Below are 55444 nucleotides of genomic sequence, written 5' to 3' on the forward strand. Positions count from 1 at the left end.
ACGGCCACCGCCAGCCCGTCCGCCTTGGCGGAGATCGCGGCGTTGCACGCGTTGACCATCTCGGCCACGATCGAGTCCTTCGAGCCCGTCCACTGGAACTCGGTGCCCAGCAGCGCGCAGGCGTCCTGGGCGCCGTACTGGGTGGGGGTGAAGAACGGGTTCGTGGTGACGTGGCAGACCAGCACGAACTTCCACTTCGGCGTGGCCGGGAAATCCCCGGCCGCACCCGCGCCACCGGTCGCGGCCGGACGCGGCTGATCGGACGTGCACGCCGACAACAGCGCGGTCGCCGCCGCCGAGGCACTGGCCAGCCCGGCGCCGGTGAACAGCCGCCGTCTGGCGATCGGGGTCAGGTGCAGGGTGTCGAGCGCTTCTTCGACCTTGGGGTGAATGTTGGTCATGTGAGTTCCCTGATGCGGGTGACGGATCCCCCGAGAGCCCTTCCCGCCAGTGTTCTCCTAGACGTAGGTCATGTCAGCACCGCGAAGCCACCCCGCTCAGGAGGCGGCCATGGCGGGCAGCGGGTGCCACACCGCTGGGACCTCCCGCATGACCAGGGCGCAGTCCAGCGCCGCGCTCCCGCCGGGGAACCGGTCGGGGTCGTCGAAGAAGGAGGAGCGCGCCGAGCGGATCCGGCAGGCGTCCACGTGCCACTCCCCGGTACGCAGCTCCATGCCGTCCAGACGCTTCCCGGCGCCGGTCGCGGAGAACCCCTTGGCGCCCGTGCGGAAGAAGTCGGAAGCCTGTCCGAGGTCGCCGAAGAGCTCGCTGCCGCGCAGTTCGCCGGTCACCTCCACGGCGACGCTCACCCGGGTGCCGCCCGTGCGGGTGGCGTAGGCGACCTCCAGCTCGGACGGCGTCTCGTGGACCAGGAAGTCGGCCCGGCCGTGCTCGCCGGGGAACACCCGGCCGCCGGCCCAGGTGTTGATCCGGGAGGCGGTGTCGCGGCGCGGGATGTACACCCCGGTCTCGACCCCGCCGGGCCCGTCCCACTCGACGGCGATCCGGTGCGCCGCGTTCTCGCTGCGCAGCCCCGCCACCTTGGGCGCCCACGCGGGTCGTACGCCGCCCAGCCGCACCAGGCAGATGCCCGCCACCGCGTACCCGTTGACCAGTTGCGGGCGCAGCGGGCCCGGCAGCAGGCGGGCGGCGGCCCCGGGGGCCAGGCGGTAGTTCACCAGCAGGCGGCGTTCGACGACGGTGGACAGGCGTGGGTGCCTCATGCGCGTCTCCCTCTGTAGATATTTAGCACAATAGCTAAATATCTACTCTAGGGTGAGGACGGCCCAGGACTGGTTCTGAGCCAGGCCGGCCAGTTCTCGGCCGCACTCCTTGAGTGCCTGTGGGCCCGAGAGGATGTGGGTGGTTCCGGCGTGCACGTCTCTGAACAGCCGTTGGACCAGGCCGTCGCGCAGTGCCGAGGTGCCGCCCGACGCGTACACGAAGGTGGCCACCTCGGCGACGGTCGAGGTCATGTGGTTGAGTGCGAGCCGCAGCAGCGTCTCCTGACGCACGCCGAGCCGGCCGCCCGCGTCCAGGGTGCGCTCGGCGTCGTCCCACGTCTCGTGCACCAGCGCCTTCGCCGCCCGGAACTTGGCCTCGGTACGCGCGAAGTCGGCGTGGAAGGCGTCGCTGCCGGCGATCTGCCCCGGCCGCCCAGCCCGCGCCCCGGCGTGCCCGGCCAGCTCGTCGAGCAGGCGGCGGCCGATGCCGAGCGCCCAGCCGGAGTGGCAGATCAGCGCCTGGTCGAGCAGGCCGAGACGGTAGATCGCGCCGCCGCGCAGCGGTTCGTCCTGGGTGAAGACGTGCGTGTGCGACTCCGGTACGAAGGCCCCGTCGATGGAGTAGTCGATGCTGCCCGTGGCGCGCAGGCCCAGGACGTCCCAGTTGCCGAGCATCTTGACGTCGTCGAGCGGGGTGATGAAGATCCGGACCTCGCCGGTGCCCTCGACGGCGGCCGCGCTGTGGGAGAACTGGGAGTGCAGCATGCCCGAGGCGAAGCCCCACTGGCCGCTGAGGCGGAACCCTCCGTCCTCGCGCACGGCGACGCCCGGCCGGGTGCCCTGGCCCGCGATCAGCGGCATCCGCGCGCCACCGAAGAGCCGTTCGACGCCCTCGTCGCCCAGGTAGGCGCCGGCCGTGCCGTTCTCCAGCGTGGTGGCCATGACGACCCAGCCCGTGGAAGGGTCGGCGTAGGAGAGCTCCGTGAACAGGTCGAGCAGTTCCCTGGGGGACAGCTCCGCGCCGTCGAGCGGCTTGGGCACCCAGATGCTGAAAAGTCCGGCGTCGTGCAGGGCGTCCACGACCGGGGTGGTCAGCCTGCCCTGTGCCTCGGCCGGGCCCGCCTCGCGTTCGATCAGCGTGCGCAGGTCGCGGGCGCGGTCCAGCAGGGTCGTTCCCGCGCGGTGCAGCCGCGGTGTTTCGCTCATGCCAGGTGCTCCTGTCCGTGATTGATCGGCGGCGCTCACCTCCGTCAGATCACGTATGACGCGGGTTGTCCAGGGCCCTGGCCCGGCAGCGATTAGAGGGCGCGCCAGGGTGCGTACTCGGCGGACACCGGGGGTGGGTCAGGGGCGTTCTCAGGGATCTCACCGACGCCCGCGCCGCCCGAATGGCTCAGAATCAGGCGTCATGAGCATGAAGCGCGCGGCCGTGATCGCAGGTCTGCTGGGGCTGGCTGTGGTACTCACCGGGTGCGGTGTGGGTGCCGACACAGAGACGGACACCGTCTCATACGAGGTAAACGACCAGGTGGCGGCGCTGCGAGTGGCGGGCGACACCGGCAATGTCGAGGTGGTGGAGTCGCAGCGCCAGGGCATCAAGGTGACCGAGGTGCTGACCTGGCGCAAGAGCAAGCCGAAGACCAGCCACGACGTACAGGGCGACACGCTGGACCTGAAGTTCGAGTGCCCGAGCAGCTTCGGCCTCGGCGCCATCGCGACGACCTGCGACGTGAGTTACCAGGTCGAGGTGCCCAAGGGGCTGCGCGTCAAGGCCAGCACCGACTCGGGGAACCTGACGGTTCGGGGCCTGTCCGGCGAGCTGGACGCCCGGACGGACTCGGGGGAGATCGAGGCCGAGGGTCTGGCGGTCAAGCAGGCCGTCGCGAAGACCGACTCGGGCACCGTCGATCTCGCCTTCACCGGCTCGCCCGACAAGGTCAAGGCGGGCACGGACTCGGGTGACATCTCGATCGGCGTGCCGGAGGGGGCGTACAAGGTGAACGCCAAGACCTCCTCGGGCGACAAGAACATCGGCATCGACGCCGACCCCTCGGCCCCGCGCTCGATCGAGTTGTCGAGCGACACGGGATCCCTGGAGGTTCACGCACCCTGACCGCGTACTCCCGCCCGCGCCCCCCGGACACCAGACCCGGGGGGCGCTCTTTTCGCTTTGGCAACAGACGCGACATTCAGGTATGCAAGTGCTGAAAAACGTCATTTGCCACGGAAGGCGCGAGTAGCAGAAATGATCAACTGGGTCGCCTTCGTTCCCGCCGCCCTGGTGGTGTCGATGATTCCCGGCGCCAACCAGCTCCTCGGCTTGAGCAACGCGGTACGGCACGGCGCCATGTACGCGCTGGCCGGCGTGCTCGGCCGGCTGAGCGCGTTCGTGATCCTCATCGGGCTGGTGGTCGCCGGGTTCGGCACGATGCTGGCCACCTCCACCACCGCGCTGACGGTGCTGAAGTGGTTCGGCGTGGCCTACCTCGCGTGGATCGGGATCGCGAGCCTGCGCCGCGCGGCCAGGCAACCGGTCGTCCAGGCGGATGACCGGCGGCCCGCCAAGAAGGGCGTGTGGCCGGTGGTCGCCGGCGAGTTCGGCGTGGCGCTCAGCAACCCGAAGGCGCTGTTGCTGTTCGCCGCCTTCCTGCCCCAGTTCACCGGCGGTCCCGCGGACCAGGTCAACGTGCAGCTCGCGCTGCTCGGCGCCGCCTACCTGCTCGTCGAACTCCTCGTCGGCCTGGGTTACATCGGGCTGGGCAGCCGCATCGGCGCGACGGGCCTGCCCGCCAGGACCCGGCGCGGGGTGGACCTCGGCTCGGGGTTGTGCTTCCTCGGCCTGGCCGGCCTCCTGGCGGCGGACGACCTCGGCTGAACGCCAAAAACCTCCCGAACTGCTTCTTTCGGGAGGTTTCCAGCAACGGTCAGCGGGTGACGGAGCAGGTGTCCCTGTTGAGGGTGAACCTGCTGGGCAGGGCCGGGTCGCCCGTGTGACTGGCGAGGTAGCCCATGGTGACGCTCTGGCCCGGGGCGATGGAGCCGTTGTGGGTGGCGTTGACGGCGGAGACCATGTCGCCGCTCTGTGTCAGGTCGGTGTTCCAGTCCGAGGTGATGCTCTGGCCCCTGGCGAGGGGGTAGCGCAGCGTCCAGCCGTTGATCGGGGCGCTGCCGGTGTTGGTGATGGTGAGGTCTACGGTCAGGCCGGTGCCCCACGTCTTCGTGACGGCCTTGATCCGGCAGGTCGGCGCGGCCCGTTCAAAAGAGATGCGGTGCAGGCCGCCGGGCAGGTCGTTGACCACGTACAGCTCACCCTCGGGGGTGGAGCCGAACGCGGTGACCTGCGTGGGCATCTGGCCGAGCTCGGCGGCCGTGTAGGTGCCCGTGCCGTTGTCGCGCAGCGCCCACACGGTCATGTAGCAGTAGTCGGCCGCGATGTAGGTGCCGCCGACCAGGTCGGCGAACTGCTTGCCGCGGTAGACCTGCCCGCCGATGACCGCGCAGCCGCCGGTGTGCGGGGAGTAGGTGAAGACGGGCTTGGTGTACGTGGCGCCGGTGCGGCACTGGGCCTGGTCGAACACCTCCAGCCCCTCGTAGCAGGACCAGCCGAGGTTCGCGCCTGCCTGCCGTCCGGTCTTGACGTGGTTGACCTCCTCCCACCGGCCCTGGCCGACGTCGGCGATCCACATCGAGCCGTCGGCGTGGTCCACGGAGAAGCGCCAGGGATTACGGCCGCCCCACATCCAGATCTCGTCCTCGCCGTCCACGCCGACGTACGGGTTGTCCTTGGGAATGCAGTAGGCCAGGTCGCCGCAGCTCCGGCTCACGTCGATGCGTACGATCTTGCCCAGCAGGGTGTCCAGGCGCTGCCCGGTCTTGAAGGGGTCGCCGGAGCCGCCGCCGTCGCCGATGCTCATGTACAGGTTGCCGTCGGCGCCGAAGGCGATCTGCCCGCCGTTGTGGTTGGAGTTCTCGGCGTGCTCCTGGGAGAGCAGGGGTTCGAGGCTCGCGTCGTCCAGCCGGTAGCGGGCCAGGGTCACCGCGCCGTCCGGCAGCGCGGTGTAGGCCAGGTACAGGTCCTGGCTCGTGGCGAAGTCGGGCGAGAGCGCGATGCCGAGCAGTCCCCGCTCGTTGCCGGATTCGTCGATCGAGGCCGTGATGTCGATGAGCGGGCTCTGCGCGAGCCCGGTGTCCGGGTGGTAGACGCGTACGGTGCCGCGCTTCTCGGTGATGAACAACCTGCCGGTGCCGTCGTCGGGTGCGGCGATGGCGGTGGGGCGGCGTAAGCCGAAGGCGACCTGGGTGGCGGTCGCGTTGATCTCTTCCAGCGGGACCGATGCGGCGGTCGCCGCGGCGACCGGTGGTGTCAGTACGCTCGCGGGGGCGAGCAGCGGCAGGGACAGGGCGAGCAGCGCGGCGGCCGCCCAGCGGTTTCCTGGCATGTCGAACTCCAGATCCGGCTTTGTCGGGTCCGACCGGACGGTATCCGCTCGCCGGCCGCCACAACCAGGCCGGCGGCCACGGCCTCCATCCCCAGGCCCCTGACCGGGGATATCCGGCCGGCGCTCATGAAACGTACATCGCTCACAAGTAGAGGAGCACCACCAGCCAGGAGGGGACGCCGATCACCACCATCGCCCAGCCGGCGGTGATGGCGATCCCGAAGCCCCGCCGGCAGGGCTTCGCCGAGTCCATCAGGGTGGCGGAGGCGATGATGGCCGCGATCAGGGCTACCAGCGCGCCGCCGAACAGCAGCCCCGGATGCATCAGTTCGGACGCCCAGGCCCACACGTAGAAGAGCAGCACGACACCCAGGCCGCTGAAGAGGGATACAGAGACGGTGCCCACGGCCAGCAGGCCGAAAATCGCACCGAGCCAGAACCGGGCGTCCGATCGTGGTGTGGTCATGCCGGGGATCATATTAGCAATTTTGCTAATTAGCCACTTAGCTACTGTGCTAGTCTTCAATCATGATGGACAACTTGGACGAGGCAGGCGCCTTCCGGGCCCTGGCGGACCCCACCAGGCGTCAGATCCTCGAAGACCTGCGTGCAGGTGAGCTCTCGGCGGGGCAGATCGCCGGCCGGTTCTCCATCAGCGGGCCGTCCATCTCCCGCCATCTCGGCATCCTCAAGGGCGCCGGCCTGGTCACCGAGCGCCGCGACGGCAACCGCATCCTGTACACCCTCGCCGAGGAACGCCTGGCCACGTGCGTCGGCCGCTTCCTCAGCGCGGTCTGCCCCGAGCAGATCATCATGCGTCACACCAAGTGGAGCGGCAGCGCGGAGGGGGAGCGAGCGTAGGGCCTGTCACGTCCGGGAGCGCCGGCCCGTCCACGTGGTGACGGGTCCATCGCTCCCACGTGCAAGGAGTCCCTCGTGTCCGCCTCCCACCTCGTCGTCACCGTCCTCGCCGCGACCGCCATCGGCTTGTCCGCGGTCGCCAACCTCATCGGCCACGACTTCCCCAAAAGGCAGGCGGACAAGGTGCGCGTGCCCCATTCCTGGCTGCTCCCCCTGGGCACGCTGCAGGCCGCGGCCGCACTGGGCCTGCTGGCCGGCTTCGCCGTGCCGGTGCTGGGCACGCTGGCCGCGGCCGGGCTCGTGTTGTACTTCGTCGGCGCGCTCGTCGTCCACCTGCGGGCGGGCGACCACCACTTGGGGTACTGGTCCGTGTTCTTCGTCCTGTCGGTGGCCGCCCTGATCGTGAACCTATGACCGCTCCGCGGCGATGCTCATCAGCTCCTCGTAGGACCAGGTCAGCCGCCCGGTGCGGATGTCGTCCAGGATCGAGCGCACCCAGCGCGCCTCGGCCTCGGTCACCGCGCGCAGATACTCGGTCTCCAGCCTGGTGACGCGGGGCAGGCCGCTCTCCTCCTCCAACTCGCCTTCCAGCCGGGCCAGCGCGGCGGCCAGCGCCTGCTCGCGTCGCTCAAGTGCGGCGCCCAGCTCTCCGGGCGGGAGCAGCAGCGCGGTGGACAGCGCCGCGGGGAACTGCGGGTATTCCCGCTTGGGCGTGCTGAGCATCTCATCCAGCCACCTGCGCAGCGTCGCACGCCCTTCGTCGGTGATCTCGTAGATGGTCCGCTCGGGGTACTGGTGGTCGCGCTCCGTCTCGCGCACCCGGGTCAGCCCGGCCTCGCTCAGCCGGTCGATGGTGCGGTAGAGGCCGGCCCGCTGGCCCACGTTGACCACCTGGTCCTTGCCCCACTGCTTGATCAGGCGCTGGATGCCGTACGGATGCAGCGGCTGGGAGACCAGCAGGCCGAGGACGGTCAGGGCGAGCGGCGAGCCGCGATCGAGGGTCATGCACTGATACTAGGCGCAAAGCCACTAGTTGACACGCAACTAGTTTCAGTGTGACTATCAAATCATCAGAGACCGCACGGTAGGAGCCCACCATGGAGAACGTCCCCGTCCTGATCGTCGGCGGCGGTTACGCCGGCCTCGCCTCCGCTCTCTTCCTCGCCCACCAGGGCGTGCGCTGCGTGCTCGTTGACCGCCACCCCGGCACGTCGGTCCTGGGCAGGGCCCGCGGCATCAACCCCAGGACCACCGAGATCTACCGCCCCCTGGGCCTGGACCAGCAGGTCAAGGAGGCCGGCCGGCCCTTCGACGGCGAGGCGGGCGTGGCCCGCTGCGCCACGCTCAGCGACGAGTGGCAGTGGGTGCTCGGCGAGGACTTCCCCCGGGCACTGCCCGAGCTGAGCGCGGGCGAGTTCGGCCTGGCCGACCAGAGCACGATGGAGCCGATCCTGGCCCAGGCCGCCCGCGACAGGGGCGCCGAGCTCTGGTTCGACACCCAGTGCGTCGAGGTCGAACCCGACGCCGGCGGCGTCACGGTGGTGACCGAGCATCGCCGCACCGGCGAGCGGCGCGCGGTCAGGGCCGCCTACGTGATCGCCGCAGACGGCTACCGCGGCACCATCGCCAAGCGGCTGGGCATCGAGCGAATGGGCCACCGCGTGTTGCGCAACTACCTGACCTTCCTCTTCAAGGCCGACCTGTCCGGCATCATCACCAAACGGGCACTGTTCTGGATCATCGGCAATCCGGGCGCCGCAGCCTCGGGCGCGTTCGCCTCCCACGCCCTGCCCGGCCACTGGGGCATCTCACTGAACTACGACCCCGCCACCGAGTCACCCGCCGACTTCACCGACGAGCGCTGCGTTGCGACGGCCAAGCGGCTCATCGGCCGGGACGTGCCGGTCGAGCTGGTCAGCAAGGCGGCCTGGGAAGAGGCCGTGGGCGTGGCCGCCCGCTACCGCGACGGCAGGATCTTTCTCGTCGGCGACTCCGCCCACGTGTGGCCCGCCGCCGGCGCGCTGGGCGCCAACTCCGCGGTGCAGGACGCGCACAATCTGGCCTGGAAGCTGGCCGCCGTGCTCGCCGGGCGGGCCTCCGACGCGCTGCTCGGCACCTACGAGGCCGAACGCCGACCGGTCGCGCTCGAACTGGCCGACCTGACCGTACGCAGCCAGGACGCCCGCTTCGGCGCCGACCCCGGCGACGACCCGATGGATCCCATCCTGTGCATCCTGGGCCAGCGCTACCGGTCCACCGCGATGGTCGGCGCCACGCACGAGACGGTGTTCGGCGACTCGGTGCACCAGCACGCCCGGCCCGGCACCCGGGCCCCGCACCTCTGGCTTGCGCGGGACGGGCGGCGGATCGGTGTGCACGACCTGTTCCACGACTCCTTCGTGCTCCTGACCGACCTCACCGCCGAAGCACTCGCCGAGGCCGCGCGGAACATCGACGGCCTGCGGGTCCACCGGATCGGCACCGAACTGCTCGACGTCGAGGACGTCTGGCAGGTCCGTTACGGCGGCGGCGCCGTCCTGGTGCGGCCGGACGGATACGTCGCCTGGCGCGGCGACTCCGCGGCCGCCCTCATGGATGCCCTGCACCGCATCCAGCACTGACGCTCCTCCCGAAGATCGGACATCCTCCATGGACACGCCCACCTCCCAACACAACGAGCGACCGGTCGAACACGTAGCGGTCGCGATCGATCTGACGAAGTCCTACGGACGCGGCGACGGCACCGTACACGCGCTGCGCGGCGTTTCGGCCACCTTCAGCCGTGGCCAGTTCACCGCGATCATGGGCCCTTCCGGATCGGGGAAGTCGACCTTCCTGCACTGCCTGGCCGGCCTTGACACGGTGACCTCCGGCTCGGTGGTGATCGGTGACGTGGACCTCACGAAGCTGTCGCGGACCGAGCTCACCAAGTTGCGCCGTGACCGGCTCGGATTCGTCTTCCAGTCCTTCAACCTGCTGCCGATGCTGACGGCGGAGGAGAACATCCGGCTGACCGACCGGTTGGGCGGACGCAGGGCCGAGGCGGGCTGGTTCGACACGATCGTGAACGCGCTGGGGCTGCGGGCCCGCCTGCGGCACCGTCCCGCCGAGTTGTCCGGCGGCCAGCAGCAGCGGGTGGCGGTGGCGCGGGCGCTGCTGACCCGTCCCGAGGTGCTGTTCGCCGACGAGCCGACCGGCAACCTGGACTCCAGCACCGGTACCGAGGTGCTCGGCTTCCTGCGCACCGCCGTCGACACCCACCGGCAGACCGTGATCATGGTGACCCACGACCCGGTCGCCGCCGCGTACGCCGACCGGGTGCTCTTCCTCGCCGACGGCCGGATCGTGGACGAACTCGCCGCACCCACCAACGACCTCGTGCACGCCCGCATGCGTCAGATGGAGGGCTGAGGACATGTGGCTGATCGCCAGAAGATCGTTCACCGAGGGCTGGGGCCGCCTGGTCACCACGCTGCTGGCCGCGCTGTTCTCCGTCGGCCTGATCGCCGGGACGCTGCAGTTCGCCCTGCGCGCCCAGGACGCCGTGTCGGGCAGCGACGCCAGCGAGTACGCCCTGGCCGACCTGCTCGTCCAGGGCGGCTCGCCCGATCCCGACGACGCGCACGCGATCCCGGACGGGCGGGTGCGCCTGGACGCGGTGGCCGGGCGGCCGGGCGTCGCCGCGGCCGTGGGGGACGCGATGGTGCCGGTCAGCGTGGCCGGGGCCGACGGCCGGTCGATCATGCCGCCGGCCGGCGCCCGTACGCTGCTGCGGCCGTGGGTGGCCGATCGGCGGCTCAACGCGTACCGGCTGGAGGAGGGTCGTGCGCCGGCCGTGGACGGCGAGGTCGCGATCATGCGGCATGTGGCCGACGCGGGCGGGCTTCGCATCGGCGTCACCACGGCGGTGGCGCTGCCGAGCCACACCCGGCAGATGAAGATCGTCGGCATCGTGTCGGTGCGGGACCGCTCGGCCGTCGCCGCCGGCGACCTGCTGCTGGCGGCCCCCGAGACGGTACGCCAGGCGGCCGGCCTGCCCGAGGGCACCTGGCAGTCGATCTGGGTCAAGGCCGCGGAGGGGACCGAGACCGGCCGGCTCCGCGCCGACCTGCAGAGCGGGCTCGGCGGCGCCACCGTGCGCGCGGCGGCGGAAGTACGCGACGCGCAGTCCAGCAGCCTGCTGGCCGAGGGCGTGTCCATCAGCGGCGGCATCGGCATGCTGACCACGGTCGCGGTCTTCGTCGGCCTGTTCACCGTCGCCAACACCTTCGGCGGCCTGATCCGGCAGCGCACCCGCAAACTCGCCCTGCTCAGCGCGATCGGCGCCACTCCTGAGCAGGTCAAGACGCTGATCAGGATGGAAGCCCTGGTGCTGGGCGCGGTGGCTGCCATCGGCGGCGCGCTGCTCGGCTACCCCGTGTCGGACGCCCTGACCCGGCTGTTCGCCATCGACGGCTTCGACATCTCGGTGGCAGGACCGCCGTCCGCCTTCGTGGTGATCGTCCCCCTCGCCACCGGCATCCTGGTCACCCAGCTCGCCGCCTGGCGGGCCGGCCGGCGGGCCGCCGACATCGCCCCGATGCAGGCGCTGCAGGAGACCACGCGGGAGCGCCCGGCACTCCGCCGCCGGACCAGGCTGTTCGTGGCCCTCGCCATCTTCTTGACCGCCTTCCTCTTCTACGGTCCCGTGCTCGCGGTGCTCAACGACAGCCCGCCGGGACCCGAGCGCACCAACGCGATCTCGGCTCTCATCGTCTGCGGATCGATGATCAGCGTGTGCGCGCTCGCGGTGCTCGGCCCGCTGTTCGTCGGGCCGCTCGGCGGGCTCGTCGGTCGCATCGGCATGCTGCTGTACGGCGAGGCCGGCCGGCTCGCGCACGCCACTATCACGCGCAGCCCGCAGCGGGTCTCCACCGCCGCCTCCTCGCTGATGCTGGGCGTCGCCCTGGTCACCTCGACCGCGCTGATCGTCATCTCGGCCAACGACCGCTTCGACGAGGCCGGCGCGCAGGTCATGCGGGCCGAGCACGCCGTCTCCACCACCGAGAAGACCCCAGAAGGGCTGCGTCCCCTGCCCCGCGACATTACCGTGGCGATCGAGCGCACGCCCGGCGTGCGGCACGCCGCCGCCCTCACCACGACCGAGGCCAAGCTCATCTCGCCCAAGCCACGGGCCTACAACCCGGAGGAGGAGGCGCTGCCCTTCTACCTGCCCATCACCGGCGCGGACCAGAAGATCCTGCCGGAGGTGCTGGACCTCGGCGGCAACCTCAAGGCGCTGGCACCGGGAGAGATCGGGCTGACCTCCAACCTGATGAAGGCGCAGCGGCTCAAGCGCGGCCAGAAGATCGTCGTACGGGCCCCGAACGGCGAGATCCCGCTCACCATCGCCGGGGCCTACCACGACCCCTCCCACCTGTTCGCCGACGGGGCAGTGGTGTCGGCCGAGACGATGGACCGGCTCGACTCCACCGCCGCGGCGCAGGTCGTGCTGGTGAACGGCGGGGACCGTGCGGCGCTGGCCGGCGCCGTCGCGGGAGTGCCGGGCGCCGAAGTCCTCGATCGCGCCGGCTTCGTCGAGCGCGCCTCGGCGGCGATCACCGAGGGCATGATGGTGATCTACGGGTTCATCGCCATGACGCTGCTGCTGGCGCTGTTCGGGATGGCCACCACCGTGTCGATGGGCGTCAGCGAGCGCAGGCGGGAGTTCGGCCTGCTCGGGGCGGTCGGGGCGACCGGCGGGCAGGTGCGTGCGATCGTCCGCCTGGAGGCGGCGACCGTGGTCGTGCTCGGCACCGTGCTCGGCCTCGGCACCGCCGTCGGCACCGTGGCCCTCATCCACCTCGCGACCGGCAGCTCCTTCATCCGCGCGGACGCGCCCTGGTGGGTGTACGCGCTGGTCACGGCCGGTGCGCTGGCGATGACCCTGGCCACCTCCGCCCTGCCCGCCCGCCGGGCCGCCACGACGCCGATCCTGCGGGCGACCAGAGCAGGCTGATGGTCGGGTTGGTCCTGGCGGGCTAGGGTTTCACCGTGGACATCACGATCGCAGAGGAACTGCTCCTTCTCGCGCACGATGAGGAAACCGGCAGACCGCACATCCGTGAGGCCGCGTTGGACCTGGCCGTGACCGGCGCGATCCTCGCCGAGCTGACCCTCGCCGGCCGGCTGCGCCTGGCCGGGGACCGGTTGGAGGCCGGCGACCGCACGCCCACCGGGGACGAGGAACTCGACGGTGCGCTCGGCACGATCGCCGAGTCCCAGCCGCGTGAGGCCAGGTGGTGGCTCGATCGGCTGACCTATCCCAAGCGGCGCTGGAGCCTGCTGAAGCGGCTGGCCGAGCGGGGCGTGCTCAGCGAGCAGCACGGGAAGGTGCTCGGGCTGTTCCGCACCTCCCAGTATCCGGAGCGCGATCCCCGGGTGGAGCGGGAGATCCGCCGCCGGCTGCACGAGGTTCTGGACGGGGCCGAGCCCGACGGGCGGGTGAGTGTGCTGGTCGCGCTGGTGGGGGCGTGCGGTCTCGGGCCGACGTTGTTCCCAGGGGCCCGCCGCGACCGGGTCAGGGAGATCGCCGAAGGGCAGTGGACCGGCCCGGCCGTGGCCGACGCCATCGCCGCCATCAACAACGCGGTACGGATCACCACCCACGTCGCCATGGGCAACATCATCGCGGCAAGCGACTGAACCAGGCCGCGCAGTTCGGGACAGGACGTCCGGCTCAGGACAGGACGTCCGGCTCAGGACAGGACGTCCGGCTCAGGACAGGACGTCCGGCTCAGGACAGGGCGCCCGGCTCAGGACAGGACGTCGGCGTACATCGCGAGCTGGTGTCGCATGATTCGGCGGTTCAGGGTGCCGATGCGGTCCGCGTGTTCCCGGGTGACGCAGGAGATCAGGTGGACCAGCGCGACATGATCCGCGCGGGGCACGATCGCCAGGTCGGGCCAGAGCTCGTGGCCGCCGATCGGCGCGGCGGCCACCGTCTCGCGCAGCGCCCGGTCCACCTCGTCCGCGTCCGCCCGCCAGCCCAGGGGGATGACCAGCCCGCTCGCCACCAGCTCGGCGTACCAGGCCCGCAGGTCCTTCTCCAGCGCCGACCGCGCGGCGTCCACCCGCCGGGTGTCCTTGAGCGCCCGGTACGCGGCCCGCGCCGCCCGCCCGTCGGGGAACCTGGCCACCTCCCACCCGTGCGCGGCGGTCACCGCGCTCTGCCGGGTGGACGGATCGACCAGCTCGATCACCGTGGCCTCGGCCGCCGTACGGCAGCGTACGCCGGCGTCGGACAGGCGCAGCCACAGGTCCCAGTCCTCCAGCCCGGTCCCGGACGTGCGCCAGCCGCCCACCGACTCGGCCAGGCCGGCGACGTGCGCGACCTGCGAGGGCTGGAAGATCGCGTTCATGAGCTGCAGCTCCGGATGCCAGCAGAGCGTCAGCGGGGGAGTCACGTGCAGCACCTCGCCCGCGGCGTTCACCCGCGTCGCCCCGGTGGCGGCGAACCGCTCGCCCTCCAACGCCCGCGCCAGAACCGCCAGATGTCCTGGCGCCCACCGGTCGTCGTGGTCGAGGTAGGCGATGTTCTCCCCGCGCGCCTCGGCGAGCCCGATGTTCCTCGGCCCGGAGGGGTGCCCGTGCCGGTGGGTCCTGATGAGCCGGATCCGGCCGTCCGCGCGGGCGTACCCGGCGACGACGTCGTCGGTGCCGTCGTCGCTCGCGTCCGAGACGACCAGCAGCTCCCAGTCCCGCAACGACTGCGCGGCGACCGACTCGATGGTGGCCGCGATCGCCGGCCCGCGGTTGTACGTGGGGCAGATGACCGAGAATTTCATGATTCCGCCCGCGCGGGCTGGGACTGGGCCTGCGGCTGGGGCGTGAACAGCAGCGACCTGAGGTCCACCAGGACGTGCACCACGATCGGCGCGATCAGGCTGCCGGTACGCAGGTAGAGCCCGGTGAAGGCGACTCCGGCCAGCAGCGACAGCAGGGCGCCCGACCAGCCCTGGTAGAGGTGCCCGAGCATGAACACGGCCACCGCCACGGCCGCCGCCGCCGGCGGGCTGAGCCCGAGGGAGGTCCCCAGCGCGATGAACAGCCCCCGGTAGACCAGTTCCTCGCAGATGCCCGCCGAGACCGCGGCCCCGCCGGCCAGCCACCGCTCCCCGGCCGTGCGCGGCAGCAGGGAGGAGTAGGCGTCGGAGCCGGGCACCTTCCCGCCGTTCCTGACCAGCCAGCGCATGAACAACACGAGCGGCACCATCGCGATGGGCAGCGCGAACGCGATGCCGTAGGTGAGTGCTGGGTCGTCGGGCTGCCTGATGCCCACGCCCGCCAGGTCCAGGGACGGCGACAGCCCCACCACCAGGAGGGCCACGGCGGCCATCGACCACTGCTCGGCGATGCTCAGGGGGAGCACGCGCGAGGGCGATGGCCTCTCGCTCTCCTGCCGCGCGGCGGCACGGCGGCCGATCAGCGGCGCGACGATGGCGAGGTATCCGACCAGGATGCCCGCGAGTACCCATGACCAGAGGAGTGTGGATGGCATCGGCGTGCTGACCTCCTATGGAGCCACGGGCTCCGGGAAGTACGGCTGGCGCCGGACGATGCAGGAGCCGAGCACCAGCCGTACATCAACAATGTTAGACGTCTGCTGCTTCCAGCCTCATCCACCCGATCGCCGGACCATAGTCGCCGCCGTCACCGGTCCCGTGTGACATCTGTCATGTTCCTGGGGCATTTGCGGCTTCAACTGGGCAGATCGCCCGGCCGCAGCGGCCGGGGAAGCCTCGGGGAAGAGGCCGCGGGTTATCACAGAGATCGGTCACGAAAGCACTATGACGGGGAGCGAGAAGTGGCCAAGTACTCGGTAATGATCCCATTTGTACCGCGACGGCCGGAACAGATTCTTCCCTACGCGGCACTGGTGGAGTGGACCGCGGCGCACGCGCTGTGGCAGGGGCAGGCCACTCTCATCGAGCCGCACCAGGGGTTCGTGTACGCGGCCGGAGCGGGTTTCCGGGTGCCGGCGGGGCTCGGGGTGACGCTCATGCCGCTGCGCCATCCGTACGAGGCGGCGCTCCAGGCCCGTTCGCTCGCGATGACCACCGGCGAGCCCGTGGTCGCCGGCTACGGCCCCGGGCCCATCGCCTTCCAGGAGAGCCTGCTCGGCGAGCGCTACCCGAGCCAGCTCGGTGCGATCCGCGAGTACGTCACCGCCGTCCGCGGGCTGCTGGCCGGCGAGGTGGTGGACGTGCACGGCGAGTACGTCCAGTGCAAGGCCATGTTGCCGCCGGCCGTGTCGCCGCCCGTCGAGATCGGTCTCGGTGTGCTCAGGAAGGGCATGGCCAGGCTCGCCGGCCAGGTCGCCGACGTCGCGATCACGTGGCTCACGCCGGTCGACTACCTCGCCGAGACCGTCATGCCGGCCCTGCGCGAGGGTGCGGAGGAGGCGGGACGGCCGGCTCCCCGGCTGGCGGCCATGGTGCCGCTGGCGGTGACCAGGCCCGACCGCGAGCCGGCCGAGCAGGCGATGGCCAGCAACGCGCTGCACCTGCAGGCCCCGCACTACGTCGACATGTTGCGCAAGGCCGGGCTGGACGTCACTGGCCGGGATTCCGCCGCCGACGCCAAGGCGGCCGTGGCGGGCGGCGCGTTCCTCAGCGGCGACCTCGGCGAGCTCGTCACCAGGCTCAAGGAGTACGAGCGGGCCGGGGCCGACGAGATCATCCTCAACCTGACCGGAGTGTTCAACCTCCAGGGCCAGAAGGAAACCATGAACGAGCTGAAAGCCCTGCTCGGGGCGCTGGTAGGCGGCACGTTCAGCTGAGCTGGGCGTTCGAGGGAAAGGGACGGGGGAAACGTTGGCCGGGACGAAGCGCCAGCTGATGCAGTGGGCGACGGGACAGGCGGGAGCGGCAGCGCTGCCCGCGGAGGTCTCCGCGATTGTTCTTGAGAACGCCGACCACCTGACGACCGTCATCGAGTCCGGCCTGGCTGGTCAGGAGACGGTGATCTTCGTGCCCGACGGGCCCGGGGACGCCTCCGGTCCGGTCGTCGTGCCGTACGAGGGGTCGCTGAGTGAGCCGGGCGCGGAGATCTCGCTCTCGGAGTCGTTCTTCCTGCAGACGCAGGACTACGCGACCAGCGAGTACATGTCGGTGATCGGCCCCACCACGGTACGGATCTTCGGCGAGGACGACTTCGAGCTCTACCTGTCCGACGCCGACCGGGCCGCCGCCGAGGGCCACTTCGCCGAGTTCCTCATCCACCCGACGGTCCGCCTCGCCGACGCCCCCGCCCTCGGCGCCGGCCCCGATGGCCCCTCCGGCCCCGATGGCCCCTCCGGCTCCGATGGTCCGCGGTTGCGGCTGCACGCCGGTCCCGACGGCGAGTTGTCCACCTCCCCGACCGGCCTTCCCCTCGGCAAGGTCGGCGACGACCTGACGGCACTGACCGCCGCGTGGACCCGGATCAACGCTGGCAGCGAACACCCCTGCGCCGTCTGCCTCGGCCGCGCGGTCCCTGAAGAGACGCGAGCGGACGAACTGGACGCCCGCCCCTGGCTCGGGCGCTACCTCGCCGCCCTGTCCGGCATCCGGGACCTGGCCCTCCGGGGCGCCACCGGCGTGCGGGTCTCCGGTTTCGGCGGCCGGCTCGCCACCGCCCTGGAGTCCGTCGCCACCCCGGCGGACCTCACCGGTCCGGCCCTGCCGCTGCTGATGTGGACCGACGACGCCGCCTACGTGCACCAGCAGTGGCCCGCCAGGACGTTCGAGGTGGAGCACCGGGCGGGCGAGCTGGCCGAGGCGCTGCTGGTGTGCGGCTCGTTCGAGGCCGCCGCCGAGCACGCCGACCCGGCCGGTCTTGAGACCGTGGCCGGTTTCTTCGCCAAGGCGGGAGTGCGGCTGACGTGATGCTCCAGACCGACCTGCCGGACCAGGCCAGGCAACTGGTGACGAAGCTGGGCGACCGCGCGGTCCTGTGCGACATGTACGACCGGTCAGGCTCGTCCGTCTACCACGACGTCGCCGGCACCGACACCCACGAGGTACGCGAGCTCATCGCCCTGGTACGCCGCGTGCCGGGCCCGGTGCTCGACCTCGCGGCCGGCTCGGGCCGGCTGACGCTGCCGCTGCTCGCGCTGGGCCGCGAGGTGACCGCGGTGGACCTGTCGGAGGGCATGCTGGGCCTGCTGGCCGAGCGCCTGGCGCAGTCCCCGGCCCGCCTGCGCGAGCGGTGCACCCTGGTCAGGGCCGACATGCGGGCCTTCGCCGCGCCGCACCGCTTCGCCGTGATCGTGCTCGGCACCTCCTCGATCTCCCTGCTCGACGCCGAGGGCCGCGCCGCCCTGTACGCCATGGTCCGCGAGCACCTCGCGCCCGGCGGCCGGTTCATCCTGTCGACCGTCGAACTCGACGCCGCGGACGGCCACGAGGTCGAGGTCCCCTTCGTCGGCGTCAGCGGCACCTCCTACCGGTTCTTCGAACGCTGGAACCCCGACGCCGGCCACCGCGTGGTGGCCATCGTTCCGGCCGAGCCATCGGACGGCCCGGTCACCGTGTGCACGAGCACCATCGCCGTGGTCCCCGCCGACCTGCTGGCGGCCGAGCTGGCGCGGGCGGGCCTGCCGGTACGCACCCGCCACGCCCTGACCGGCGCCGGCGCGAGACACCGCGACATCCTGCTGGAAGCGGAGGTGACCGAGTGACCGCGCCGCTGTGGCCCGCGCTGCTGCCGACCGATCAGCAGGGACTCGACGAGCTCTGCGCCGTCTCGGCCCAAGGGGTACGGATCCGCTTCGCCGACGGCCGCGAACTGCTCTGCGGCACCAGCGGCCTGTGGAACACCAACCTCGGCTACGGCAATCCCGCCATCGCGGCCGCCGTCTCCGAGGCCCTGGTCGAGGCTTCGTACCTCAATGTCTTCCGCTACGAGAACGAGCACGCGCGCCGGACCGCCGCCGCCCTGGTCGAGTTGTGCGGCGCCGACCACTACGGCCGGGTCGTGTTCTCGACCTCCGGCGGCGCGGCCAACGACCTGGCGATGAAGATCGCCCGGCACTACCAGGCGCTGCGCGGCGCCGATCGGCGCAAGCTCGTGGTCGGGCTCAAGGGCGGCTACCACGGCATGACCTTCGGCGCCTTCGCGCTGACCGGCGACGACTTCGGGCAGCGGCTCTACGGTGTGGACCAGCGGCTGGTCCGGCACGTCACGCCGAACGACACCGGCGAGCTGACCCGGCTGCTTGAGCGCCAGGGCGGGCAGGTGGCGGCGGTCGTCGTCGAGCCGGTGCTGGGCAGCGGAGCCGTTCCGCTGACCGGCGAGTACCTGGCCGAGTTGTCGCGGCTGCGTCGTGAGCACGGGTTCCTGCTGGTGGCCGACGAGGTCGCCACGGGGTTCGGCCGTACCGGCAGCTTCTTCGCCTCCCAGAGCTGGCCCGAGCCGCCCGACCTGCTGCTCGCCTCCAAGGGACTCACCAACGGGGTCGGCGCCGCCGCCGTGGTGGTGGCCTCCCGGCGGGTGGCGGACGTGTTCACCGACGCCGGCGCGGTGCTCTCGCACGCCGAGACCCAGGCGGGCACGGCCGTGACCTGCGCCGCGATCCTGGCCACCATCGACGAGATGCGCCGCCTGGACGCGGTGGCGCTGGGCCGGCGGGTGTCCGACCGGCTCGACGGGGAACTGGCCGACCTGCGGCATCCGATGGTCGCGGGGACGACGGGAGTGGGCTGCTTCCGCGGGATCAGGCTGCGCACGCCGGACGGCGCCGAACTGCCGCAGGCCGAGGTGCCCGCCGTGGTCGCGGCGGTCCGCCGGGCCGGGGCCATCGTGCACCCCGGGATCAACGGCGTCCAGCTCGTGCCCGCGCTCACCTACTCGGCCGCCGACCTCAGCGAACTGTTCGCCTGCCTCCGCGCCGGCCTGTCGGCCTACAGCTCCGCCGGTGACCCGGCCAGGGAGGTCAGGGCATGACACAGCAGGGTACGCAGTGCCTGACCAGGACCCTCTTCGGATGCGACGGCCTGGCTCCGTGGCTGGCCGCGAGCTCTCGGCGGCGGGTCACCGTGCTCGTCGATCCGGGCGTGCTGGGAACCGAGATCGTCTCCCGGGTCCGCCGCCAGGTGGCCAAGGCAGGACGGGAGGAGGAACTGACCGTACTGCCGGGCCCCGGCACCCTGGCCGGCGTCCTGGACCTGGCCGACCGCATGACGGACATCGAACTGGTCGTCGGCGTGGGCGGCGGTTCCCTGCTCGACCAGGCCAAACTACTGACCCTGCTGCACGGCCGCCCCGCCGCGCGGGCCCGCCTGTCGGTCCCGCAGCGCAGCGGCATCACGGTGCTTCCGCAGGACGTCGAGCGCGGCGTGCCGCTCGTCGCCGTCCCCACCACGCTGGGCACCGGCGCCGAGCTCAGCACGGTCGCCTGCCTGGAATATCCCCAGGGCAAGCGGCTGATCTCCGGCGAGTGCCTGCGACCCGACTTCGCCGTGCTCGACCCGGTGGCCACCGACACACTCCCGGCCGAGCTGATCTCGGAAGCGGTGCTGGAGGCACTCTTCCGCCTGGTCAGCATGTACGCCGGCGACCACGACGACCTGCCCACCGAGGACGCCCTGGTCGAGGCGCTGGCCGTACGGCTGGTCACGGTCGGGCACCAGGTGCGGTCGGCGCGGAGCGGCGGGCAGGCGGTGGACCGCGCGCTGCGGCTGGAGATCGCCAAGCTGAGTGGCCTGACCCACCAGGAGTGGATTCACCTGGGCAGGGCCGCGTTCGCCAACAAGGGCTGGCTGATCGCCAACGAGGTCTCCGGAGCGCTCGGCGTACGCAAGATGCGCGCCGTCGCCGCCCTGCTGCCGCCGCTGTGGCGAGCCATCGCCGACGGCGAGCGGCGGCTCGGCTCCGCGCGGAGGCTGACCAGGCTCTGGTCGGTGCTCAGTACCGCCGATCCGATCGCCCTGCCCGCCGACCCCGCCGACGGGATGGCCGCGCTCATCGACTCGTGGCCGGTGGAGCGGCGGCTGAGCGCCGGCGAGGGCGCGCTCGACGCCATCGCCGCGCGCATCGTGCGCGCGTGGGGCGCGGGGCTGCCCATGCTCGGCGGCCTGACCAAGGACGAGCTACGGCACTTGCTGGCCGGGGTGATTCGCATCCCCGAGTCCGCGAGCGCCGTGGGCACCAAGGATTCCCGCGGACAGACCGCGGGCTGAGGAAGAGGAGAGGAGGTGTGGCGATGAACATGGCGGCGACCTCCAGCCTGGCTCCCGCCTTGGAGCTCGGCATGCAGGAACTCGAGGCCATGGACGCCCCCGGATTCTGGTCCGGCTTCAAGCAGGGCGTCGTGATCACTCTTGGCACGCTGGTCTTCGCCAGCGCGGTCGCCAGCGCGGCGACCTGACATCAGGAGGAGAGGCAGATGAACCACCTGGCGAACGCCCCGCTGGAGCTGGGCATGCAGGAGCTTGAGGCCATGGACGCCCCCGGATTCTGGTCCGGCTTCAAGCAGGGCGTGTTGTTCACTCTCGGCACGCTCGCCTTCGCCAGCGCGGTCGCCAGCGCGGCGACCTGACATCGGTTACCCGGAGAGGAGGAAACGCACATGAACGAACTGGCCAACGCTCCCCTGGAGCTGGGCATGCAGGAGCTCGAAGCCATGGAGGCGCCCGGTTGGGGGACCTTCTGGGGAGTCGCCACCGGCGTCTCCGTGACGAGCGTCGTCGGCACGGCGATCTCGTACGGCGTCACCGCCGTCATGAGCAGCATCAGCGTGATCACCTGATCGCCTGATCCCGATGCGGCGGCTCGGTCTCGAGCTTGAGATGCAGGAGCCCGAGGCGGAGTGAGGCGGCATCACACAGCGCGGTGGCGGCGGTCGCCCGCCGCCACCGCCCTTCATCGATTCCCGCTCGGAAGGTGCGGAATGAGCAGCGGAATGAGCAACGTGTCCACGGTTTGGTTGATCATCGCGGCTGGAATCCTCGTCATCGCGTTCGCCCTGGTCGCGAACAGCAGTCTGGCGGGAGTCACACAGATTGTCGTGCTGGCCGTGCTCGGCGTCGCCGCGCTGGCCTGCTTCGCCCTCCTGGTCATGAACGCGCTGGGGCGGTGAACGTGAAGCTCGGCAGGAAGGAACGGGAGGAGCTGGACACGGCCGTCCCCGCCCGTCCACGGCTGGCCGACGACGTACAGGTGCATGAGCCCACGGACGAGGGCGCTCCGTGGATCATCCAGCGCGGTCCCGGCCGCTACCTGCGGGTGGGCGCGGACATGGCCCGGCTGGGCCGCGCGCTCGACGGCGACCGCGACCATGCCGAGCTGATGGCCGACCTCGGGCCGAAGTGGACCCCGCAGGCGCTCGGCTTCGCGCTGGGCGAGCTGCAGCGGATGCAACTGCTGGACGACGGCAGCCGCGGCCGTAGCGCCCGCGCGCCCTGGGTGAAGTACGTGCCGCCGCTGACCCTGCAGATCACCCTGCTGCGCCCGGCCAGGTTGCTGGCCTGGCTAGCGCCGTTGTTGTCCGCGCTGGCCAACCGCGCCTGGGCGGTCGTGGCGGCGGTGACCGCGCTGGCGGGGCTGGTGAGCCTGGCGCTGAACGGCGACGCGCTGGCGCTGGCTCTCGGCTCGCCGCTGCCGCTGAGCGTGTACGCGTGGGTGGCGGCCGGCTCGTATCTGACCATGGTGGTGCACGAGCTCAGCCACGGCGCGGTGCTCAGCCACTACGGCGGGCGGCCGAGCCGGATGGGCGTCATGCTGCTCTACCTGCTGCCCGCGTTCTTCTGCGACGTCTCCGACGGCTGGCGGCTGGGGCACAAGGAGCGGCGCGTGCGGGTGGCGCTGGCCGGGGTCGCGACCCAGTTCGTGGTGGCGGGCGCGGCGGGTGTCGCGGCGCTGCCGACGGGGGCGCAGGGATTGCTGATCTTCTCCGTCGTCACGTACACGAGCGGGCTGCTGAACCTGCTGCCCTTCGTCAAGCTCGACGGCTACCTGGCGCTGATGAGCCATCTCGACATCTCCGACCTGCGCAAGCGGGCGATGATCGACGCCCGCCGGTTCTTCACGAGGCTGCTTTTCGGCGGCACGTACCCGGTGGAGCTGCCCGGGTTGCGGTGGGCGGTGCCGTACGGGCTGGCCTGCCTGGTCTTCCCCGTCTACCTGGTCGGGGTGCTGGCGTTGTCCCTCTGGGGCGAGTTGCTGCGCGGGCTGGGCGTCATCGGCACGCTGGCCATCTCGGTCATCGTGCTGCTGCTGCTCGGCCGGGTGAGCGTCGGGTTCCTGCTGCGCGTGCAGGAGGCCAGGACGGCGGGCGCCTCCCCGTGGCGGATCGGGGCGGTGATCGCGGTGCTGGCCGGTGGGCTGACGGCGCTGCTGATGACGGTTCAGGTGCCGTACGTGGTCTCGGGCGGCTACCACTACCGGCAGGGGCAGCTCGAACTCGTGGTGCCGGGCGGGGACGCCGCGATCAGGCCGGGCGCGCAGGTCCGGCTGCTGCGCAACGGCGTGGTCCTGCGCGAGCAGGTGGGGTCGGCCGTGGTCGCCTCCGGCACGCCTTCGGACACGACCGCCCCGGTGTCGGTGCTCCTTCCGATCCGCACGGAAGGCGACCTGCCGATGACCGTGTCCGCCTATCCGCTGACCGTGCGGGAGACGCCGGTGGAACGCGGCGGCGCGGCGCGGGTCGAGGCCGGCGCCAGGCCACTAGGTGAGTGGCTGGTCGCGACGTACCTGCCCGGCACCTGGTGACAGGGGGAAAGAAGAGCGATGGAGTTCATCGAATATCTGCGGCACTGCCCGCCGGGCGAGCCCTACTACGACGTCGTCGAGCCGCCCGCGGCGGCCGAGTTCGCGCCCGCGGCGACACCCATGCCGGCGGACTGGAGACGTGACGACAACGCCGACTGGATCATCTTCAACGCGCCCGTCGAACGTTTCCAGCGGCAGGGCTGGAAGATCCACGTCACGGCGACCGCGGAGAACGCGGCCCGGATCCTCGCCACGATCTGGGACTACTGCGTCGCGCACCGCGTCAGCTTCAAGTTCCTGCGCTCGGAGACCGTGCTGCGGCGGCGCAACGGCAAGTACGCCGACCGCGGCAGCGCGGGCAAGTTCGCCACCATCTACCCGGGCGACGACCAGCAGCTGGAGAAGATCCTCAACGAGCTGGGCGACCTGCTGGACGGCGAGCGCGGCCCGCACATCCTCAGCGACCTGCGCTGGCGTTCCGGGCCGCTGTACGTCCGCTACGGCGCGTTCGTCGAGCGCACGATCCAGAACGAGTACGGCGAGACCGTCCACTGCGTCGAGGACCCGGACGGGAACCTCGTGCCCGACGTCCGGGGCCCGTCCTTCCGCCCGCCCCCGTGGGCCGAGTTGCCCGACTTCCTGACCGAGGCGCTGGAGGCACGCAACCGGGGCACGCTGCGGGACTTCCCCTTCCGCGCCACCAAGGCCTTCCACTTCTCCAACGGCGGCGGCGTCTACTACGCCACCGACACCAGGTCGGGCGAGGTGGTGGTGCTGAAGGAGGCCAGGCCGCTGGCCGGGCTCGACCAGGAGGGCCGCGACGCCGTCGCCCGGCTGGAACGCGAGCACTGGGCCCTGGACCAGCTCTCCGGCCTGCCCTGGATCCCACGGGTGATCGACTACCGGATCGGCCACGAACACTACTTCCTGGCCCGCGAACACGTGGACGGCGAGCCGCTGGGCCGCGAGATCGCCCGCCGCAACCCGCTCCTGCGGCCCGACCGCTCCGCCGCCGACTTCGCCGCCTACACCGAGTGGGCGCTGAAGATCCTGGCGCAGGCGGAGGAGGCCGTCGCCGCGATGCACGAGCGGGGCGTGGTCTTCGGTGACCTGCACCCGGCCAACATCCTGGTCCGCGCCGACGACACCATCGCCTTCATCGACCTGGAAGGCGCCACGGAGGCCGACAGGAACCTGGTCCAGGTGATGGCCGCGCCCGGTTTCGTCGCGCCGCCCCGCTACACCGGCGTCGAGGTGGACCGCTTCGGGCTCGGCTGCATCCGGCTGGCCCTCTTCGTGCCCATGACGGCGCTGCTGCCGTGGGGCGCCGACAAGGGCGCGCAACTGCTGGACCTGATCACCACGTACTTCCCCGTGCCCGCCGACTTCGCCGAGCGGGTCCGCCGCGACCTGGGACCGTCGCCGCACTGGAACGACCTGGTCGCCCAGCCCGCCGACCGGCCGCCGCTGGCCTGGCCGGAGCCCGGCGCGGCGGCCTGGCCTGAGCTGCGTGCCGCGATCGCGGGCGGTATCGCGGCGACCGCGACGCCCGGCCGTACGGACCGGCTCTTTCCCGGTGACATCGCGCAGTTCCACATCCCGGGCGGCGGGATCGCCTTCGCCCACGGCGCGGCCGGCGTGCTCTGGGCGCTGGCCCAGGCCGGGGCGGACGTGCCGCGAGAGCAGGTGGACTGGCTGGTACGCGGTTCCCGCGACGGGAGCGTGACGCGGCCCGGGTTCTACGACGGGCTGAGCGGCGTCGCCTACGCCCTGGACCGGCTGGGCCGTACCGACGAGGCGCTGGAGACGCTCGACCGGGCGGCCGCGATCCCGCTGGACCGGGTGCCGGGGATCGGGTTGTTCTCCGGGCTGGCGGGCACCGGCCTGACGCTGCACCACTTCGGACGCGACTGCGGCGAGGTCACCGAGCGGCTCATCGAACGCCTGCCGCTCAAGACAGAAGGACCGCCGCCCGGGCTGATGCACGGTGGCACCGGGGCCGCGCTGCTGCTCCTGCGGCTCTACGCCCAGAGCAGGGACCCGGCGCTGCTGCGGCACGCCGAGGCCGCGCTCCGCCGCGACCTGGCGGTGATGGGCGCGGGCACGGGGGTTCCCGCCCCGATCGGCGCGCCCTGGCGCGAGCCGGTCCTGGAGTTGGGCGGCGCGGGCGTGGCCATGGTGCTGCGACTGCTGATCGAGCACTACCCCGACCCCGAACTGCTGGAGGTGCTCGACGACCTGCGCCGCGCGGTCGCCGACCACGTCGTCACCGGCGCCGGGCTGTTCGCCGGCCGGGCCGGGGTCATGCTGGCGCTGGCCCGGCTCGGGGAGCGGCCGGACTCGCCCAGGCTGGCGCGTCACCTGACACACCTGGCCTGGCACGGCGTACCGCAGGACGGTCACATCGCCTTCATCGGGGAGCAGGCGCTGCGGCTCTCCGCCGACCTGGCCACCGGCTCGGCCGGCGTGCTCCTCGCCCTGCACACCGCCCTGGGCGGCGGCACCGGTCTCCCGTTCCTGGAACCCGCGGCCATCCGCCACGACATCACCACATCGACACAACAGGAGATCAGATGAAACCGATGCTGAGGGCAGAGGGCCTCACCAAGCGGTACGGACCCGCGCTCGCGGTCAGCAACGCGAGCTTCGCCGTGCGCTCCGGCGCGATCACCGGGTTCCTCGGGCCCAACGGGGCGGGCAAGTCGACGACGATGCGCCTCTTCCTGGGCCTGGACCGGCCGAGCAGCGGCGCGGCGCACATTGACGGCAAGCCGATCCACGAGTGGCCGGTGCCCGCCCGCAAGATCGGCGCGGTGCTGGACACCCAGTGCGCCCACCCCAGCCGCCGGGCCATCGACAGCGTGCGCTGGGCCGCCCGGCTGGCCGGGGTGAAGGAGAACCAGGCCGAGGTGCTGCTGGACCGGGTGGGCCTGTCGGCGGTGGCCGGCAAGCGGGCCGGGCGTTTCTCGCTGGGCATGCGGCAGCGGCTGGCGCTGGCCATCGCCCTGGTGGGCAACCCTGAGGTGGTCATGCTGGACGAGCCGATGAACGGGCTCGACCCCGAGGGCATCACCTGGATGAAGGGACTGCTGCGGCAGTTCAAGGACCAGGGCAGGACGGTGTTCGTCTCCAGCCACCTGCTGGCCGAGATGGAGGACCTGGTCGACGACCTGGTCGTCATCGCGCAGAGCAAGATCGTCGGGGCCGGCGCGGCGCAGGCGTTCATCCAGCGCTTCCAGACGCAGACCGTCAGCATCCAGTGCGACAACCCGCAGGCGCTCGGCGCCGCCATCACCGGCGCGGGCGGCCGGCTCGTCAGCCTGGCCGACGCGCAGCGACTCCAGGTCACCGGCCTGGAACCGGACGCGGTGGGACAGCTCGCGAAGAGCAGCGGCATCGCGATCTACGAGCTCCGCGAGGAGCGGAGCCTGCTCAAGGCGTTCAACCAGGCGACGGCCGAGAAGGCCGAGATCAAGGGGGAGGTGGGCTGATCATGAGTTTCACCGATCTGCTGGCCGCTGAGATCATCAAGTTCCGTACGCTGCGCAGCTACCTGATCACCGCGATCGCGGCCATCGTGGTGGCCGGGGTCGGCGGCGCCATCATGGGCGGCGCGGTGGACGACCAGGGCAACGTGCCGGGGCTCGGCACCTCGGTGCAGGTCATCACGCTGCCCATGGAGGTGGTCATCTACGCGATGCTGGTGCTCGGCGTGCTGATCGCGACCGGCGACATGCGCAGTGGCACCTTCCGCATCACCTCGGTCATGGCCCCGTGGCGCAACCGGGTGGTGGCCGCCAAGTTCGCCGCCGCTGCGGCCGTCGCGCTGGTCATCACGATCGTCGCGCTGGCCGCGGCCTGGGTGGGCGGGCTGATCACCGGCGGCAGCCGGTTCTCCCCGCTGGACGGCGACGGCACCATGCTCATCCTCACCCACCTGGTGGCTGTGCCGCTGGCGACCGTGCTGGGCGCGGCGGTCGGCATGTTGCTCAGGAACACCGCCGGAGCCATCTCCGCGCTGCTGATCTGGGCGCTGGCCGCCGAGGCGGTGCTGGTCTACACGGTCCCGGCGGAGGTGGTGGCGTTCCTGCCGTTCAAGACGGTCGGCGCCGCCGCGGCCAACCTCAGCCTCGGGGCCCTGCCTGGGCTGGGGATGTTCACGCTGTACGTGGGGATCGCGGCGGGCCTGGCGCTGTACTTGCACCAGCGCCGTGACCTCGGCTGATCGTCACGGGGCCGCGGGACCTCAGCCGGGGTTCCGCGGCCCGGGAGCCGCTCCTGACTGTTGACACCATGTTGACCTTGGTGTTTATATGTGCCCAAAGCACTGCTTTTGGGTAATCGCACTGTCACGGGAATTGCGGCGGTTGACAACGGTTCTTGGCGCTCCAGCTTCCCGGTCGCAGAGGAAGTGGGGTTCCGTCCCGCATGAAGGCCATTCTGCAGGCGGAGAACCTCACCAAACGATTCGGCTCACTGGAAGCCGTGAAAAATGTGAGCTTCGAGGTCCGTGCCGGTGCAATCACCGGTTTTCTCGGGCCCGACGGCGCGGGCAAAACAACGACGCTGCGCCTTTTTCTCGAACTCGTCCGCCCCACTTCGGGGGCCGCGCTCATCGACGGCAAACCGCTGCACGAATGGCCGGTTCCCGCCCGCAAGATCGGCGCGGTGCTGGACGGCCACTGCGCGCACCCCTCCCGCCGCGCCGTGGACAGCGTCCGCTGGGCCGCCCGGCTGGCCGGCGCGGCCGCCGACGCGGAGGAACTCCTGGCCAGGGTGGGTCTGTCCGAGGTGGCCGGCCGGCGCACCGGCTCCTTCTCGCGCGGCATGCTGATGCGCCTCGCGCTGGCCATCGCGCTGGCGGGCGACCCGGAGATCGTGCTCCTGGACGAGCCGATGAACGGGCTCGACCCCGAGGGCATCACCTGGATCAAGGACGTGCTGCGCGAGCTGCGCGGCCAGGGGCGCACGGTCCTCATCGCCAGCCATCTGCTGGCCGAGCTGGAGGATCTGGTGGACGACCTGGTGGTGATCGCGCAGGGTGAGATCGTGGGCAGCGGCTCGGCCGCGGCCTTCGTGGACCGGTTCCAGCCGAACACCCTCAGCGTCCTGTCCGACCAGCCCCAGGAGCTCGCCACCGCGGTGAACGGCGCGGGCGGCCAGGTTCTCGACATCAACGGCCAGCGCGTGCTGATCAGCGGCCTGGGCTCGGCCCAGCTCGGCAGGGTCGCCCGCGACGCCGGCGTCGCGCTGTTCGCCCTCACCGAGGAACGCGGCCCGCACATGGCCTTCACCACCGCCACCCACCCCGAAACCGACTCGCCCCCGGACAACGGGCACGAGTGAGCCGGGCCCCGGTGGCTAGGCGGGGTGAATGCCCAGGCCGCCGCCGTTGATGAAGGCGCGGGCCAGTTTCGCGCGGCGGGCCGTACGTTCCATCCCGGCGACCCTGGCGATCTCCTCGGCGGTCGCCAGGTCGTCGAAGGCCGCCTTGGGGTCGCCCAGCAGGATCCGGGTCGTGCCGAGGTCGAGCAGGATGTCGGACTGCACCACCCGGTCGCCGATGTGGATGGCGATCTCCAGCGCCTCGATCAGCTCGGGGCAGGCCTTCTCCGGCGTCCCCGCCTTGGTCGCGTGCATGGCCACGGCCCGCCGGATGCGGGCCTCGCTGCGCAGGCTGCCCGCCTCCCTGCACAGGCCGAGCGCCCGGTCCAGGCAGCTCTGCGAACCGGCCTCGTCGCCGGTGCTCTGCAACACCGTGGCCAGCCCGACCAGGGCCTCGGCCTCGGCGATCCCGTCACCGCTGCGGTGCAGCGCCGTGGCCGCCTCCTGGTAGGTCTCCCGCGCCATGGCCGGCGTGCGGTGCATCCGGTCGAGGTCGCCGATCAGGTTGAGGGTCAGCCCCCGCCCCTGCTCGTCGCCCAGGCCCTGGAAGAGCGCGAGCGCCTCCCGCAACTGCCGCGCCGCGCCGATGTGGTCGCCCACCAGCAACGAGCGATAACCCAGCGAGTACGTCAGCACGGCGTGCCCACGTACGTTGGCCCCCCGCCTGACACTCGCCAGCGCGACCTGGTGCGACTCCAGCCACTCGTGGAAGTGGGCGCCGCCCTCGAAGATCGCCAGCGGCGCCACGGCCAGCTCCCAGCAGGTCTCGGGCTTGGACACGGCCCGCCGTACCAGGGACAGGTGGGTGCCGATGTTCGCCTCGAACCAGGCCGAGCCCTGTCCCATCCAGGCCCGCGCGCCGGCGGCGCTGAAGCGGGGCGCGGTGCCGCGCGGGATGGAGCCGTCCTTGCCGCGCATCGACTCGTGCGCGGCGTCGGTCAGGGCCAGCCAGCTTCCGAAGGCCCGTTCCACGGCCTCGGTCAGGTCGCGCTCGTCGTCCTCGACCCGGGCGCGGGCGGCGCCGAACGCCAGCATCAGCTCGTGGCAGCGGTAGCGGGCGCCGTCGGAGAGGGGTTTGACGAAATGGGTTTCGGACAGCTCTTCCAGCAGGTCCTCGGCCGTGTCAAGGGGAACGTCGGCGAGTGCGGCGGCGGTCGTGGGGGTGAGGTCGGGGACGCCGTGGAAGCCGATCCTGCGGATCAGCGAGCGCGGCGCCGCAGGCAGCGCGTGGTAGCCGTTCAGCAGTGTGGACATGATGCCCTTGCCGCCGTGCCGCAACTCGCCGATCATCCTCGACGGCTCGGCCAGGCGGTCGGCCAGGCGCGGCAGGCCGAGTTGCGGCCGGGCGGCCAGCTTGGCGGCCACGATGTTCAGAGCGGCGGGCAGCCCGGCGCACAGCGCCACGATGCGGTCGGCGGCCGCGGGCTCGGCCCGCATCCTGCTCCATCCCGCGCCCGTCGCCAGCAGGGTCCTGGCCGCGGCGGCGTCCAGCGCGGAGACGGTCACCGTGACCGCGTCGCGGGGCAGCGCCAGCGGAGAACCGCTGGTCACAAGTACGGCCGAGCCGGAGCGGCCGGGCAGGAACGGCAGCACCTGCTCCGCGTCGGTCACGCCGTCCAGCATGATGAGCACCCGGCGCACGGCCAGGAGGCTGCGCAGGAGCGCGGCGCGCGCCCCGGCGCCCTCGGGGATCTCCTCGGCCGCCACCCCGAGCGTGGTCAGGAAGTCCGCCAGCACCTCGGCCGGGTCGGCGAGGTCGTCGGCGAATAACTGCCCATCGGGGAAGCCGCCGGACACCCGGTGCGCGGCCTCCAGCCCGAGCGCGGTCTTGCCGACGCCGGCCGAGCCGGTGATCACCACGAGCGGGGGCGTCAGCCGTTCCGACAGCGCGTCGATGGTCCGCCGCAGGTCCGCGTCGCGCCCCGGCAGCACGCCTGGGCGGGCGGGAAGTTGCCTGGGCACCTGCGCGTCCAGGTCCTCCGAGTCCAGCACCACGTCCTGGCGCAGGATCCGCAGCCGCAGGTCGCTCAGCGCGGGGCTGGGGTCGGTGCCGAGTTCGCCGCGCAGTCGCTCGGTCATGTCGGTGAAGACCTGCAGCGCCTCGCTGGCCCGGTGCGAGCGGTAGAGGGCGATCATGAGCTGCGCGTGGAAACGTTCCTTGAGTGGGTGCTGGTCGGTCAGGTGCTGCAGCTCCGCGATCAGCTCGCGGTGCCGTCCGAGCACCAGGGCGGCGTCGATGCGGGCCTCGACGGCGGCCAGCCGCCGCTCGTTCCAGGCCGCCGCCTCGGTCAGGAACGCCTCGCTCTCCAGGCCGGACAGCGCCGGGCCGCGCCACAGTTCGAGCGCGGCGCCCAGGGTCTCGGCGGCCTTGGCGTGGTCTCCGTCGGCGGTCTGCCGACCGGCCTGGTCGTACAGGCGCATGAACTGGAAGGCGTCGATGTGGTCCTCGTCGGCGTCGAGGCGGTAGACGTTGTCCTGCACGTCGATCGTGACGCCGCTGCGCCGAAGCTCGCCGATCCCGCGATGCACCTGGTTCCTGGCGCTCTTGGCCGGTGTGTCCCCGTAGATCGCGTCGATGAGGCCCTCTGCCGATGCCGAGTGCCCCGGGCTCAGTAGCAGGTGTGCCAGCACCGCTCGTGACCTGCGGGTGCTGAGCCTGATCTCGTCGCCTTGCCGCCAGATTGCCGGTTGCCCCAGGATTCCGAAGTGCATCAACAGCACCTGCCCCCTTTTGCCGCTTTCCGATCATCGTTCGGACAGCTCAATCGTGGCCATCGCAAGTGTGACGGCACTGACTTGCAACACACTTTCGGCTTGCCTTAAATTAAGGGATCTTGACAAGTGTTGCTGGGTTATTTATCCCCTAGTGCACGAAATATTCCTCTTTGTCGTCTTAAGCGCATGATAGATGTCACATCGCTTCGATGACATAGGCTCCTACCGGGGCAAATAGCCCAGAGTCAGACTCGTGGTATGCCAATCGCGTCGCCGATCAGCGTTTTACTCGCCGCCGACGAACAGACCCGGCGCGTGCTGGCCACCCTGCTCGCCATGGAGGAGGGCATCGACGTGGTCGCGGAGGCCGGCCACGGCGATGAGATCGCGGAGGCGGTCGGCCGGCATTCGCCCGACGTGGCCGTGCTCGATGCCGAACTCACCGGCGTGGACGGTCTGACCGCCGCTCCGAAGCTCGGCGACCACTGCGCGATCGTGGTCCTGACCAGCATCGGCCGGCCGGACTACCTGCGCAGGGCGATGGCCGTGGGGGTGCGCGGCTTCCTCGGCAAGGAGGCGCCGGCCGAAGAACTGGCCGCCGCCATCCGCAAGGTCGCCGCCGGCGGCCGGTACCTGGACACCGAACTTTCCGTCGCCTCCATGACCACCGAGGACGACCCGCGCACCGCGGACCGGCGGGCCGCCTCAGGTGAGGGGTCCGGCGCGCTGGTCACGATCAGTGCGTACGGCCATCAAGAAGCCGCCCGCACCGGCCGGCGGCCGGGCCGGCCCTGACGCAACGACACCGAACGTACCGATCGCGAACGGGTGGATCATGCACGGCGAGGACGACGAGGTCACGGTGGAAGTCAACGGGGAACGACTCAGTGTGGATCCGGACGCCACGCGCACCATCCGCTTCCAGCCGCCGAAACTGTCCAAGGAGCGTCCGCCTCCCGAACCTCCCCAGTGGTGGGAACCGGGCACGGACGATGATCGGCAGGTCGGGCATTTCGCCGCGGGCGACCCTCCGGAACGGCCCGGCGGGAAGGGCCGGCCCACCGTGGGCCCGCCGCCGGGCCCGATCCAGCCGCCACCGGGGCTGAACGCCTTCCAGACGCCCCCGAACCTGCTCGGCCGACCGTCCTGGGAGCCCGCCATGCCCGACGTGCCCGTGTTCCCACCGCCACCCACCGGCCCGCCGACCCAGAACGCCGACCCCGTGTTCCCACCGCCACCCACCGGCCCCGGGACTCCGGTCTTCCCGCCGCCCCAGAGTGGTGGCCCCGATGTGCCGGTCTTCCCGCCGCCTCAGAGCGGTGAGCCCGAGGCGGCGGCCTCCGAGACGGTGTCCTTCCCGCAGGCTCACCAGGCGAAGCCGACGGCCGCCCCGCAGGCTGGCCCGTCAGAGCCGCCCGCCTTTCCGCCGCCCGGCCACGCCGGAGCCCAGACGCCGGGCCACGCCGGAGCCCAGTCATCCGGCCGCACTGGGGCCCAGTCGTCCGGCGGCACCGGGGCCCAGTCGTCCGGCCGCGCCGGAGCCCGGCCGCAGGGCCGTACCGGAGCCCAGACGCCGGGCGACACCGGACCTCAGCCGCCGTCCGCCACGCCCCGGACGGCCGGGGCCGACCATGGGGTGCCGGTGGCGGGGACGACCGCCGAGAGCCTGCGTCCGGACCGGTTGTTGCGCACTCGCCGCCGTCCGCCCGCCGGAGGGTGGCGCAAGGCCGTCTTCACGCTGAGCGGCGGCCTCATCCGGCTCGGCGACTCGAAGGCGGAGCGTCGGCGACAGGAGCTGATCGAGCGCATCAGGCAGCCGGTCACCGCGGGCCACTTCAGGGTCGCGGTGATGAGCCTCAAGGGCGGCGTCGGCAAGACCACGACCACCATCGGCCTGGGCTCGACCCTCGCGCACAACCGGGGCGACCGGGTCATCGCCGTAGACGCCAACCCCGACCGCGGCACGTTGTCGGAGAAGCTCAGGATGGAGTCGCCGGCCACCGTACGGCACCTGCTCAACGACCGGGGCGGACTGTGGCGCTACGCCGACGTGCGCTCCTACACCTCCCAGGCCCCTTCGCGGCTGGAGGTGCTGGCCTCCGACCGGGACCCGGCCATCTCGGAGGCGTTCAACGCCGACGACTACCGGGCGGTCGCGCAGATCCTGGAGCAGTTCTACTCGATCGCGATCACCGACTGCGGCACCGGCATGTTGCACTCGGCGATGAGCGCGATCCTGGACATGGCCGACCAGATCGTCCTGGTCAGCCCCGTCACGGTGGACGGCGCGCGATCGGCCTCCGCCACCCTCGACTGGCTGCAGGCCCACGGGCACCAGGACCTGGCCGTCAGCGCCGTCGTGGTGCTCTCGGCGGTGAAGAACCCGCGCAGGAACGCCGTCAACGTCACCGAACTGCAGGAGCACTTCACCAAGCGCTGCCGGGCGGTGATCGGCATCCCGTTCGACCCGCACCTGGAGCAGGGCTCAGAAGTGGACCTGGACCTGCTGCGCACCTCCACCAGGGACGCCTACCTGGAGGTCGGCGCCACGATCGCCGACCACTTCAACTCGGGGGTGGCGTCATGACGGCCCTGCTCGCGGTCACCGACCTGTCCCTGTCGCCGGCGCTGGAGGAGGTCTCCTTCACCGTCGAGAGAGGCGAGGTCGTCTGCGTGGTCGGCCCGCCGGGCGGCGGCGCGGGCGCGTTGATGGAGTGCCTGGCAGGCGAGACGGAGCCGGACGCGGGCCAGATCGAGATGCTGGGCGCGACGGTCGGCCCGGGTGACCGGCGGCCGGCGGGGATGGGCGCCGCCCTGCGCGGCGAGCGGCTGCCCGACCGGATGCGGATCGGCGACGCCATCAGGCTGTTCTCCCGCCTGTACGGCACGCGCGGCCTGTCCGGCCGACTGATCGACCTGCTGGAGTTGGAGCCGCTGCTGGCCAAGCGCTTCGGGGCGCTCAGCGACGGCCAGCGCAGGCTGGTCATGATCGGCCTGGCCCTGGTCGGCAATCCCGAGCTGGTGCTGCTCGACGACCCGACCGCCGGGCTCAGGGAGGGCGGCAGGAGCCGCGTCGAGCACGCGATCGGCGAGCTGCGCTCCGGCTACGGCGGGGTGTGCGTGCTGCTCGACGACCTCGCCCAGGCCGAGCGGCTGGCCGACCGGGTGGTGCTGCTGCGCGAGGGCCGCGTGCTGGCCGAGGGCAGCCCCTCCAGGCTGATCGGGCTGCTCGGCTCCGTGCACGTGCTGAGCGTGCCGCCGCACCTGCGGGTTGACCGGCTCTCCGAGGTACGCGTGCTGCCCTGCGCCGCCGCGACCTACCTGTACGGCAACCGCCCGGCGCTGGAGGCGGCGATCCAGGAGCTGGCGCCGATGGGCGGCGACCGGGTCTGGTCGATCCGCCGGCCCACGCTGAGGGACGCCTACCTCACGCTGTCGGCCGTGCCCGAACCCGCAGCCCTGGAGGCATGAGCATGGCCGCGACAGTCTGGACCCTCGTACGGGCGCAACTGGCCCTGCTGGTGCGCACGCCGCTGGCGCTGCTGGCCGTGCTCGCCCTGCCGTTCGTGATGTTGTTCGCGCTGATGTTGTTCATCGGCTTCTCCTTCCCCACCCTGGAGTTCGGCGCGATGCCGGGCGTCAGGGTCATCGACCGGCTGCTGCCCGAGATGGCCGGCACGGTCGCCGCCTCGGCCGGGATCCTGGTGCTGACCCTGCACCTGTCGGAGATGCGGGACACGGGGCTGCTCGGGCGGTTGCGGCGCAGCCCGATGCGGGACGGGGCGTACATCACGGCTCAGGCGATCGTGGCCGTCGTGCTGGTGGCGGCGTCCACGGCGCTGTTCATGGCCGTCACCTTCGTCATCTACGGCCCGCCCCGCTCCTGGCATCCGCTGGGCCTGCTGGCGGCGCTGCTGGCGGTGACGTACTGCTCGGTCAGCGCCGGGCTGCTGCTCGGCGGCCTGCGGATGCCGCGGGCCGGCACCAGGATCGCCGCGCCGCTCTGCTTCGTGCTGCTGTTCCTCGGCAGCGGGCTGGGCGTGCCGCGCGAGGGCTGGGAGGGCGTGGCGCCGTGGTTCTACCAGGTCACCACGGTCAACCCGCTGGCCCAGCTCAACGACTTCGTGTTCGGCGCGTACGTGGGACGGCTGTCGGAGACCTGGCCGGCGGTGGCCGGGCTGGTCGCGACCGCCGTCGTGGTCAACCTCGTGACCAGGCGCGTCTTCAACTGGGAGGGTACGAAATGAGAGCGGTCACCCTGGCCGTGGTCGCGCTCGCCCTGCTGGCGGGCGGGTGCGCCGCACGTGACGAGCGGCACCCCATCTCGATCGCCATCGCCGGGACTCCATCCGCGCAGGCAGCGGCGGCGGCCAAGAAGCAGAGCCAGCCCGCCGGCCAGCCGCAGGCGGGCGCCACGGTCGATCCGGACGACGCGCTGCTGAAGGTCGCCCAGTGCCTGCGCGAGCAGGGCATCGACGTGCCCGACCCCGGTTCGCCCGAGGACAAGACGTACAAGTACACGGGGGACCAGGCGACCCTGCAGAAGGCGATGAAGGCCTGCGAGAAGTACACCTCGCAGATCCCGAACCCCTTCGACGACCCGAAGGCCAGGGACGCGGTCATCCAGTACGCCCGCTGCATGCGCGAGCAGGGCATCGACATGCCCGACCCGCCGGCGGTCAACCAGAAACTCGACCCGAACGACCCCAAGCTGCAGAAGGCGGCGGAGGGCTGCGTCAAGCTGCTGCCCGGCCAGGGAGGCACCGGATGAACGGCCGGCTCAAGGGCGTCGTCGTCGCGCTGGGGACCACGGTCGTCGGCAGCGCGGTCACCGCGGGCGGCGTGTTCGCCTCGGCGGCGCTGTTCGACACCGGCCCGCACGCGAAGCCGGAGCCCACGCGTACGGCGCGCCCCGTGTCCGCCGCCACCAAGGAGATCACCCGCGGCGACCTGGCGGACAAGGAGAGCGTGGACGGCAAGCTCACCTACGCCGACAGCCGCACGATCAAGTCCGCCGCGACCGGGACGATCACCAGCCTGCCCGCCGAGGGCAAGGAGATCAAGCGCGGCAAACAGCTCTACAGCGTGGACCGCCGCTCCCGGATCCTCCTGTACGGCAAGCTGCCCGCGTACCGGACCCTGAAGGACGGCGTGAAGCGCGGCCCGGATGTCAAGCAGCTCGAACAGAACCTGAAGAAGCTCGGCTTCGCCAAGGGCGTGACCGTGGACACCCGCTTCACCGACGCGACGGAACGCGCCGTGAAGCGGTGGCAGAAGAAGAGCGGGATGGCACGTGACGGCGAGGTCACCCCGGCCGACGTCGTCTTCATGCCCGAGTCGGTACGCGTCGGCAAGACCGCCGTGGAGGTGGGCGACCAGGTCGGCTCCACCCGGCCGATCCTCGACGTCACCTCCACCGACCGGCTGGTCCGCATCAACCTGGACGCCGACAAGCAGGACATCGCCAAGAAGGGCAAGAAGGTCACCGTCAAGATGGCCGACGGCAAGAAGGTCAGCGGCAAGATCACCCATGTGGCGAAGGTGGCCACGAAGGCGGACCGCTCCGACAACCAGGAGAAGGGCGCCACGGTCGAGGTGGAGATCTCGGTCTCGGCGAAGGCAGCGGGCTCGCTCGACGAGGCGCCGGTGACCGTGGAGCTGACCAGGCAGCGTGCCAAGGATGTGCTCACCGTGCCGGTGGAGGCCCTGCTGGCGCTGCCGGAGGGCGGCTACGGCATCGAGATCATCGACGCGAACGGGGCCGCGCAGCGGATGCCGGTGAAGACGGGGGCGTTCGGCAACGGCCGGGTCGAGGTGAGCGGCGCCGGGCTGGCCGAAGGCATGAAGATCACGGTGTCGGGCCGATGAACATCCTGGAGATCCGCGGGGTCAGCAAGAGCTACGGCCGGGTGCACGCCCTGCGCAACGTGGACCTGACCGTGCGCAGGGGCGAGATGTTGTCCATCGTCGGCCCGTCGGGCTCGGGCAAGTCCACGCTGCTGCAGATCGCCGGCACCCTCGACCGCCCGACCTCGGGCACCGTCCGGGTGGCGGGCCACGACGTCAGCAGGTTGTCCGACAGCCAGCTCTCGGCACTGCGGGCCCGCTACATCGGCTTCGTCTTCCAGCAGTTCCACCTGTCGCCCGGCCTGACCGCGCTGGACAACGTGGCCGACGGGCTGCTCTACAGCGGCCTGTCCAAGCGGCAGCGCAGGGAACGCGCGGCGGCGGCGCTCGACCTGGTCGGGCTGTCGCACCGCCTGGGGCACCGGCCGTACCAGCTGTCCGGCGGGCAGATGCAGCGCGTGGCGGTCGCCCGCGCGGTGGCGGGCAGGCCGCCGCTGCTGCTCGCCGACGAGCCGACCGGCAACCTCGACTCCGAGGCGGGGGCCGAGGTGTTGTCGCTGTTCAGGACGTTGAACGCGCGGGGGATCAGCATCGCGATCATCACGCACGACTCCGAGGTGGCCGTCGCCTGTCCGCGTCGCGTGCGCGTACGCGACGGGCTGGTCAGATCCGAGGTCTCATGACGGCGCTGCGACCGGCCCGGCTGCGGCCGACGGACCTGGCCAGGATCGGCACGGCCGGCCTGCGGGCCAGGCCGGCCAGGGCGATCCTGGCCGCGCTCGGCATCGCGATCGGCATCGCCACCATGGTCACGGTCGTCGGCATCTCCGCCTCCAGCCAGGAGAAGTTGCTGCGCCAGCTCGACGAGCTGGGCACCAACCTGCTCAGGGTCTCTCCCGGTGACAGCCTCTTCGGCACCTCGGTCAAACTGCCCGAGAACGCCGCCGCGATGGTCAAGCGCCTCGACGGCGTCACCAACGCGGGCCAGACCGCCGACACCGGTACGACGGTGCGCCGCAACGACCTGATCCCCACGGGCATCTCCCTGGGCATCACGGTGCAGGCCGCCGACCTCAACCTGCTGGCCACCATCGACGGCAGGGTACGCCAGGGCACCTGGCTCAACGCCGCCACGGAACGCCAGCCCGTCGTGGTGCTCGGCTCGGTGGCCGCGGAACGGCTCGGCCTGGTCATCCCCGACGGCCAGGTGTGGATCAACAACCGCTGGTTCACCGTCATCGGCGTGCTGGACAAGATGCCGCTGGCCGAGGAGATCGAGCGGTCGGCGCTGATGGGTTTCCCGGCGGCCGAGAAGTACCTCAGCCACGACGGCCACCCGACCACCGTCTACGAACGTTCGACCGACGAGGCGGTGGAGGGCGTGCGCGCCATGCTGGCCCGCACGGTCATGCCGGAGAGCCCGAACGAGGCCAAGGTCAGCCGGCCGTCGGACGCGCTGAAGGCCAAGGCCGCGGCGGCGGGCGCGTTCACCGGGCTCATGCTCGGGCTCGGCGCGGTCGCCCTGCTCGTCGGCGGCGTCGGGGTGGCCAACACGATGGTGGTCGCCGTGCTGGAGCGGCGCAGGGAGATCGGCCTGCGCAGGTCGTTCGGCGCCACCCGTGGTCAGATCCGCGACCAGTTCCTGGTGGAGGCGCTGCTGCTGTCGTTGTTCGGCGGCGGGGCCGGGGTGCTGCTCGGCTCGCTGGCGACCTTCGGCTACGCGCAGTTCAACTCGTTGCCGACGGTGGTCCCGATGTGGGCCTTCGGCGGCGGATTAGGAATGACCGTGGTGATCGGCGCGCTGGCCGGAATCTATCCGGCTCTCCGCGCCGCCCGCGTCCCGCCGACCGTGGCGTTGACCGCCCAATGAGAGAGGTCAACTTGAATTTCAGCCGACTCAGAGACAATTTTGAACTCGTCGCGAAGTACGGCGACAGTGTGCCGTTGTATTTGTTCTCCGACCTGTTCCTGAACGTTCCCGCCTACCGCGAGCTGTTCCCCGTCAACATGCACAGCCAGCGGGAGCGGTTCATGGACGCGCTGGCGTTCGCGGTCGAGCACGCCGGCGCCCTGCACGAGATCACTCCCTATCTTCACCAGCTCGCCCGCAGCCACCGGAAATTGGGGGTGCAGGCCGAGCACTATGTGCAGGGCTGCGCCAGCGTCGTCAACACCATGTGCCGTTTCTCGGGCAACGTCTGGGACGAGGGGCTCGAACGCGAATGGCGCGAGTTCCTCACCATGCTCACGACGACGCTGGTGGACGGCGCGCGGCAGGACGCGATGAAGCGGCCCCCGCGATGGACGGCCGAGGTGATCAGCCACGAGCGCCGGACCGTGGACACGGCCGTGCTGCGCCTGCTCGTGGACGCGCCCTTCCCCTACGTGCCGGGGCAGTCGGCGCCGATCGAGGTGCGGCGATGGCCGAATCTGTGGCGCTACTACTCGATGGCCAACGTGCCCCGGCAGGACAACACGATCGAGATCCACGTCAGGGCCGACGGCGCGGTGAGCACGACATTGGCGTGCGAGATCCAGGAGGGCGACATCGTCCGCCTCGGCGCGCCGGTCGGCACGCTTACCCTCAATCCGGGCACCGGCCGTAATCTCCTGCTGGTCGCCGGCGGCACCGGTTTCGCGCCGATCAAAGCGATTCTCGAACATGTCACCCGGCTGCCCGTACCGCCGTGGGTCTCGGTTTTCGTCGGCGCCAGGGAGCCGGACGGGCTCTACGATTTCGACGTCCTGCGGACCTGGTCCGAGAAATACTCCTGGCTCAGCGTCAGGGCCGCGCTCTCCGACATTCACAAGCCGGAGATCGCGGCCTCGGGAACGGTCGGCGAGGTGGTCGCCGGATACGGCCGGTGGGACGCGTACGACGCCTATGTCTGCGGCCCGCCGGCCATGGTCGACAACACCGTCGAGATCCTGCGCGGAAATGGTTTCAGCGACAACCGTATTCGCCTGGAAAGGTTCGCGAGCAAGATCACTCCGTCACAGAGGTTCGTTCATGAATGACTCGGTGGAGCAGTTTCACGCCACATATTCACAGGAGCAGGACGGCAACACGGGGTGGTCGGAGCCCGGCGAGACCACCGGCGCCTCGTGGGAGGAGCCGCAGTGGGACGAGCCACGGGCGGCCTCGCCGAACGGCCACCACTCCGCCGAACGGCTCAGCCCCGCGCAACTGCGGGCCGTCGTCTTCCGGCGCGCCCCGCTCGGCCGCCGCGGTCTCGACGAGGACCAGGTCAACAACCTGCTCGACCGGGTCGAGGAGGAGCTGACCCGGCTCGCCCAGGAGAAGAAGGCGCTCGCGGCGGAGGTCGAGCTGCTGCGCGGGTACGTCTCCGACTCCTCGGCGCTCCCCGTGCCGCCACAGGAAGAGCCGGCTGTGCCGGCGACGCCCGTGACGCCCGCGGCGCCCGCTCGGCGGGAGACCGGGCTCACCCGGGTGGAGCAGCAGGGACATGTGGAGTCGCAGACGGTGGCCAGCCGGATGCAGGAGGCGCACGTCTACGCGGCCCAACTGCTCTCGCAGGCCCAGCAGACCGCCGACCAGTACATCCAGGACGCCCAGCGGTACGCGCGGGAACTGGTCGACGACGCCCGCTACCGCAGGTCCGAACTGCTCAGCAAGGAGCAGGTCTCTCCCGAGGCGGAGAACTGGGAGGGGGAGGCCGTCCGGCTGCGGACCGCGAACCAGGAGTATCGCGGCAAGTTGCGCGACTACTTTGAACTGCTGCTCATGAACCTCGACGAGTGGGAGACGGCCGAGGGGACCAGCGCGCCGTCGCCGCCCGGCTCGCCCGAACTCCCCGACTGAGGGGCCGTCACTCCCCGCGCCGACCCCCTCGTCCCGGTCATGCTTCGCGCCAGGTGAGCGGGTACGTCCCGATTACGCTTCGCGCCAGGTGTCCAGGTGAGCGGGTACGTCCCGATTACGCTTCGCGCCAGGCGTCCAGACGAGCGTGTACGTCCCGCAACGCCTCGTACGACCTGGTGTAGACCGCGTACAGCGGATCGAGCAGCTTGGCGTTGCCCGGGTCGGGGGAGAACACGCGGTCCACGACGGAGGCGTCGCGGCCGGCGGAGACGATGTCCGGGTGCAGGCCCGCCCCGACGGCCCCGAGCAGGGCCGCGCCGAGCACGGCCGCGCTGTCCCGGGCGGCCAGCCGGGACACCGGGCGGTCCAGCACGTCGGCGAAGATCTGCGCCCACAGGTCGCTGCGGGAGCCGCCGCCGCAGAGGGTGACGGCCGTCAGCGGCACGCCACAGGCGGCCTCGACGGCGTCGAGCACCTGGCGGCCCGACATGGCGACGCCCTCCAGCACCGCCCTGGCCAGGTCGGCGCCGGTGGTGGCCGCGCCGAGGCCCAGGAAGGCGCCGCGCACGGCGGAGTCCCACAGCGGGGCCCGCTCGCCGAGCAGGTGCGGGGTGAAGATCACGCCGGATGAGCCGGGCGTCGCGGTCGCGGCCGCGGCCAGCAGGTCCGGCACGCTCGTGGCGCTCGCCCTGCTCCACCAGGTGAGGGCGTCGCCGCCGGCCTGGGTGGGGCCGGCGTGCACGTACAGCCCCTTGGCGGGCGGGAAGCTGACGACGCCGGGGCCCGTTCTGGCCTGGCCGGAGACCCCGGCGACGATGAGGGACGTGCCGCAGGACAACAGGGCGAGGCCCGGCTCGGTGGTGCCGGAGCCGTACACGCTGCCGAACGCGTCCATGGTGCCGGTGACCACGGTGGCCCCGCTCAGCGCGGGCGGCGGGTCGATGACAGGGCCGAGCGGTGGCGGGTCGAGTACGGGGCCGAGCGGCGCGTCGGGGTCGTGGAGCGGTGGCAGCCGGTCGGCCAGCCCGTCCACCAGGTCCACCGCCTCGGGTGCGTAGCGCTCGCCGAGCCCGTCCACCAGGCCGATCGAGGACAGGGCGTCGGTGGCGACCACTCCCGTGAGGCGGGCGTTCACCCAGTCCTTGGGGCTGAGCACCCAGCGGGTACGCGCCCACGCCTCCGGATGGTGGCGGGCGAACCAGGCGGCGCGCGAGACCAGCCGGGAGGCGTCCAGGGTGATCGGGCCGCCCCACACGCGGATCTTCTCCTCGGCCGTGAACCGCCCATCCAGCTCGCGGGCGACTGCGGCGCAGCGCTGGTCCTGCCAGGTGATGGCGGGAGCGAGCGGGCGCAGCCGATCATCGACGAACACATGGGTGTTGACCTGGCTGACCACGCCGACCGAGCGGACCGCGCCGGCCGCCGTACCGTCGAGCACGTCGGCGATGCCGCGCAGGCAGCCCTCCCACCAGGCGGCGGGATCCTGCTCGGCGTGGCCGGGCTCGGGGCGGGCCATGGCGTGCGCGGTGGTGTTCGCGCGCAGCAGGGCGCCACCCGCGGTGAACAGGGCGCTCTTCACCGCGGTGGTGCCGACGTCGATGCCGAGGACGAGTTCCGGGGTGCTGCCGTTCACGACGAAAACTCTAATGGAGCAGTTTGTTGAACAATCCTTGACAGCGGCGAATTTCCTTGTCTACTGGTAGGGAAGATCCAGAACGGGGGGTGGTCGCATTTCGCAGGGGCGTGAACTGGGACAAGAGGGCCTACCGGGCAGGCGGGCGCTGCTGCGGATGGTCCCGGCGCTGGGCGGGCTGGCGGTCCTGGGCGGGCCGCTGGCGGGACGGGCGGCGGCTGTTTCGGGCGGGCGGGTGGCCGCCGGGCCGATCGTCAAGCCGCTGCCGCCGGAGGTGTTCATCTCGCACGGCACGAACGCGGAGACCCGGTGGGAGGCGCTGCGCGAGGTCGGGTTCCGGGTGCCGAACGAACGCTTCTTCGTGCGCAACCACACCGCGACGCCGCTGATCGACGCGGCGACCTGGCGGTTGCGGGTGCACGGGTCCGGCGTGCGGCGGCCCGGGGAGTTCGGCTACGCGGAGCTGCGCTCGATGCCGTCGGTGTCGCTGGACGCCGCGATCGAGTGCGCGGGCAACGGGCGCTCGTTCTACGGCACGCAGCAGGGGCAGCAGGCGGAGGGCACGCCGTGGCGGCTCGGCGGGATCGGGGTGGCGCGCTGGCGGGGGGTGCCGCTGGGGGCGGTGCTGCGCCGGGCGGGGCTGTCCGGCCGGGCGGTGGAGATCATGCCGTCGGGGCTGGACGCGGACTTCGTCAGCGGCGGCCAGAACCTGGGTCATGTACGCCGGCCGCTGCCGATCGCCAAGGCCCTGGACGACGTGCTGCTGGCCTACGAGATGAACGGCGAGCCGCTGCCGCCGGACCACGGCTTCCCCGTGCGCGTGGTGGTGCCGTCGTGGATCGGGATCGCCTCGATCAAGTGGGTGGGCGACATCGAGGTGTCCGCCGAGCCGCTCGTCTCGCCGTGGAACACCCAGTTCTACCGGTTCTTCGGTCCCGGGTACCCGCCGGAGGGCAGCGAGCCGCTCGCGACGCAGGTCACCAAGAGCGCCTTCGAGCTGGCCTGGGAGCAGGCCGTGCCGGCCGGGGGGACGTACACGCTGCGTGGCAGGTCGTGGTCGGGGCGCGGGCGGATCACCCGGGTCGAGGTGAGCACGGATGGCGGCGCGCGCTGGCGGCCGGCCAGGCTGCTGGACGACGACCGCGGCACGGCGTGGACACGCTGGCGGACGACCTGGGCCGAGCCGCGGCCCGGCCGCCATGAGCTGCTGGCCCGCGCCACCGACGAGACCGGCGCCGTGCAGCCGGCCCGCACGCCGTTCAACACCTTCGGGTACCTGTTCGGCGCGGTCGTCGCCCATCCGGTGCGGGTCGCCTAGGGCTCCAGGTGTCCTCGGGTTGGCCGCCGGGTGAATTTCAGGGGTTTCCGGCCCGTATGTGATTAGCCGTCCGGCTATGGGTGAAATTGCGGCGGTATGAACGCGAACACCTTGTTGCTGGCCGTAGTCGTGGCCACCGCGCTGGTCTTCGACTTCACCAACGGCTTTCATGACACGGCCAACGCCATGGCCACGTCGATCGCCACGGGCGCGCTGCGCCCGAAGATCGCGGTGGCACTGTCGGCGCTGCTCAACTTCGTCGGCGCCTTCCTGTCCCTGGAGGTCGCGGCCACCATCGCGACCGGCATCGTCGAGACGGGCGCCATCACGCTCACCGTGGTCTTCGCCGGCCTGGTGGGCGGCCTCGCCTGGAACCTGCTGACCTGGTATTTCGGCATCCCGTCCAGTTCGTCGCACGCGTTGATCGGCGGCGTGGTCGGCGCCTCGCTGATCGCGGCCGGAACGTCGGCCGTCAAGGGCGGCGCGATCCTGGGCAAGGTGATCATCCCGGCGGTGCTCGCGCCGCTGGCCGCCATCGGGGTGGCCACGCTGGGCACCTACCTGGTCTACCGGCTGACCCGTTCGGTGCCGGAGCGGCTGAGGGAGCGCGGCTTCCGCTACGGGCAGATCGGGTCGGCGTCCCTGGTGTCGCTGGCCCACGGCACCAACGACGCGCAGAAGACGATGGGCATCATCACACTGGCGATGATCACCAGCGGGGCGATCGGCGCGAACGCCACCACACCGACCTGGGTGATCGTGGCCAGCGCCACCGCGATCGCGGCCGGCACCTATCTCGGGGGCTGGCGGATCATCCGTACGCTGGGCAAGGGCCTGACCGAGATCGAGACCCCGCAGGGCTTCGCGGCCGAGAGCTCGTCGGCCGCGGTGATCTTCGCGTCGTCGCACTTCGGGTTCCCGCTGTCGACCACGCACGTGTGCACGGGCTCGGTGGTCGGCTCCGGCCTGGGCAAGCGGCTGGCCGAGGTCCGGTGGGGAGTGGCGGGCAGGATGCTCGCCGCCTGGCTGATCACCTTGCCCGCGGCCGCCGCGGTGGGCGCGGCGGCCTGGGCGATGGCCGCCGGGATCGGCGGCACGCTGGGCGTCAGCGTGGTCTTCGCCGTCGCGCTGCTGCTGTCGGGCGGGCTCTACCTCGCCGCCCGCCGCCGGCCGGTGCACGCCGGCAACGTCAACGACGAGTGGGCCGGCGGGCTGACCCCCGCCCGATCATGACAGGAATGGCATGAGCGACATCATCGATCTCGACTCGCTGTGGAAGGTGCTGGTGACCGCGGTGGTCGCCGGCGCGGGGCTGGCGGCGGTCTTCTCCCTCGCGCTCGTGGGCCTGGCCGGCGGGCACGTGCCCGGCCGGATCGGCGCCGGCTTCTGTTTTCTGCTCGTGGCCTGCGGGATAGTTCTCGGCCTTTACGTCATGCTGGCCGCATGACCGGTCTGAACGACGAGCCGCCGGGCGTACTCGATCCGAAGACGGCAGCCGAGCACAGCGACCTGCTCGACACCACTCCCGGGTTGTGGGTCGACGACCGGGACGACGACGATCCGGTGCTGCTGCGGGCCGACGGCCACACCGTTGACACCTGGCGCCAGCACTACCCGTACCCCTCGCGGCTGCCCCGGGAGAAGTACGAGCGCGAGAAGCGGCTGCTGCAGATCGAGCTGCTCAAGCTGCAGTACTGGATCAAGGACACCGGGCGGCGGCTGGTGGTGTTGTTCGAGGGACGTGACGCGGCCGGCAAGGGCGGCACCATCAAACGTTTCACGGAGCATCTCAACCCGCGCGGGGCGACGGTCGTCGCGCTGGAGAAGCCGAGCGAGCGCGAAAGCGGCCAGTGGTACTTCCAGCGCTACATCGCCCATCTGCCGGCCAATGGGGAGATCGTGCTGTTCGACCGCTCCTGGTACAACCGGGCCGGGGTCGAGCGGGTCATGGGGTTCTGCACCGAAGAGGAGTACCTGGAGTTCATCGACCAGGCGCCCCGCCTGGAGAACCTGCTGGTGGAGTCGGGGCTGCACCTGGTCAAGCTCTGGTTCTCGGTGTCGCGCGCCGAGCAGCGCACCCGGTTCATCATCCGCCAGGTGGACCCGGTCAGGCAGTGGAAGTTGTCCCCGATGGACCTGGCCTCGCTCAACAAGTGGAACGAGTACACCCAGGCCAAGGAGGACATGTTCCTGCACACCGACACCGAGTCCGCGCCCTGGACCGTGGTCAAGAGCAACGACAAGAAACGCGCCCGGCTGGAGGCCATGCGACACGTGCTCAGCCTCTTCGACTACGAGGACAAGGACCATGAGATCGTCGGCGTCCCCGACCCGCTCATCGTGATCTCCGCCAGCGAGATCTTCGACGAGGACCACAGCACCTCGACCTGAGCCGGCGCCGTGTCACGGAAACAGCCAGGAAACCGGCCCTGGTCTAGACGTGGGTCGCATGAGACACCGAACATCGCTGGCGGCGCTGGCCCTGGTCGCATCCCTGGGGCACCCGGCCGCCGCGAACGCGGCACCGGCCGCGCCCGGACCGGCGGTCGAGTGGAAGTCCTGCCCGGAGTACTCCGACGAGGTCATCAGGGCCTTGGGGTTCCCGCAGGAGCAGGTGCGGGACTTCCGCGCGCAGCTGAAGCGCCTGGAGTGCGGGACGGTCAGCGTTCCGCTGGACCACGGCGACCCCCGCGGCCGGAAGATCAGCGTCGCGGTCACCCGGCTGGCCGCCTCGGACAAGTCGCGCAGGCTGGGCGCCGTCACCGTCCTGCCCGGTGGGCCCGGCAACAGCGGCTACCTGGATCCCGTACGCATGATGCTCAGGAACGAGCAGATGGCCGGGCTCAACGAGCGGTACGACCTCATCGGCTTCGACCCCCGAGGCGTCGGCGAAAGTACCAAGGTCGACTGCGGGGCCACGCCCGGCGGGCCAGTGGCGGCGGGACCGCTGACCGAGGAGGCGGCCAGGAAGATCTACGACGCCCAGGCGGCCGCGAACAAGACCTGCGCCGACTCCGACCCCACCTTCCTCGGCCGGCTCACCACCGAGAACGCGGCGAAGGACCTGGACCTGGTCAGGAGCGCGCTGGGCGAGCGCGAGCTGAACCTGCTCGGCCTGTCCTGGGGCAGCCGGCTCGGCATCCTGTACCGCGGCCTGTTCCCCGAGCACACCGGTCGCGTCTTCCTCGACAGCGTCGCGCCGCCGTGGACCCGTCTCGACGAGCACGTCAAGGGCAGCTCGCAGGCCACCGAGCGCAACTTCGAGCGGATGGCGGCCTGGCTGGCCCGCGACGACGACATCTACGGCCTGGGCGCCACCCGGCGGCAGGTGTACGACGCGGTCGTGAAACTGGTCCGCGACTATGACGAGAACCCCAGGACCTTCACCGACCTGCGGCGGCCGATCGACGGCTCGGCGATCGCCGACCTGGCCCGCCGCAACTCCACCGAGTGGGCGCGGGCGGGCAGGGCGCTGGCCGAGTTGCGGGACGTGACCGGCACCACCGCCCCGCCGACCGTCAAGGAGCTCTTCGCCCCGGCTGGGCCACCCGTGCCCGGCGTGCCGGAGAGGCTCAACCTCACGATGAACCGGGCGGTCAAGTGCAACGAGGACGGCAGCCGGATCGGCTTCGCCGCGGCGTGGCGCGCCTACCAGCAGCGCGTCAGGCGACTGCCGGCCACGGGCCGGGCCTGGGGCCTGGCCGTGGAGTGCGCGGGCTGGCCGCTGCCGGTGCAGGAGAGCCCGGTGAAGCGGGGCAAGGGCTCGCTGGTGTTGTCCGGGCACCTGCATGAGTTCATGTCCATCTACGACTGGACGCTGCAGACGCGGCGCGCCGCCGGCGGCACCGTCTACACGGTCGCCGACGACGTGCACGTCTCGGCCACCCGGGTGCCGGAATGCGCCGCCGACGTGGTCAAGTACTTCAACACCGGACGCATCGACCGGGGCTGCCCCGGCATGAAGTGACCGGTTGCCCGGGATCAATGGAGATGGCCGTGCAGGAACGTGCGGACGCCGGACGTGACGGACTCGGCCATCTCCGTGCCGGTGGGGACGACGTCCGGCAGTGACGGGTTTCCCGCGGAGATCAGCACGAGGAGGTGGAGAGCGGCCCGGTCGGGATCTTCGGCGCGGAGCAGTCCCCGCTCGGCCCATCGCCTGATGCGGCCGGCGATCTCGCGGCGGACCCGTAGCGGGCCGGTCTCCTGCCAGGCGTCGATGGCCGCCTGCGGGATGTGGCCGAGTTCGGCGTTGATCTGGCGTACCAGGGCGAAGTGCTCGGCGTGCTCGATGGTGGTCGGGGCGGCGAAGGCGCAGCCGAACTCGATGAGGTCCGCCTCCAGGTCGGTGACCTTGCGCAGGTGGCGGTCGATGACGGCGATCTGCGCGTCGGCGGCCCGGCCGGCGCTCTCCTGGATGACAGCCTGGAACAACTCGGCCTTGTCGGCGAAGTGGTTGTAGATGGTGCGCGTCGACACCCCCGCCGTGCTCGCGATGGCGTCGATGCTGGCGCGGGTGTAGCCGTCGCGGGCGAACACCGTCAGCGCCCCGGTCAGGATCGCCCTGCGCTTGTCTTCCCTGGCCATCCTTGAACCTCCAGAATTACAACCATCGTTTTACATTTTGCCATGTGCGTTGTACTTTACCGCTGTCCGGTCGACACGTGAGGAGCACACACATGATCAGGATCGCCATTGTCATCGGCAGCACCCGTCCTCGCCGCAGGACCGCGGTGACCGGCCGCTGGGTCGCCGAGATCGCCGCCCGCCACCCGGCCGCCGCCGCCGGGCAGGTGGCCTTCGAGGTCGTCGATCTGGCCGAGTACGGGCTTTCGGTGCTGGACGAGCCGGTGCCCGCGCTGCTCGGCGAGTATCGCCACCCCCACACCAACCGCTGGGCCGAGACCATCGCCTCCTTCGACGGGTTCGTGTTCGTCACCCCCGAGTACAACCACTCCGCCCCCGCGGCGTTGAAGAACGCCATCGACTTCCTGTACGCCGAGTGGAACAACAAGGCCGCCGGATTCGTCAGCCATGGCGTGCACGGGGGCGTACGTGCGGTGGAGCACCTGCGTCAGGTCATGACCGAGTTGCAGGTCGCCAATGTGCGCAGCCAGGTCGCGCTGTCGGCCTTCACCGACTTCGAGATCACCGACCCGGCCGAGCCCGGCGTGATCATGCCCGGCCCTCACCAGGAGCCCACGCTGGTCGAACTGCTCGACGAAGTCATCGCCTGGTCCACGGCGCTGAAGCCGCTGCGCGCGCAGGTGGCGGCGTGAGCAGGCACCTTGGCGGTGGTGTGAGCGGGCGTCATCGCGGGGGCGGTGCCGGCATGCGCCACCGTGAAGGCGGCGGGATGGCCCGTACCGAGAGAAGACGGTCGTGAGCGGGCGGCGGGCCGTGACGCTGGCCGCGGTGTTGCTGGGCTTTCTGGCGCTGCCGATGTTGATGTCCGGCACCACGGTCGCGCTGCCACGGATCGGCGCCGACCTGCACGCCTCGGGCGCCGCCCTGCAATGGGTGGTGGTGGGCTACTTCCTGGCGGCCGCGGCGATGATGCTGGTGGCCGGATCGCTGGGCGACCTGTTCGGCCGCCGCCGGGTCTTCGCGGCGGGCGCCGCCGTCTACAGCGTGGGAGCCCTGGCCAGCGCGTTGGCCGGCGACATCCTCCTGCTGAACGCGGCCAGGACGATCTCGGGCCTCGGCGCGGCCGGGGTGATGGCCGGCGGCGGTGCCGTGCTCGGCGCCACCTTCACCGGCAGCGCCCGCACCCGGGCGTACGCGGCGATGGGCACGACGGCCGGCGTGGGCATGGCGGTCGGCCCGACGTTGTCCGGCTGGCTGGTGGGCGCGCTCGGCTGGCGCGCCACCTTCGCACTCTTCGCCGGGGCCGGGCTGCTCATGCTGGCCGGCGCCATCGGCATGGCCGACTCGCGAGCAGGCGGAAGACCCCGCCCCGACGGATCCCATCTCGACGGACCCCATCTCGACGGACCTCGCCCCGACGGACCCCACCTCGACGGATCCCATCTCGACGGACCTCGCCCCGATGGACCCCAATCCGATGGACCTCGCCTCGACGTGCGGGGGGCGCTGACCCTCATCGGCGCGCTCACGCTCACCCTCGTCGGCGTCAACCAGGCCGCCGACGCGGGCTGGGCGAGCCCGGTCGTGCTGCTCACCCTGGTCGCGGGCCTGGCCCTGTTCGTGACGTTCTTCCTGATCGAACGCCGGACCCTGCACCCGGTGCTGGATCTCGGCCTGCTGCGCGATCGCCGTTTCATGGCGTGGACGCTGGCCGGCCTCATCCTCGCCGCCGGGCCGGCCGGGGTGATCGCGTACCTGCCCACCTACCTCCAGGCGGCGGCCGGGGCCTCCGTCCAGGGAGCCGGGCTCACGATGCTGATGCTCACGACGCCCGTGCTGCTACTTCCGCAGGTGGGCGGCTTCCTGATCAACCGTGGCGTGCCGCCCCGCGCCCTGGTCGCCGTCAGCCTGTCGCTGATCGCCGCCGGCAACGCCTGGCTGAGCACGCTGCACCCCGGCATCACCGCCGCCGGCCTGCTGGCCCCGCTGGTGACGATCGGGACCGGCATGGGACTGATGATCGGCACCACCGACGCCCAGGCGGTGAACCAGGTCGCGCAGGAACACATCGGCATGGCCACCGGCCTGCTGAACACCGTACGGGCCGGCGGTGGCGCGCTGGCCACCACCCTGTTCGGCACCGCCCTCGTCACGGTCCTGCACGCCCGGACCGGCGAACCGGCACAGGCGGCGCGAATCGCCGCAGGCGAGCTCGCCGAGCCCGCTCTCGAAGCGGCGTTGCTCACAGGGGCCTGGCAGACGGCGTTGTGGTGCACGGCCGGCGTCTGTGCGGCGGCCACGCTGGCGGTGTGGGCACTGCTCGGCTCCGCCCGCCTGGCCACCACAACTGCCGCGCACTGATTGACAGCCGGGTAGCACCGGTTCAGGATCTCTGAGTGCGGGAAAACGCGTAAGAGACCGCCGGGCCTACGATGGCTCGCCCTGGCCTTCATGCTGCGGGCGTTGCCTGGACGAAGCGCCCTCCAACTGCTCCTGGCCTGCGTGTGCGGGGTGCTGCCGGCCTTGTTCGGCGCGCTGGTCGGGTTGATCGTCGGGACACTTCCCGAGACCGTTCGAGCCGGCGGCCTGGACACGGCGAGCGGTGAGCGGCTCGTCGCCCTGCTGGTCGCGGCGGTCGTCCTCCTGGTCGTACAGGAGCTGGCCAACTCCGCCTATGAAGTGGCGAGATGGGCCTTCTACCGCCGGTACGAGCACTACCTCCTGGGACGCGTGATCGACGCGACTCTGGGCACGCGGCGGCTGGAGTTGTTCGAGGATCCCCGGCTGTCCCGGCTCGCCGACCGGTCGGTCCGGCTGGCCGGGCTCGATCCCGGCGACCTGGTGGACGGCTGGTGCACCAGGTGGCTGCACCTGTGCCAGGGCGCGGCGGCGGCCGCGCTCGTCGCGACGGTCTGGCCGGTCGCCGCCGGTGTCCTGGTCGTCGTCTGGTCCGTGGCCGGCGCGGTCATGCTGACGGCGCTGCGGCGTCTGGACATCGACTCGTGGTCCGCCGGGCTCCTGGAGGCGGAGTACCTCGGCAGGATCGCCGAGAAGCCGGCGTGGGCCAAGGAGGTCCGGGTGTTCGGGCTGACCGGGTGGCTCGCCGAGCGGTTCGGGTTGCGGTGGACCCATGCCCTGGAGCAGCTGGCGCGGGCGCGCAGGGTCGGGCGGTGGCGTACGGCGCTGGTGCTCCTCGCGCTGCTCTGCTCGCACGGGGTCATCGTCGGCGTGATGGTCTCCGAGGGTCTGTCCGCGACGCAGCTGACGGTGCTCCTCCTCGGCATGTCCGGGATGGCCGCGCTGGCCGATCAGAGTGGCGCGGAGCTGATCGAGTACGGCAGCCCGCGCGTGTCCCTCGTCCTCGACCTCGAAAAGGAGACCGCGAACGTCGCCGCGAACCCACCGTCGGAGGTCGCCGCGAGCCCACGGCCGGAGGTCGCTGCGAACCCACGGCCGGAGGTCGCTGCGAACCCACGGCCGGAGGTCGCGGCGAGCCCACCGCCGGAGGTCGCCGCAGGCCCGCTATCTCGGGCCGGCCGCCCCGGACCGTCGCGGTCTTCGTCTCCGGTTCGGATCTCGCGGGAGATCCGGTTCTCCGACGTGCGCTTCGCCTACCCGAACGCAGGGCCCGTGTTCCGGCGGCTGAACCTGGCGATCGAGGCGGGCACCTCGCTGGGCGTCGTCGGGCTCAACGGCGCCGGCAAGACCACCCTGATCAAGCTGCTGACCGGCCTCGAAGTCCCCGAGGCGGGCAACGTCACCGTGGACGGAGTCCCCGTCGGGGAGCTCGACGCCGGCGCGTGGCGTCGTACGATCGCGGCGATCTTCCAGGACTTCGTGCACTACGAGCTTCCGGCACGGGACAACATCGGTTTCGGCGCGGTCGAGGCCCTGCACGTGGCCCACCTCGACGCAGTGGTGAGCGCCGCGGCGGAACGGGCCGGGGCGCAGGACCTCATCGCGCGCCTGCCGGACGGGCTCGGCACGACGTTGTCGCGACGCTTCCCCGGCGGCGTCGATCTGTCCGGCGGCCAGTGGCAACGCATCGCGCTCGCGCGGGCCATGGCCGCGGTGCACAACGGCGCCGGCCTGCTCATCCTCGACGAGCCGACGGCACAACTCGACGTTCGCGCCGAAGCGGACCTGTACGACCGCTTCCTCGACCTGACCCGTGACCTCACGACGATCATCATCAGCCACCGGTTCTCGACCGTGCGCCGCGCGGACCGGATCGTGGTGCTGGACCGGGGCGAGATCGTCGAGGACGGCAGCCACGACGAACTCCTCGCCGCCGGCGGCGAATATGCCCGGCTCTTCGCCATCCAGGCGGCCTCGTACCTCGACGATGGGATCGCGACGTGACCCGTGACAACTGGCGACGCTCCGCCGCCCTCGTGTTGCGCGCCGCGTGGTCGGCGGACCGGTGGGGCACCGCCCTGGCCTGCGTCACCCTCGCCGCCCAGGTCGTCATCCAGGTGTTGTTCGCCTACTGGCTGAAGCTGCTCATCGACGCGATCGCCGTACGGGACGGTGGCGCGACGCTGCTCGCGGCCTGTGGGGTCGTGGGCTCGATCGCGGGCGCCTCGATCTTCGCCTACTGGGGCAGCCGCGTGCTCGCCGGGCTCAGCGGCCGGCTCCGCTACTGGCTCAACCTGCGCATACTCGAAATTTCCGGCAATATGCCGACGATCGAGCTGCACGAGACGCCGGAGCACCTGACCCAGCTCGAAGCTCTGCGCCGCCAGCAGTACCAGCTCTACCAGGCCGTTCCCCGGCTCATCGAGCTACTGGCCACCGCGATCCGGATGGTCGCGATGGGCGTGCTGCTCGCCGGCGTACACCCGGCGCTGCTCGCGCTCGCGTTGTTCGGCATCCCCGCCCTGCTGGCCAGCCCCTGGACCGGCGGCCTGTTCCGCGCCGGGCAGGAGCGCGCGGCCGAGCCCGCGCGCAGAGCGGAACACCTGCTGGAGCTCACCGCCACCGCCGGCGCCGCGAAAGAGATCCGGCTCTTCCGGCTCGCCGCCGAACTACGCGCGCGTTTCCACGCCGAGCACCGCACGATCCGCCGGATCCACCACCGCCTCCAACTCCGCGCCGCCGCGATCGGCGTACTGAGCCGCTGCTTCTTCGTGATCGGGTACGTCGGCGCCGTCGCCCTCGTCGTCAGCCTCGCCGTCGGGGGACACGCCACCATCGGCGACGCGGTCCTGACCGCCACACTCGCGGGGCAGGTGCTCTCACTGGTGACCGGTTCGGCGGAAACGCTCCAGCTCACCATGCAGAGCCTGGTCGCGGCCGGCCGGCTCGTCTACCTGGACGACCTCTCCAGATCGGCCCACGACGACGTCACCCCCACCGCGGAACCACCCCAAGCCCTCAAGCACGGCATCCGGCTCAAAGACGTCACCTACCACTATCCCGGCACCGATCGCCCGGTGCTCCAGGGCGTTGACCTGCTGTTCCCCGCCGGGCAGACGGTCGCGATCGTCGGCGACAACGGCGCCGGCAAGTCCACCCTCGTCAAGATCCTGGCCGGCCTGTACCGGCCCACGTCCGGGGCGGTCCTGTTCGACGGCGTCGCGGTCGCCGACCTGGATCCCGCCGCGTTCCGGCGCCGGTTGTCGGCCTGCTTCCAGGACCATGCGCGGTTCGAGTTCCTGGTCCGCGAGACGGTGGGCATCGGCGACCTGCCGAACCGCACTGACGGGGCGGTCGAGCGTGCGCTGAACCGCGCCGGAGCCGCCGGCCTGCTGCCGGGTCTTCCGGCGGGACTCGGCACCCAACTGGGTCCCCGCTGGCCGGGCGGGGTCGATCTGTCGGGCGGGCAGTGGCAGAAGCTCTCACTCGCACGCGCGATGATGCGTCAGGACCCGTTGCTGCTCCTCCTCGACGAACCGGCCTCCGCCCTCGACGCCGACACCGAGCACGACCTGTTCCGCCGCTGGGCGGCGGCCTCCCGGCAGGCCGCGGCCCGCAACGGCGGCGTCACCGTGCTCGTCTCCCACCGGCTCTCCACCGTGCGGATGGCCGACCTGGTCGTCGTCCTCGACCAGGGGCAGGTCGCGGAGATGGGCACGCACGACGCCCTCATCCGTCGCGACGGCCTTTATGCGCAGCTGTACCGGATGCAGGCATCGTCGTACCGCTGAGCCGAACATCGCGGAGTATGGGTGCGTCGTAGATCACATGGAGACCATTCCAGGAAAAGTCAGGAAAGCGGCGGTCCTGATGCTTTCCCCGGCCCCGGCCGGGATCGTGCTGGTGCTGATCACGTTGCTCGCCTGGGCACAGAGCTCACTGAGGCTGTCGGAGCACGAGGACCCGCAAGGGATGACGGCGGCGATGTGGCGTGCCGCGGCGAGCCGGTCCGACGAGGAGTTCAACTACCAGCTGATCGGTCTCGCCATATTCACCGCGGCGGCCACCGTCGTGTTCGGAGTGCTGGCATGGAAGGCACGGCGTGGCGCGCGCCGGCCCACGGTTCTGTTCGCGGTCGCCACCGGGTCGACCGCCGTCTATGTGGCTCTGCTCTGGCAGGTGTACGTCCTGGTGCCGCCCCGATTGTTGAGCGTGTCGGACAGCAGCCCCATCTTCCATCTGGAACTGCCCGGCTGGTACGCCCCGCTCCGCGGCGTCCTGGCCCTGGCCGGAGCGGTCGCACAGATATCGGCTCTCATTCTGCTGACCGGCGGACACACGGTGGATTGGTGGACCGCCCACCAGAGGCGGCCCGCCCGGAAGGGCCTGTGGCTGAGCCCACCCCGCCAGGCGGCCTTGCTGATGGTGCTCACTCCGGTGTCGCTGCTGGTCTACGCCGTGGCGAACTATCCCGGCGTCGTGGTCGGCGTGGCCATGGAAAGCGGCGAGCTCTGGCTCCTCCCC

General features: G+C 71.4%; 52 protein-coding genes and 1 pseudogene (1 of these 53 cut by a window edge). 42 read left to right on the forward strand and 11 right to left on the reverse strand.

The window, feature by feature from the left end; translation table 11 throughout:
- From AB0I81_RS61060 to AB0I81_RS61070, 3 genes and pseudogenes are all read right to left on the reverse strand, one after another.
- Positions 1-401, reverse strand: a pseudogene (locus AB0I81_RS61060) (hypothetical protein); the annotation flags it as partial.
- Positions 402-497: 96 nt separating this feature from the next.
- Positions 498-1223, reverse strand: a complete 726-nt coding sequence (locus AB0I81_RS61065) for a DUF2071 domain-containing protein (protein WP_360679165.1) — start codon at positions 1221-1223, stop codon at positions 498-500.
- Between the two features lie 42 nt (positions 1224-1265).
- The gene (locus AB0I81_RS61070; RefSeq protein WP_360679168.1) at positions 1266-2429 is read right to left on the reverse strand and encodes an acyl-CoA dehydrogenase family protein; all 1164 of its coding nucleotides are present in this window, start codon (positions 2427-2429) and stop codon (positions 1266-1268) included.
- Positions 2430-2631: 202 nt separating this feature from the next.
- On the opposite strand from AB0I81_RS61070, the gene AB0I81_RS61075 reads away from it, so the two are divergent.
- Both AB0I81_RS61075 and AB0I81_RS61080 read left to right on the forward strand, forming a co-directional pair.
- Positions 2632-3336, forward strand: coding sequence for a DUF4097 family beta strand repeat-containing protein (locus tag AB0I81_RS61075; protein WP_360679171.1), 705 nt, complete (start codon positions 2632-2634; stop codon positions 3334-3336).
- Between the two features lie 132 nt (positions 3337-3468).
- Positions 3469-4098 carry a LysE family translocator gene (locus tag AB0I81_RS61080; RefSeq protein WP_360679173.1) on the forward strand — a complete coding sequence of 210 codons (630 nt, stop codon included), beginning with the start codon at positions 3469-3471 and terminating at the stop codon, positions 4096-4098.
- 49 nt (positions 4099-4147) lie between these two features.
- Here AB0I81_RS61080 and AB0I81_RS61085 read toward each other — a convergent pair whose 3' ends face one another.
- Both AB0I81_RS61085 and AB0I81_RS61090 read right to left on the reverse strand, forming a co-directional pair.
- Positions 4148-5662, reverse strand: a complete 1515-nt coding sequence (locus tag AB0I81_RS61085) for a PQQ-dependent sugar dehydrogenase (RefSeq protein ID WP_360679175.1) — start codon at positions 5660-5662, stop codon at positions 4148-4150.
- A 142-nt stretch (positions 5663-5804) separates the two neighbouring features.
- Positions 5805-6128 carry a hypothetical protein gene (locus AB0I81_RS61090; RefSeq protein ID WP_360679177.1) on the reverse strand — a complete coding sequence of 108 codons (324 nt, stop codon included), beginning with the start codon at positions 6126-6128 and terminating at the stop codon, positions 5805-5807.
- A 62-nt stretch (positions 6129-6190) separates the two neighbouring features.
- Here AB0I81_RS61090 and AB0I81_RS61095 point away from each other — a divergent pair, with 62 nt between their 5' ends.
- Both AB0I81_RS61095 and AB0I81_RS61100 read left to right on the forward strand, forming a co-directional pair.
- A complete protein-coding gene (locus AB0I81_RS61095) occupies positions 6191-6523 on the forward strand; it encodes a metalloregulator ArsR/SmtB family transcription factor (protein ID WP_360679179.1) in 333 nt (110 codons plus the stop codon).
- 75 nt (positions 6524-6598) lie between these two features.
- Positions 6599-6937 carry a DoxX family protein gene (locus tag AB0I81_RS61100; protein WP_360679181.1) on the forward strand — a complete coding sequence of 113 codons (339 nt, stop codon included), beginning with the start codon at positions 6599-6601 and terminating at the stop codon, positions 6935-6937.
- Here the strand turns inward: AB0I81_RS61100 and AB0I81_RS61105 are convergent.
- A complete protein-coding gene (locus AB0I81_RS61105) occupies positions 6932-7528 on the reverse strand; it encodes a PadR family transcriptional regulator (RefSeq protein ID WP_360679183.1) in 597 nt (198 codons plus the stop codon). The two genes, AB0I81_RS61100 and AB0I81_RS61105, sit on opposite strands and share 6 nt — an antisense overlap.
- A 92-nt stretch (positions 7529-7620) precedes the next feature.
- Here AB0I81_RS61105 and AB0I81_RS61110 point away from each other — a divergent pair, with 92 nt between their 5' ends.
- Genes AB0I81_RS61110 through AB0I81_RS61125 form a run of 4 tightly spaced genes read left to right on the forward strand, consistent with a single transcriptional unit; the run spans position 7621 to position 13207 of the window.
- Positions 7621-9144, forward strand: coding sequence for an FAD-dependent monooxygenase (locus tag AB0I81_RS61110; RefSeq protein WP_360679186.1), 1524 nt, complete (start codon positions 7621-7623; stop codon positions 9142-9144).
- 28 nt (positions 9145-9172) lie between these two features.
- Positions 9173-9934 (forward strand): ABC transporter ATP-binding protein, encoded by a 762-nt coding sequence (locus AB0I81_RS61115; RefSeq protein WP_360679189.1) that lies wholly within the window; start codon positions 9173-9175, stop codon positions 9932-9934.
- 4 nt (positions 9935-9938) lie between these two features.
- Positions 9939-12521 carry an FtsX-like permease family protein gene (locus AB0I81_RS61120; protein WP_360679191.1) on the forward strand — a complete coding sequence of 861 codons (2583 nt, stop codon included), beginning with the start codon at positions 9939-9941 and terminating at the stop codon, positions 12519-12521.
- 35 nt (positions 12522-12556) lie between these two features.
- Positions 12557-13207, forward strand: a complete 651-nt coding sequence (locus tag AB0I81_RS61125; RefSeq protein WP_360679194.1) for a GPP34 family phosphoprotein — start codon at positions 12557-12559, stop codon at positions 13205-13207.
- A 110-nt stretch (positions 13208-13317) separates the two neighbouring features.
- Here AB0I81_RS61125 and AB0I81_RS61130 read toward each other — a convergent pair whose 3' ends face one another.
- On the reverse strand, positions 13318-14349 hold the full coding sequence (locus AB0I81_RS61130) for a glycosyltransferase family 2 protein (protein ID WP_360679197.1): 1032 nt from the start codon (positions 14347-14349) through the stop codon (positions 13318-13320).
- Positions 14346-15062 (reverse strand): CPBP family intramembrane glutamic endopeptidase, encoded by a 717-nt coding sequence (locus AB0I81_RS61135; RefSeq protein WP_360679200.1) that lies wholly within the window; start codon positions 15060-15062, stop codon positions 14346-14348. Before AB0I81_RS61135 ends, AB0I81_RS61130 begins: the two co-directional genes overlap by 4 nt.
- Before the next feature lie 324 nt (positions 15063-15386).
- Between AB0I81_RS61135 and AB0I81_RS61140 the strand changes: the two genes are divergently transcribed.
- The 14 genes from AB0I81_RS61140 to AB0I81_RS61205 all read left to right on the forward strand — a co-directional run bounded on the left by AB0I81_RS61140 (position 15387) and on the right by AB0I81_RS61205 (position 28600).
- On the forward strand, positions 15387-16343 hold the full coding sequence (locus AB0I81_RS61140; RefSeq protein ID WP_360679203.1) for an LLM class flavin-dependent oxidoreductase: 957 nt from the start codon (positions 15387-15389) through the stop codon (positions 16341-16343).
- A 34-nt stretch (positions 16344-16377) separates the two neighbouring features.
- Positions 16378-17430 (forward strand): daptide biosynthesis RiPP recognition protein, encoded by a 1053-nt coding sequence (mpaB, locus tag AB0I81_RS61145; RefSeq protein WP_360679206.1) that lies wholly within the window; start codon positions 16378-16380, stop codon positions 17428-17430.
- Complete coding sequence (gene mpaM / locus AB0I81_RS61150; protein WP_360679315.1) at positions 17430-18224, forward strand: daptide-type RiPP biosynthesis methyltransferase; 795 nt, start codon at positions 17430-17432, stop codon at positions 18222-18224. The genes mpaB and mpaM overlap by 1 nt, the downstream gene beginning before the upstream one ends.
- On the forward strand, positions 18221-19489 hold the full coding sequence (mpaD, locus tag AB0I81_RS61155) for a daptide-type RiPP biosynthesis aminotransferase (protein ID WP_360679208.1): 1269 nt from the start codon (positions 18221-18223) through the stop codon (positions 19487-19489). The genes mpaM and mpaD overlap by 4 nt, the downstream gene beginning before the upstream one ends.
- Positions 19486-20724 carry a daptide-type RiPP biosynthesis dehydogenase gene (gene mpaC, locus AB0I81_RS61160; RefSeq protein WP_360679211.1) on the forward strand — a complete coding sequence of 413 codons (1239 nt, stop codon included), beginning with the start codon at positions 19486-19488 and terminating at the stop codon, positions 20722-20724. Before mpaD ends, mpaC begins: the two co-directional genes overlap by 4 nt.
- Positions 20725-20747: 23 nt before the next feature.
- Positions 20748-20912 (forward strand): daptide-type RiPP, encoded by a 165-nt coding sequence (locus AB0I81_RS61165; RefSeq protein WP_360679214.1) that lies wholly within the window; start codon positions 20748-20750, stop codon positions 20910-20912.
- An 18-nt stretch (positions 20913-20930) separates the two neighbouring features.
- Complete coding sequence (locus AB0I81_RS61170; protein ID WP_360679217.1) at positions 20931-21083, forward strand: daptide-type RiPP; 153 nt, start codon at positions 20931-20933, stop codon at positions 21081-21083.
- Positions 21084-21113: 30 nt separating this feature from the next.
- Entirely contained in the window at positions 21114-21293 is a 180-nt protein-coding gene (locus tag AB0I81_RS61175) for a daptide-type RiPP (protein WP_360679219.1), read from the forward strand.
- 141 nt (positions 21294-21434) lie between these two features.
- The gene (locus AB0I81_RS61180) at positions 21435-21623 is read left to right on the forward strand and encodes a hypothetical protein (protein WP_360679221.1); all 189 of its coding nucleotides are present in this window, start codon (positions 21435-21437) and stop codon (positions 21621-21623) included.
- The gene (gene mpaP / locus AB0I81_RS61185) at positions 21620-23254 is read left to right on the forward strand and encodes a daptide biosynthesis intramembrane metalloprotease (protein ID WP_360679224.1); all 1635 of its coding nucleotides are present in this window, start codon (positions 21620-21622) and stop codon (positions 23252-23254) included. Before AB0I81_RS61180 ends, mpaP begins: the two co-directional genes overlap by 4 nt.
- Positions 23255-23272: 18 nt before the next feature.
- Positions 23273-25831 carry a class III lanthionine synthetase LanKC gene (gene lanKC, locus AB0I81_RS61190; RefSeq protein WP_360679227.1) on the forward strand — a complete coding sequence of 853 codons (2559 nt, stop codon included), beginning with the start codon at positions 23273-23275 and terminating at the stop codon, positions 25829-25831.
- Positions 25828-26745, forward strand: coding sequence for an ATP-binding cassette domain-containing protein (locus AB0I81_RS61195; protein WP_360679230.1), 918 nt, complete (start codon positions 25828-25830; stop codon positions 26743-26745). The genes lanKC and AB0I81_RS61195 overlap by 4 nt, the downstream gene beginning before the upstream one ends.
- 2 nt (positions 26746-26747) lie before the next feature.
- Positions 26748-27479 (forward strand): hypothetical protein, encoded by a 732-nt coding sequence (locus AB0I81_RS61200; protein WP_360679233.1) that lies wholly within the window; start codon positions 26748-26750, stop codon positions 27477-27479.
- Between the two features lie 203 nt (positions 27480-27682).
- The gene (locus AB0I81_RS61205; RefSeq protein ID WP_360679235.1) at positions 27683-28600 is read left to right on the forward strand and encodes an ATP-binding cassette domain-containing protein; all 918 of its coding nucleotides are present in this window, start codon (positions 27683-27685) and stop codon (positions 28598-28600) included.
- Between the two features lie 15 nt (positions 28601-28615).
- Here AB0I81_RS61205 and AB0I81_RS61210 read toward each other — a convergent pair whose 3' ends face one another.
- Positions 28616-31351: a BTAD domain-containing putative transcriptional regulator gene (locus AB0I81_RS61210; RefSeq protein WP_360679238.1), complete on the reverse strand. Its 2736-nt coding sequence runs from the start codon at positions 31349-31351 to the stop codon at positions 28616-28618.
- A 261-nt stretch (positions 31352-31612) separates the two neighbouring features.
- On the opposite strand from AB0I81_RS61210, the gene AB0I81_RS61215 reads away from it, so the two are divergent.
- The 10 genes from AB0I81_RS61215 to AB0I81_RS61260 are packed head-to-tail and all read left to right on the forward strand — an operon-like array spanning position 31613 to position 41024.
- The gene (locus tag AB0I81_RS61215) at positions 31613-32149 is read left to right on the forward strand and encodes a response regulator (protein WP_360679240.1); all 537 of its coding nucleotides are present in this window, start codon (positions 31613-31615) and stop codon (positions 32147-32149) included.
- A gap of 40 nt (positions 32150-32189) precedes the next feature.
- Positions 32190-33941 (forward strand): AAA family ATPase, encoded by a 1752-nt coding sequence (locus AB0I81_RS61220; RefSeq protein WP_360679242.1) that lies wholly within the window; start codon positions 32190-32192, stop codon positions 33939-33941.
- Positions 33938-34825, forward strand: coding sequence for an ATP-binding cassette domain-containing protein (locus AB0I81_RS61225; RefSeq protein ID WP_360679245.1), 888 nt, complete (start codon positions 33938-33940; stop codon positions 34823-34825). Before AB0I81_RS61220 ends, AB0I81_RS61225 begins: the two co-directional genes overlap by 4 nt.
- 2 nt (positions 34826-34827) lie before the next feature.
- Entirely contained in the window at positions 34828-35601 is a 774-nt protein-coding gene (locus AB0I81_RS61230) for an ABC transporter permease (protein ID WP_360679247.1), read from the forward strand.
- Positions 35598-36125: a hypothetical protein gene (locus AB0I81_RS61235; RefSeq protein WP_360679250.1), complete on the forward strand. Its 528-nt coding sequence runs from the start codon at positions 35598-35600 to the stop codon at positions 36123-36125. Before AB0I81_RS61230 ends, AB0I81_RS61235 begins: the two co-directional genes overlap by 4 nt.
- Entirely contained in the window at positions 36122-37222 is a 1101-nt protein-coding gene (locus AB0I81_RS61240; protein WP_360679253.1) for a peptidoglycan-binding domain-containing protein, read from the forward strand. The genes AB0I81_RS61235 and AB0I81_RS61240 overlap by 4 nt, the downstream gene beginning before the upstream one ends.
- On the forward strand, positions 37219-37884 hold the full coding sequence (locus AB0I81_RS61245; protein ID WP_360679256.1) for an ABC transporter ATP-binding protein: 666 nt from the start codon (positions 37219-37221) through the stop codon (positions 37882-37884). Before AB0I81_RS61240 ends, AB0I81_RS61245 begins: the two co-directional genes overlap by 4 nt.
- On the forward strand, positions 37881-39071 hold the full coding sequence (locus tag AB0I81_RS61250; protein WP_360679258.1) for an ABC transporter permease: 1191 nt from the start codon (positions 37881-37883) through the stop codon (positions 39069-39071). The genes AB0I81_RS61245 and AB0I81_RS61250 overlap by 4 nt, the downstream gene beginning before the upstream one ends.
- Positions 39072-39082: 11 nt before the next feature.
- Positions 39083-40219, forward strand: a complete 1137-nt coding sequence (locus AB0I81_RS61255; protein WP_360679261.1) for a globin domain-containing protein — start codon at positions 39083-39085, stop codon at positions 40217-40219.
- The gene (locus AB0I81_RS61260) at positions 40212-41024 is read left to right on the forward strand and encodes a DivIVA domain-containing protein (RefSeq protein ID WP_360679264.1); all 813 of its coding nucleotides are present in this window, start codon (positions 40212-40214) and stop codon (positions 41022-41024) included. The genes AB0I81_RS61255 and AB0I81_RS61260 overlap by 8 nt, the downstream gene beginning before the upstream one ends.
- Positions 41025-41139: 115 nt before the next feature.
- On the opposite strand, the gene AB0I81_RS61265 is transcribed toward AB0I81_RS61260, so the two are convergent.
- A complete protein-coding gene (locus tag AB0I81_RS61265; protein ID WP_360679266.1) occupies positions 41140-42657 on the reverse strand; it encodes an FGGY-family carbohydrate kinase in 1518 nt (505 codons plus the stop codon).
- A gap of 157 nt (positions 42658-42814) precedes the next feature.
- Here AB0I81_RS61265 and AB0I81_RS61270 point away from each other — a divergent pair, with 157 nt between their 5' ends.
- From AB0I81_RS61270 to AB0I81_RS61290, 5 genes are all read left to right on the forward strand, one after another.
- Complete coding sequence (locus tag AB0I81_RS61270) at positions 42815-43975, forward strand: sulfite oxidase (protein WP_360679269.1); 1161 nt, start codon at positions 42815-42817, stop codon at positions 43973-43975.
- A 96-nt stretch (positions 43976-44071) separates the two neighbouring features.
- Positions 44072-45208, forward strand: coding sequence for an inorganic phosphate transporter (locus tag AB0I81_RS61275; RefSeq protein WP_360679272.1), 1137 nt, complete (start codon positions 44072-44074; stop codon positions 45206-45208).
- Positions 45209-45218: 10 nt separating this feature from the next.
- Positions 45219-45422, forward strand: coding sequence for a hypothetical protein (locus tag AB0I81_RS61280; protein ID WP_360679274.1), 204 nt, complete (start codon positions 45219-45221; stop codon positions 45420-45422).
- Positions 45419-46366 (forward strand): polyphosphate kinase 2, encoded by a 948-nt coding sequence (ppk2, locus tag AB0I81_RS61285; protein WP_360679277.1) that lies wholly within the window; start codon positions 45419-45421, stop codon positions 46364-46366. Before AB0I81_RS61280 ends, ppk2 begins: the two co-directional genes overlap by 4 nt.
- Before the next feature lie 58 nt (positions 46367-46424).
- On the forward strand, positions 46425-47942 hold the full coding sequence (locus tag AB0I81_RS61290; RefSeq protein WP_360679280.1) for an alpha/beta fold hydrolase: 1518 nt from the start codon (positions 46425-46427) through the stop codon (positions 47940-47942).
- 14 nt (positions 47943-47956) lie between these two features.
- Here AB0I81_RS61290 and AB0I81_RS61295 read toward each other — a convergent pair whose 3' ends face one another.
- Positions 47957-48562 carry a TetR/AcrR family transcriptional regulator gene (locus AB0I81_RS61295; RefSeq protein ID WP_360679283.1) on the reverse strand — a complete coding sequence of 202 codons (606 nt, stop codon included), beginning with the start codon at positions 48560-48562 and terminating at the stop codon, positions 47957-47959.
- Positions 48563-48654: 92 nt separating this feature from the next.
- Between AB0I81_RS61295 and AB0I81_RS61300 the strand changes: the two genes are divergently transcribed.
- From AB0I81_RS61300 to AB0I81_RS61320, 5 genes are all read left to right on the forward strand, one after another.
- Positions 48655-49254: an NAD(P)H-dependent oxidoreductase gene (locus tag AB0I81_RS61300; RefSeq protein ID WP_360679286.1), complete on the forward strand. Its 600-nt coding sequence runs from the start codon at positions 48655-48657 to the stop codon at positions 49252-49254.
- Between the two features lie 103 nt (positions 49255-49357).
- Entirely contained in the window at positions 49358-50923 is a 1566-nt protein-coding gene (locus tag AB0I81_RS61305) for an MFS transporter (RefSeq protein ID WP_360679289.1), read from the forward strand.
- Positions 50924-51025: 102 nt separating this feature from the next.
- A complete protein-coding gene (locus AB0I81_RS61310; protein ID WP_360679292.1) occupies positions 51026-52924 on the forward strand; it encodes an ABC transporter ATP-binding protein in 1899 nt (632 codons plus the stop codon).
- On the forward strand, positions 52921-54711 hold the full coding sequence (locus tag AB0I81_RS61315; RefSeq protein WP_360679295.1) for an ABC transporter ATP-binding protein: 1791 nt from the start codon (positions 52921-52923) through the stop codon (positions 54709-54711). Before AB0I81_RS61310 ends, AB0I81_RS61315 begins: the two co-directional genes overlap by 4 nt.
- 106 nt (positions 54712-54817) lie before the next feature.
- A protein-coding gene (locus AB0I81_RS61320; RefSeq protein ID WP_360679297.1) for a hypothetical protein crosses the window boundary here: on the forward strand, positions 54818-55444 show its 5' portion. It continues 363 nt past the right edge of the window; 627 of the gene's 990 nt are visible here — the first part of the coding sequence; the start codon lies at positions 54818-54820; its stop codon lies beyond the right edge, outside the window.

Origin of the sequence: Nonomuraea sp. NPDC050404, assembly GCF_040655495.1 — a bacterium.
Classification (GTDB): domain Bacteria; phylum Actinomycetota; class Actinomycetes; order Streptosporangiales; family Streptosporangiaceae; genus Nonomuraea.

What these genes read in the sequence shown, in the direction of transcription:
- mpaC (WP_360679211.1), top strand. Translation starts at nt 19,486, where the DNA reads ATGACACAGCAGGGTACGCAGTGCCTGACCAGGACCCTCTTCGGATGC.
- AB0I81_RS61070 (WP_360679168.1), bottom strand. Translation starts at nt 2,429, where the DNA reads ATGAGCGAAACACCGCGGCTGCACCGCGCGGGAACGACCCTGCTGGAC.
- AB0I81_RS61080 (WP_360679173.1), top strand. Translation starts at nt 3,469, where the DNA reads ATGATCAACTGGGTCGCCTTCGTTCCCGCCGCCCTGGTGGTGTCGATG.
- AB0I81_RS61165 (WP_360679214.1), top strand. Translation starts at nt 20,748, where the DNA reads ATGAACATGGCGGCGACCTCCAGCCTGGCTCCCGCCTTGGAGCTCGGC.
- AB0I81_RS61105 (WP_360679183.1), bottom strand. Translation starts at nt 7,528, where the DNA reads ATGACCCTCGATCGCGGCTCGCCGCTCGCCCTGACCGTCCTCGGCCTG.
- AB0I81_RS61275 (WP_360679272.1), top strand. Translation starts at nt 44,072, where the DNA reads ATGAACGCGAACACCTTGTTGCTGGCCGTAGTCGTGGCCACCGCGCTG.
- AB0I81_RS61065 (WP_360679165.1), bottom strand. Translation starts at nt 1,223, where the DNA reads ATGAGGCACCCACGCCTGTCCACCGTCGTCGAACGCCGCCTGCTGGTG.
- AB0I81_RS61115 (WP_360679189.1), top strand. Translation starts at nt 9,173, where the DNA reads ATGGACACGCCCACCTCCCAACACAACGAGCGACCGGTCGAACACGTA.
- AB0I81_RS61170 (WP_360679217.1), top strand. Translation starts at nt 20,931, where the DNA reads ATGAACCACCTGGCGAACGCCCCGCTGGAGCTGGGCATGCAGGAGCTT.
- AB0I81_RS61110 (WP_360679186.1), top strand. Translation starts at nt 7,621, where the DNA reads ATGGAGAACGTCCCCGTCCTGATCGTCGGCGGCGGTTACGCCGGCCTC.
- AB0I81_RS61175 (WP_360679219.1), top strand. Translation starts at nt 21,114, where the DNA reads ATGAACGAACTGGCCAACGCTCCCCTGGAGCTGGGCATGCAGGAGCTC.
- AB0I81_RS61200 (WP_360679233.1), top strand. Translation starts at nt 26,748, where the DNA reads ATGAGTTTCACCGATCTGCTGGCCGCTGAGATCATCAAGTTCCGTACG.
- AB0I81_RS61225 (WP_360679245.1), top strand. Translation starts at nt 33,938, where the DNA reads ATGACGGCCCTGCTCGCGGTCACCGACCTGTCCCTGTCGCCGGCGCTG.
- AB0I81_RS61180 (WP_360679221.1), top strand. Translation starts at nt 21,435, where the DNA reads ATGAGCAGCGGAATGAGCAACGTGTCCACGGTTTGGTTGATCATCGCG.
- AB0I81_RS61270 (WP_360679269.1), top strand. Translation starts at nt 42,815, where the DNA reads ATGGTCCCGGCGCTGGGCGGGCTGGCGGTCCTGGGCGGGCCGCTGGCG.
- AB0I81_RS61215 (WP_360679240.1), top strand. Translation starts at nt 31,613, where the DNA reads ATGCCAATCGCGTCGCCGATCAGCGTTTTACTCGCCGCCGACGAACAG.
- AB0I81_RS61210 (WP_360679238.1), bottom strand. Translation starts at nt 31,351, where the DNA reads ATGCACTTCGGAATCCTGGGGCAACCGGCAATCTGGCGGCAAGGCGAC.
- AB0I81_RS61245 (WP_360679256.1), top strand. Translation starts at nt 37,219, where the DNA reads ATGAACATCCTGGAGATCCGCGGGGTCAGCAAGAGCTACGGCCGGGTG.
- AB0I81_RS61195 (WP_360679230.1), top strand. Translation starts at nt 25,828, where the DNA reads ATGAAACCGATGCTGAGGGCAGAGGGCCTCACCAAGCGGTACGGACCC.
- AB0I81_RS61075 (WP_360679171.1), top strand. Translation starts at nt 2,632, where the DNA reads ATGAGCATGAAGCGCGCGGCCGTGATCGCAGGTCTGCTGGGGCTGGCT.
- AB0I81_RS61140 (WP_360679203.1), top strand. Translation starts at nt 15,387, where the DNA reads ATGATCCCATTTGTACCGCGACGGCCGGAACAGATTCTTCCCTACGCG.
- AB0I81_RS61205 (WP_360679235.1), top strand. Translation starts at nt 27,683, where the DNA reads ATGAAGGCCATTCTGCAGGCGGAGAACCTCACCAAACGATTCGGCTCA.
- AB0I81_RS61130 (WP_360679197.1), bottom strand. Translation starts at nt 14,349, where the DNA reads ATGAAATTCTCGGTCATCTGCCCCACGTACAACCGCGGGCCGGCGATC.
- AB0I81_RS61220 (WP_360679242.1), top strand. Translation starts at nt 32,190, where the DNA reads ATGCACGGCGAGGACGACGAGGTCACGGTGGAAGTCAACGGGGAACGA.
- AB0I81_RS61085 (WP_360679175.1), bottom strand. Translation starts at nt 5,662, where the DNA reads ATGCCAGGAAACCGCTGGGCGGCCGCCGCGCTGCTCGCCCTGTCCCTG.
- AB0I81_RS61290 (WP_360679280.1), top strand. Translation starts at nt 46,425, where the DNA reads ATGAGACACCGAACATCGCTGGCGGCGCTGGCCCTGGTCGCATCCCTG.
- AB0I81_RS61300 (WP_360679286.1), top strand. Translation starts at nt 48,655, where the DNA reads ATGATCAGGATCGCCATTGTCATCGGCAGCACCCGTCCTCGCCGCAGG.
- mpaM (WP_360679315.1), top strand. Translation starts at nt 17,430, where the DNA reads ATGCTCCAGACCGACCTGCCGGACCAGGCCAGGCAACTGGTGACGAAG.
- lanKC (WP_360679227.1), top strand. Translation starts at nt 23,273, where the DNA reads ATGGAGTTCATCGAATATCTGCGGCACTGCCCGCCGGGCGAGCCCTAC.
- AB0I81_RS61120 (WP_360679191.1), top strand. Translation starts at nt 9,939, where the DNA reads ATGTGGCTGATCGCCAGAAGATCGTTCACCGAGGGCTGGGGCCGCCTG.
- AB0I81_RS61250 (WP_360679258.1), top strand. Translation starts at nt 37,881, where the DNA reads ATGACGGCGCTGCGACCGGCCCGGCTGCGGCCGACGGACCTGGCCAGG.
- AB0I81_RS61090 (WP_360679177.1), bottom strand. Translation starts at nt 6,128, where the DNA reads ATGACCACACCACGATCGGACGCCCGGTTCTGGCTCGGTGCGATTTTC.
- AB0I81_RS61240 (WP_360679253.1), top strand. Translation starts at nt 36,122, where the DNA reads ATGAACGGCCGGCTCAAGGGCGTCGTCGTCGCGCTGGGGACCACGGTC.
- AB0I81_RS61230 (WP_360679247.1), top strand. Translation starts at nt 34,828, where the DNA reads ATGGCCGCGACAGTCTGGACCCTCGTACGGGCGCAACTGGCCCTGCTG.
- ppk2 (WP_360679277.1), top strand. Translation starts at nt 45,419, where the DNA reads ATGACCGGTCTGAACGACGAGCCGCCGGGCGTACTCGATCCGAAGACG.
- AB0I81_RS61280 (WP_360679274.1), top strand. Translation starts at nt 45,219, where the DNA reads ATGAGCGACATCATCGATCTCGACTCGCTGTGGAAGGTGCTGGTGACC.
- AB0I81_RS61135 (WP_360679200.1), bottom strand. Translation starts at nt 15,062, where the DNA reads ATGCCATCCACACTCCTCTGGTCATGGGTACTCGCGGGCATCCTGGTC.
- AB0I81_RS61295 (WP_360679283.1), bottom strand. Translation starts at nt 48,562, where the DNA reads ATGGCCAGGGAAGACAAGCGCAGGGCGATCCTGACCGGGGCGCTGACG.
- AB0I81_RS61095 (WP_360679179.1), top strand. Translation starts at nt 6,191, where the DNA reads ATGATGGACAACTTGGACGAGGCAGGCGCCTTCCGGGCCCTGGCGGAC.
- AB0I81_RS61235 (WP_360679250.1), top strand. Translation starts at nt 35,598, where the DNA reads ATGAGAGCGGTCACCCTGGCCGTGGTCGCGCTCGCCCTGCTGGCGGGC.
- AB0I81_RS61260 (WP_360679264.1), top strand. Translation starts at nt 40,212, where the DNA reads ATGAATGACTCGGTGGAGCAGTTTCACGCCACATATTCACAGGAGCAG.